Here is a 57671-nt window from a genome sequence, read left to right as displayed (position 1 = left end):
AATTATATAAATTTTAATCTACTATTAAATTGTATGAGGAGTATGACTTATGAAACATTTCCTAATAAAAAGAGTTCTAAAAATCATAATGATAATTTTAGTTATATTTTTTACATGCCCTTTTGAAAATATACAGGGAGAAGAAATTGATGAAAAAAATGAAATTGTAAATTCCACAAAAAAAATATTTGAGGATAGAAATGAAGCCATATTAAATGGAGATTTAAAGCTTATAGAATCCAGTTATGATAAAAATACAAGATATGGTACATGGGCCTATGAACACGAAGAGAAAAAAATGAAATATCTAAAAAATTGGGAGGAAAAACAAGGAGTAAAATTTACTAAAATTATCCCCAATATAGTAATTAAGAGAGTGAGAAAAAAGGATGATAAATTTTCTGTAAATTTAATATGTTCCACAGAATATAAATATATATATGAAGATGCGCCAAAGTCTGTAAACAGCTGCCGAATTGGAACCTCTCATGTAATAAATATTGCAAAAAAAGATGGTAGATGGATTATTACAAAAGAGTGGTATAAGGATCCATTTGCGGATTCTCTGAATTTGGATAATTTAAAGGGTGACTCTGTAAAACAGTATATATTATCTCAAAGTAAAAAAGATTTTTCCAATATAACGGATAGAAGAAAATCTTCCATGGAATATGCAGGTAAATATTGTGGCATAGCCTCGGAAGAGCAATATGGATATACTTATAATAAAAAATATAGAAACTATAACTCTCAAGGTGGAGATTGTGCCAACTTTGCATCTCAAGTATTACATGAAGGTGGAAAGTTTAAAAAAAATTCTATGTGGAATTATGACAGATCGGGAGCCACAAGTTCCTGGTTGAATGCCGATGGCTTTAAAGACTATATGATATACAGCGGAAGAGCATCGGTTATTGCCCATGGAAGTTATGAAAAAGTATATAAGGCATCCTATAAACTTCTTCCCGGGGATTTTATAGCTTATGAAAAAAAAGGAGACATTACTCATATTTCGGTGGTAACAGATGCAGATTCTAGAGGATATATGCTGGTGAGCTGTCATAATACAGATAGAAACAGGGTTCCATGGGATTTAGGATGGAGTGATAAAAATATAAAATTTTGGCTGGTGCATGTGAATTATTAAGGATATAAAATAAAATTATCATGATTTTTAATCATGATAATTTTATTTGCATTATACAGTTGAAGTGTCTTTAGAAAACTTATTCACCACATTTTCTATATCTTTTTGAGTATTTTCCATGGCTTTAGCAGCACCAACAGAAGATGGATCCGTACCTTCTACCAGTATATGTTCAAATTTATTTATACCTAGAAATTTAAATACATCCCTAAAATAATCAATAGCATGGTTGAATTTGGAATTAAATATTTTAGGGTAAACTGATCCGCAGGATTGAATATAAACCATGTTTCGTATTTTGTCATCTAAAAGACCAATTACGTCTTCTTGAGATATTTTGATAATTTTGTCATTTACCATAATGCAGTCCAAATATGACTTGAGCCTTGAGGGATAGCTTAAAGTCCACATTGGAGCTGCGATTACGTAGGTATCTGCGCTTAAAAATTGATCACAGAGTGTGTTAATTCTGTCTACTGATTTTTTATCTTCTTCCGATAAGTTATTATAATCAGCTCCGGAAGCCAATTGGCCCCTGCCTTTAAATATCCTATCGTTTATTTCAGGAATGTTTTCGTTGTATAAATTTAATTCTTCTACAGTATAATTTTTACTTTCGGATATAAAATTATTTATAAAACGTCTTCCTACAGTTTTACTGATGGATGTTTCTTCAGGTTTTGTGTTTGCAGTAATATATAATAGTTTTTTCAATTTTTATGCCTCCTCATAAGAATATTGAATGATATTCTATTAATTATTTTTAACTTATAATCTTAATTTATGCTATTGATTAAAAATAAAAATTTAACTTGAAATTTTTATAGAATCATTGGATAATATATATTAAGATTATTTTAAGGAGAAGATTATGGGGGATTTAGGTTTTACTTTAAAAAAGGAACTATTTAAAAGCGGGGCCTCTATGGTTAAATTTGCGGATTTAAGAGATGTAGAAGAAAGCAGATTAAACAAAATGACCTATGGAATATCCATAGCAGTGGCATTGAATCCATTTATAATTTGTAATATTGGAGATGGGCCTACAAAAGAATACCATGAAGAATACAACAGGGTAAATAATAAGTTGGATACTTTAGTAGAGCATGCAGGGCAAATATTACAAAGTGCAGGGTACAATACACTTCTAAAAACTACTTCAAAAGTTGAAGTGAATTGGGAATCCCTTTATACAACTCTTCCTCATAAGACAGTTGCTACAAGAGCAGGGATGGGGTGGATAGGTAAATGTGCCTTGCTGGTAACTAAAGAATTTGGTTCAGCTGTTAGATTTTCATCACTTTTAACTGATGCTAAATTAAAAACAGAAATACCCATAGATAAGTCCTATTGTGGAAACTGCCATATCTGTAAAGACTTTTGCCCGGCAGGAGCGCCGCTGGGAATAAACTGGAGAATCGGGTTTAAAAGAGAAAATTTTTTTGATGCTTTTAAGTGCAAAAATATGGCTGATAAAATATGCAAGGCAAAGGGAATAAAAGATACTATATGTGGGAAATGCATTGAAGTGTGTCCATGGACTAAAAAGTATTTAAGGAAGCGGGGGCTTTAATTTTAGCATGAATACTAAGGTGGTGATTGTATGAATGGATCTGAAAAATTAATTATTAAATCTTTTAATATAAATAAAGTGGATTTTGCCAATAAAACTTATATTTCACAAAATGCCCTTTTTATAAGAAAAAATATAGAAAGGGATATTTTAAAGGATGAAGTCAGGGTAAGAGATATAAAGATCAAAATAATTAGACCTCAGGATCATAATATATATGTAAACTCCATAATGGATTTTTTCCCTATAGCTGTTAAAGTAGATGGGAAGCTGGGAGAAGGTACAACTTATCTTATAACTGGTGTTGTAGTCATGCTTACAGGATCTGATGAGTGTAAACAGACAGTTGGAAAGTTCGGATGGGCTCCGGGGGTTTTAAAAGATATTGTGTATTTTAATAGAAGTGGTACTCCATCTGATGAGGATATTATAATTAATATAGACGTGCTCTTAAAATATAAGAATGGAATTCCAAGGACGGGACCTAGTGCTGTACACAGGGTAAGTGATAAGATAATTCAGGAGATGAGAGATGAACTGAAAAGCCTGAATCCAGATTTGTGCAGTCAAACCCATGAATTTGCAAACAGGCTAAAACCTAATGATAAGAAAAAGGTGATTATAATAAAGCAGGTTGCAGGACAGGGATCTATGTATGATAATCAGCTTTTTCCCCATGAGCCCTGTGGATTTATAGGTGGCAGATCAATTATAGACATGGGAAATATGCCTGTAGTTTTAACACCAAATCAGTATAGAGATGGTGCTTTAAGAGCTATGACTTAAATTTATAGCAAGATTAACGACTATAAGGAAGTATAATAATAAGACCTCAAACTATAATAATGTTTTATTTGATTGAAATTGTCCTAGATAGTAAAATGTAAATGTTTTAATGTATAAAATTATAGTTGAAATGAGGTATGGCAATGAAGAAGAATATTAGATATATAATTATTCCCTTTATTTTGTTGCTTTTTGTATTTGCAATGTCTGCATGTAATAATGGGCAGCAGAGTAAGGGTGGTGAAGGTTATAAGAGTATTTCTACTAAAGAAGTAAAGAATAATTTAGGTAAAAGTAACTGGATAGTAGTTGACACTAGAGAAAATGATGCTTATAATGGTTGGAAATTAGATGGCGTAAAAAGAGGAGGACATATAAAAGGAGCTGTAGATTTTTCAGCTGCTTGGTTAAAAGTTAATGATAAAGATAGGAACAAGAAATTGGAAGAGGCATTAAAAACCAAAAAGATATCTTCGGAAAAAAATGTAGTACTTTATGCAGCGAATGGAAAAGATAATGTTGAAGTTGCCAAGTACTTATCTAAAAAAGGATATAAAAATTTATATACTTATGATGTAAAAGACTGGGCTGAAGATGCTAGTCTTCCTATGGAATCCTATCCAAACTATCAGGAACTGGTTCCAGCTTCTTGGGTAAAAGATTTAGTAGATGGTAAAAAACCGGAAACATATAATGGGAATAAATACAAAATTTTTGAAGTATCTTGGGGGGATGAATCAAAATCTCCGGATTATTTGAAAAAAGGATATATAAAAGGAGCTGTACATATAAATACAGATGAGGTAGAAGAAGGACCTTTATGGAATCGTTTGTCTGATGATAGACTTCAAAAATTTGCAGAGAATAATGGAATAACTACAGATACTACAGTTGTATTGTATGGGACTGATTCCATGCCATCTTTTAGAGTTGCTGTAATACTGAAATATATGGGTGTTAAAGATGTTAGAGTGTTAAATGGAGGATTTACTAAATGGCAAAATGCAGGATATGCGCTGCAAAAAACTTCAAATCCAAAGGTACCAGTAAGTTCTTTTGGAGCAACAGTGCCTGTAAATAAAGATTATATTATTGATTTACCACAAGCCAAGGAAATATTAGCGGATAAACAGGGTAGTAAATTAGTAGATATAAGAAGCTGGGATGAGTATATAGGAAAAGTTTCTGGATATGATTATATAAAGCCAAAGGGACGTCCAGCAGGGGCAGTTTGGGGACATGCTGGTACAGATTCTTCAAATTTACAGGATTATAGAAATTTGGACAACACAATGAGAAATAAAGATGAAATACTTGCTATGTGGAAAGAATGGGGAATTACACCAGATGAAAGATTAGCCTTTTTCTGTGGAACAGGATGGAGAGCAGCAGAGGTATTAACTTACGCAGATGTAATGGGATTAAAAAATATTTCTCTCTATGATGGTGGATGGAATGAATGGAGTGGAAATACAGGAAATGCTCCTAATCCAATAGAGACAGGAGAACCAAAGAAATAAGAGGCATGGATAATGAAAATCAGAGTTATTTTTAAAAAATTTCTTTCCCTTATTCAAGGGTGCCTTATTTTATTTTCAGCGGGCATATGGTATTTATCCAATGAAAAAATGGGTGTAATGCGATGGCTTGTGTATGAAAATGAAATATATGATAAATTTTTTATGAGAGGTAAAATTATCGGGACTTTAGTACTGATCCTAATTTTGTTTATAATAGTTACTATGAAAATTTATAAAAATCATAGCAGAAACTGTATATTCTTTATAACGATAAATTTACTTATGATTTTATTTGCAATTGAGTTTAATTCAGATAAAATAATATGTTATTTTATAATCAATATAATATATATTATTATATTGATTATGCAGTTGATAAAATTTATTTTTTTATAGAAAAAATAACAGATAGATAGTTACAACTATTTATCTGTTATTTTTTATGAAGATTTTCTAAATATTTTTTCACTTATAAAATAACTGCAATATACAGTTATTTTAAATGTATAAATTAATAAAAGAAGGATATGCTACAGTAAGAATATATTTTATTATATAAAAAAGAAAGATATGATGGAATTAGGAGGAAATACATATTGTTTAAATTGAGTAAGACCCAAAAGCTAACAGGAAATATATATGTAGTTAGAACGTTAATTTCTAATTTTTTTATGTATTCTGACTGTGAAACTACTATATGCTTTAATACAGGATTTATTCCCTCTATCATAAATAGAGAGATGAAAAAAATAAATATTCATCCTCAATCTGTTTCCGGGATATTTTTAACTTACCCTAATTTTTATCATACGGGGGGTATTAAATTATTTAAAAATGCAAATATCTATTTTTCAGCAGATATATCTATAAAGAAATTCCCCAACAGGTCCTTTTATATTGAAGATACCACAAATATAAAGTGTGAAAAACTTCATGACGGAGATGAAATTAATATAGGAAAGATAAAAATAAAATCGATTGTGTTTCCAGGACATAAAAAAGGAGTTATTTCTTATATAGTAAACGATAGTATCTTATTTGTATAAATCATATTAAAAACTGACATTGATTGATTTTAGTAAAAAATGAACTGTTAATTAAATCCCTATATTTTAAATATAAGAGGATTAAAATCAATTTGTGGACAAACAGTATAAGTCAAATTATATGTATTGACAATAATATATTACTAGTGTATTATTATATTAGAACACTAAATCCAATGACTTTTACATGGAGGTGATAAAATGGATGCTGAATTTGATCCTAATATACCAATATACATTCAAATAATGAATATTATAAAGAGAAGAATAGTAAGTGAAGAGTTGAAGCCTGGAGACAAACTATCTTCTGTAAGGGAAATGTCTGCAAAACTTAAAGTGAATCCAAATACTGTTCAGAGGACTTATAAAGAATTGGAAAGGCAGGGTATTACCTATAAACAAAGAGGTATGGGTACCTTTGTAAAGGAGGATATATCCATGATAGAGAAATTAAAGAAAGAAATGGCACAATATATCATATGTAATTTTATAAAAGGCATGAAAGACTTGGGATTTTCCTCGGGTGAGATAGTTAAAATCGTAAAAGAAAAGATACAGGAGGATATATAAAAATGGAAACAATACTAAAGTGCACTGATTTGAAAAAATCTTATTTTAGAAAAACTGCTTTAAATGGAGTTAATTTAGAAATTAAAAAAGGTAAGATAACAGGACTTTTAGGACCAAATGGAAGTGGTAAAACTACATTTTTAAAAATTGCAGCAGGAATATTGAGACCAAGTTCTGGAGAAATATTTATAAATGGAAATAAACCGGGAATAAAGACAAAAGCTCAAGTCTCATATTTGCCTGATAGGGATTATCTTTATAAATGGATGAGAATAGAGGATGCTATAGCTTTTTTTAAAGATATGTATGAAGATTTTGACGGAAAAAAGGCGCAGGAACTTCTGAAGTTTATGGAATTGAGTGAAGATAGTAAGGTTAAGGAATTGTCAAAAGGCATGAGTGAAAAATTGTACCTTACATTGGTGCTGTCAAGAAAGTCACAACTTTATGTATTGGATGAACCTTTAGGAGGAGTAGATCCTACAACTAGGGAAAAGATATTGGATGCTATACTTGAAAATTATACAGAAGACAGTTCCATACTTATAACTACACATTTGGTAAGTGATATTGAAAGATTGTTTGATGATGTGGCCTTTATATCTGAAGGTAAAATAATATTATTTGGCAACGCTGAAGAACTTAGGGCGGAGAAGAAAATGTCTATAGATGAAATATATCGTGAGGTGTTTAAATAATGTTTAAATTTATAAAATATGATCTACAAGGTTGTTTTAAAGATTTCATAATAATGATTTGTACTATAATAATTTTAAATATATTGTTGCTTACCAGAATAAATGTATGGGATTCTAATATTATAATTTTTTTGAATCTGGCTATAAGTTTTGCAGCAGGAATAGTAGTTGTAATATGGAATATAAGGCTATTTAGCAGAGATATCTATGAGAATACAGCATATCTGGTTTTTACTACACCTAAAAGCGGAAAAAATATACTGATGAATAAGCTCATAACAGCTCTTTTACAATATTTAATAGTATCTGTTGTGGTAGTGGCCTTTACAGCTATTTTAATTGAGATATTAAAACTTACTCAAGGATTTGTATTTGATATGAAAATAACATTTACACAGATTTTTAGTTCTATAACTCCACAATTTATAATATATGCTATATTGGGGGCATTAATAGTATATGTCACATTTTTGCTTACTGTATATTTATCCCTGACTCTTGGAAGGGTTGCCATAAAAAATAGAAAATTGGGTAAAATAGGTACATTCGCCATATTTATAGTACTGTGTTTAGCACAAAGTAAAATAGAGGATGTGTTTTCCAATATATTCCCTCAAAGTTTTACATTAAGGATATTTGACAATGGTAATAAAGGATCATGGATAAATATGGGAAATACTCTTACTAACTCCAATAATGTTTTTTCCTCAGGAGTTAATCTTAATATATCTTTGATGATTATATCTGTAATTTTAATGGTAGCAATGTTTTATGCCACATCCTATCTTATAGAAAATAAATTGGATTTGTAAGTTCAATTTATTTTCTAAAAAAGTATATTTAATTAAAAATAATTTAAATTTTATAAATATTAGAGGATTTAATTAAAATTGGGAGAATATAAATAGAGAGAGGGGTTGTGATGTATTATGGGAAAAATACATGTTTCAAAATCAGAAATAATAAAAGACAAAACAAATAAAATTCAAAAAGTATTTGCTGATTTAAAAGAAGGTTCCAGTTTGGAAGAATTTATAGAAGCATTTAAGCAAAATTATCCTGAAGATTGGGATAGAATAGTCAAACGTTATAACGAACATAAGAAATTGAGGAAAAAGGGAAAAAGTTATCCAATGCCTGAACCCGATAGATATCTTGAAAATATCTACAACAACTATCTCAGTAAAAAAAATTAATGGCTTAAAATATTAGAAGGGGTTATCTTAAAAAAGGATAGCCCCTTCTAAATGATTTTTCTATGAGTGCTGTACAAATTATCTCATTTCCTATATTATATTAATGTAAATTAATAATTAATCTGTAAAATACAGATTATAGAAAGTATATAGTAAATCAATATATCGATGTGAATATGTGAAGTTTCTATTAAAATAATATATTTAGGAGATATGCGTAATGAATAAAACTATTTTGATGGTAGATGATGAACAGAGAATGAGAATTCTCATAGAGGCATATTTGAAAAAAGAAGGATTAAATGTTATTTTAGCAGGAGATGGAAGAGAGGCGCTTAGACAATTTAAAGAAAACCATGTGGATTTAGTGGTACTGGATATAATGATGCCTATAATGGATGGATGGACAGTGTGTAAAAAACTTAGAAAGATTTCAAATGTTCCAATAATTATGCTTACTGCCAGAGCTGAAGATGAAGATCAACTTTTAGGATTTCAACTGGGAACGGATAGTTATGTAACCAAGCCTATAAGTCCTAAAATTTTAGTAGCTAAAATAAAGGCGCTTTTAAAAAGAACCTATGATGATGAAAATGATTCTATAAAAGAAAATATTTATGATGGTATTTTTATAAATGAAGAAGGCCATGAGGTGAAAATAGACGGGGAAATTGTATATCTTTCGCCAAAAGAATTTGAGCTATTATGTTATTTGATAAAAAACAAAAATATAGTTTTAAGTAGAGAAAAAATTTTAGATTCTATATGGGGAATGGACTATTATGGAGATCTTAGAACAGTGGATACTCATGTTAAAAGACTGAGAGAAAAATTAGGAATTAAATCCTATTTAATAGCTACGGTTAGAGGAATTGGTTATAAATTTGAGGTAAAAAACAATGAAGATAAAAAGCATTTTTTGGAGAAATAGATTCATTTTAAAAGTAAGAAAGAATATAACATGGAAATTATTTGTAATAACTTCATTAGTATTTATAATTTTTATAAGCAGCACTTTGATTTTTCAGTCATTATTTTTTGGTAAATTCTATATAAACAGAAAAGAAAGAAATCTACAGGATGAAACTCAAAAATTTAATATGGCTTATAATAAAGCAAAAGACGAAAATGAAGTAATAGACCTTATCAGGAGATTTGAGGAAGATAATAATGCCAAATTGGTTATAATGGATAAGAGTGGTAAAATAAAATTTATAACAAAATTGAACAGTGAAAACTATGATGCGGTTAGAATAAAAATTATAAATGATATTATAATAAGATGGACTGAGGATTCTGATTTATTTAATGAAATGAAAAAATATAATAGATCTATAACTGTGATTACGGATAGGCAAATCAATGGAACAAAAAATATTCTTACAGCTATTCCCAATAATAAAAAGGAAGAAATAATATTTGCAGTAACTTCCCTTCAACCGGTGGATGAAGCATCTTCTGTAATAAAAGAATTTTACTTTTATTTTTATATAGGTGCAGTAGTATTGATTTTAATACTTTCTCTGATATATACAAATATGGTGTCAAAACCTCTAGTCAAGTTAAATGATACTGCAAAAAAGATGGCATCACTTGATTTCTCTGAAAAATGCAATATCAAAAATGAGGATGAAATAGGGAATTTGGCAAATACTCTGAATTTTTTATCTCGTAATTTAGATAAAGCTTTAACCTCCCTTAAAACAGCTAATATAAAATTGGAGAAGGATATAGAGAGGGAAAGAAAAATAGAAAAAGTTAGAAAAGAATTTGTAGCCTCCATTTCCCATGAACTTAAAACTCCTATAAATCTAATAGAAGGCTATGCAGAGGGCTTGAAGGATAATATATTTAAAGCTAATGAAAAAGATTATTATATTGATATTATAATAGATGAGAGCAACAAGATGGCAAATTTAGTAGCAGATATGTTAAATTTATCCCACCTTGAATCTGGAGTTCTTAAATTGGATAGGGAAGAATTTTTTATAGATGAGCTTATAAGTTCTGTATGCAAAAAATTTTTAAAAGTTGTAAAGGATAAAAATATAACGGTTGATTTTAATATGATGAAACAGGTTAAGGTAAATGCCGATTGGAACAGGATAGAACAAGTTATAGATAATTTTACTACTAATGCTATAAAAAATACAGAAAAAGGTGGCAATATAAGTTTTTCCATAATAGATATTGGAAACAGGGCTATTGTATCTGTAGAGAATACTGGGAATAATATACCAGATGAAGATATAAATAAAATCTGGGATAATTTTTATAAGGTAGATAAATCAAGAAATAGGGAATTAGGCGGTACCGGTATCGGTCTTGCTATAGTCAAGAATATATTGGAGCTGCATGGATATGAGTATGGTGTTAAAAATACAGATAATGGGGTTAAATTTTATTTTATAATTGTTAAAGCATAAAATTTTCTACAAATAAAATATAAAGCTGGTAGGTTTATTAATAATAGGTTATGGATTTATTAACAAATTATTAATAAACTTGTCATGTAAGTGTCACTTAAATACTGTAAAATTCACTTTGAAAGTTTAAAAATACCTACTTAGAAAAGAGGAAAAAAAATGAGATTTCCAGATGTTAAAGACAATAAAATATTTGGCAGAGTACTTAATTTATTGTTTAATAACATAGATATAATTTTATTTTGCAGTATAGTTTTTGTAAAACTTATGTCTTATGAAAAAGATATATCTTCAGGCTATTTAAATAAATCTGTAATCTTTCCAATAGCCGCATCGATATTAATATTAACAAGTTTTTCATTTGCTTTTAAGGAAAAAACCAGGATTAGTTTTTTATATATAGCTGATATTGTATTAAGTGCAATACTTATAGCAGATTTGATGTATTATAGGTATTTTAAAGATATTACTACAGTGGCTGCTATAAGAAATGCAAAGTTGTTACAGGGGGTGTCGTCCAGTGTCAGCAGCGTAGCTAGTGTTAAGGATCTTTATTATCTATTGGATTTGTTCATTTTGCTTCCTGTGGCAAGAATTTATAAAAAAAAGAAAAAAAATATAAAGCCTTTACCCAAAAGATTATTGAGTTTTTTGATAATATTTGTATTGGGATTTGGGATTAATGCAAGTGTTTTTTATAGGGTTTCTAAACAGCAGCCTACATTGCTTACGTCTATGAGTAACAGGATATACTTAACTAATATGATAGGAGACGTTGATTTCCATCTAGTGGATTCTTATAATTACATAAGTAATAGTATTAAGAATTCAAAGAAATTGCCTGATCAAAAAGAAAAAGATATTAAGACATTTTTGCAGAATAACAATAAAGATACAGATGAAAGCAATTTCAAGGGTATAGGAGAAGGAAAAAATCTGATAGTAATTCAGGTAGAAGCTCTTCAGGGTTTTGTAATAAATCAAAAGGTAAATGGTCAGGAAATAACGCCAAACTTAAATAAATGGGTAAATAAATGTATGTATTTTGACAATTATTTTTATCAGGTTGCAGGGGGAAATACATCAGATGCAGAGTTTATGTCCAACAATTCACTTTATCCGGCACAATCGGGAGCTGCCTATTATACTTATAGTGGTGACAAATATGATTCTCTGGCAAGTTCTCTGAAAGATAAAAATTATTATACTGCAGCTCTTCATGGAAATAGTGAGGGGTTCTGGAATAGAAATGTTATGTATAAAGCCCAGAGTTTTGATGATTTTTTTGGAGAGCACAGCTTTAATGTTGATGAAAAAATTGGACTAGGGCTAAGTGATAAATCCTTTTTAAATCAATCTTTGGAAAAAATGAAAAGTTTTAAACAACCTTATTATTCTTTTCTAGTTACCTTAACAAGCCACTTTCCCTATGAAGCTGTGGACAAGTATGGAGATTTTAATGTAGGTGAGTATGAAGGAACATTCATTGGCAATTATTTAAAAGCCATACATTATACAGATGCACAACTAGGTGAATTTTTAGATAATCTTGAGAAGGATGGAATAATGCAAAATTCTATTATAGCATTATATGGAGATCATTTTGCTATTCCAAAAGACAATGCCCAGCAGCTTTTTAAATTTGAAAATGAAAGCAATAGCGATGATTATACATGGTTTAAATATCAGAAGGTACCTTTACTACTGCATTTTCCAGGTGATGAATATGCAGGGGTAAATCATAAGTATACTGGCCAGATGGATTTATATCCAACCTTAGCTAATATGTATAATTTGCCTAAAAACTATATGTTCGGAAATGACATGTTAAATGGTACTAGTCAAAAAGTTATTTTTAGAAATGGATCTTTTATAGATGGACAAAATTTATACGTATCTTGGTCTAACACCTATTACAATTTAAAATCTGGAACTAAAGTAAATGAAACTGAGGAACTGAAAAATGAAAAAAATGAGTACACAAAGGAATTAGAGTATTCAGATGATTTGTTGAATCATAATTTGATAAATACATTTGATCAGGAAAAGGGAAATTAAATGAATAGTATATTTAGAGTATGATATCATTATATCTAGAATAACAAGCCACATCGTAGATGATTTTTCTATGATGTGGTATTTTATTTACTCATACTGATATATATTTTATGAAATTAATAATTGTTTGCAATATCTTTTAGTATCTGGGAACTAGCTGAAAGTTCCTGGAGAAGGGCATTTATATCTTCAAATTTTGAAACTTCATTATTGAAGGTATCATTTATATTATTCATATTTTTTGATATATCAGATATGGAATATTGAATCTTTTTTAAAATTTGGTCGATTTCTTTTAAAGAATCTGAACTGGAAGAGGATAATTTCCTTATTTCATGAGCTACTACATTGAATCCTTTTCCATATTCACCTGCCCGGGCAGCTTCTATAGAAGCATTTAAACCGAGTAAATTGGTTTGATTAGCTATATTTTTTACAAAAGCTAGTATCTCATCAGTTTCACTGGATTGATTTTTTGTATCTTCAATACTATTTTTTATTTCATCATTAGTTTTAGCTATAGCTTGTACATCCATTGATAAGCTGTTAGTAGATTCGCTAATTTTGTTCAATGCATCTGAAAGGGACTGTGATAAGTTAGATATCTTAAAACTTTTGCTTAAATCTTTTACTATTGCAGCAGATCCTGCAACAATGCCATTGTCGTCTATAACTGGAATGGATGTAGATTCCACTTCCTTTCCAAATATTTCTTTCGAAATTCTTTCAGTGGCAATTCTTTTAGTTTTCATTGCAGTATAGTCCGAACCTGAATTTGTTATTTTATCACCAGGTTTTACATCTAAATTAAATTTTTCATTGCCGAATATATATGTATATTTTTCGGTATCCGATACAGATATTAGAATGTCTTCTTTAAAGAAATTTTGTAAACAAGGTGCTATAGAAGTAAATGCGGTTAATTGTTTAATATTAAAAAAGCTTTCCATTTATTTATGTTCCTCCTAATAATAAGGTAAAATTATTTTATTGTTATGATTATACCATATTGTACAGATAAAGATAACATTTACTAGTATATGTAAAAAATTTAAAGCATATTATTTATATATAGTAAAATATAATCTTTGATTTTAACAAAGATATTTATTCATAGATTTACCTATCTGACTGTAATGAGGAGGAGTTTCATTTTTGGAACTGAAAAATTAAATATGTTAATAAAAAATATATTACAAGTTATTTTTGTCATATTTATATTTATTGTACCTTTTAGTTTAGTAGTCCTGCTATGGTTTGATGTGAAAGAATTCATTAGGGAAATACGAGATATTCATAAAAAATAGCAATTTATAGGAGAATGATATGACAGATGGAGATTTTTTTACTTTTAGTGAATATATGAAAAAAGAGTATGATGTTTTAACAGCATCTATGGAAGATTATTTGGAAATGACATATAGATTAGCCCACAAAGAAGGGTTCACTAGAATTCATGAACTGGCAAAAGCTTTGAATGTACAACCTCCTTCAGCTACAAAGATGATCCAAAAACTTGCTGAGTTAAATTTTATAAATTATGAAAAATATGGGATAATAATTCTTACAGATGAGGGTAAAAATATGGGACAATATTTGTTAGATAGGCATAATATTGTTGAAAGTTTTTTAAAAGTTATTGGCATATCAGAAGATGTATTAGAACAAACAGAAAAACTGGAGCATACTATAAATAGCCAAACTGTAAGGCATTTAAAAGATTTCATAGATTTTGTAAATATAAGACCAGATGTGATTGAGGATTTTATAATTTTTAGAAATAAGAAAATGATGATAAAGAAGAATTCAAAATAAAAGGTATTGATACTTTATTAAAGACTATTTTATGATATAATTAATTTATAATAATAAATTGTAAAAAGGATGAATAATATGGATTTTATATTTAAAAACGGTTCTGTAGTTTGTAAAGTGTTGTTCACATTGATTATTATTTTTATCCTTATAAGGATAATACCTTTATTAGTGACAGTTGGAATTGCCGCATTTGTGCTTTTTAAAGTAGGAGGGTATTTTAAAAGTAAAAAAAGAAATAAATCAAGAAAAAAAATGTGGATAATATAGAGAAAAATCAAGAGGATCCATTTGACATTTGCCATGAAAAAATTATAGACGTAGATTATGATGAAATTAAAAAATAGTAACTCAGCTGAAAAAGTGGAGTGAATTTTAAACAATTAAATCAGAAAGGAGTTGAAAACCTTTTAGGTTATGTTATGATAAAAACTGCTGTAATTACAATAAGTGATAAGGGGTCACAGGGAAAGAGAATTGATAAAACTGGACCTGAAATAGAAAATGTTTTAGATAAATCTAAATATAATATTGCATATTATAAGATAATACCGGATGAAATGGAAGATATAGAAAAAGAACTGTGTTATGCCTGTGATGAGTTGAAAGTGAACTTAGTACTTACAAATGGAGGGACAGGTTTTTCTTCCAGGGATGTTACTCCAGAGGCAACTTTAAAAGTTATAGAAAAAAATGTACCTGGTGTAGCAGAGGCCATGAGGACGAAATCCTTGGAGATAACTCCAAAGGCAATGCTTTCAAGAGCGGTGTGCGGTATAAGAAAAAAAACACTGATTATAAATTTACCAGGAAGCCCTAAAGGGGCAGTGGAAAACCTTCAATTTATATTGCCTGCACTGCCACATGGTATTGATATATTGATGGGATGGGATTCTGAATGTGCAAAATAGGCATACAGAAAGGAGAATAGTTTATGGAACTAACTCACATAAATGAACAGGGCAGAGCGAGAATGGTAGACGTAAGTGAAAAGAAAAATACAGAAAGATGTGCAATAGCTGTAGGTTCTATATTCATGAAAAAAGAAACTTTATCTATCATATCAGAGGGAAAAGCAAAAAAAGGAGATGTACTTTCTGTAGCTCAGGTGGCAGGGATAATGGCTGCAAAAAATACTGCTAATATAATTCCCATGTGTCATTCTATAAATATAACAGGTTGTGATATAAAATTTACATTGGATTTTGAAAAGTCTAAAATTGATATTGAAGCCTCTGCAAAAATTTCAGGAAAGACGGGAGTTGAAATGGAGGCATTAGTAGCAGCTAGTACAGCAGCTCTTACTATATATGATATGTGTAAGGCTGTGGATAGAGCAATGATAATATCCAATATAATGCTTGTTGAAAAAAGTGGAGGTAAGTCTGGAGTGTTTAAGAGAAAGCTTTAAATATATTTTTGTAATGGGGGAAAAAATTATGGCCACAGTTGTTTCAGTAAATATAAGTGAAAGAAAAGGAGAAATAAAAAAACCTATAGGAAAGGGATTATTCAAGCAAAATAATGGCTTGGAAAATGATGCTCATGCGGGAAATTGGCACAGGCAAGTGAGCTTGCTTGGGAAAGAGAGTATTGACAAGATGAAAGCCCTTGGAGTAGACAATTTGTCTAGTGGAAAATTTGCAGAAAATATTACTACTGAAGGTATTGTTTTATATGAGCTTCCAGTGGGAACTGTGCTTAAAGTAGGAGAAGTAATTATGGAAATCACACAAATTGGGAAGGAATGTCACAGCGGATGTGCCATACGGAAACAAGTTGGAGATTGTATTATGCCCAGAGAGGGAGTATTTGCCAAAGTAACCAAGGATGGATGGATATATGAAGGAGATCTTATAACTTTAGTTAAACCATAGATTTAATTATAATACATAAATGTGCAGGAGAAGCTGCCTCAGAATAGAAAATAATTTCTATTCTGAGGCAGCTTGGTTTATATGGAATCAAGTTAATCTTGAATTTTTACATCTAGAAGATCCAATATAAACATAAACAATGGGATACCTATGAGAAGCCCCCATATGCCCATAAGGTGTTCAGAAACTATTAATACTATGAAAGTAAAAAATATAGGAAGTTCTACTTTGGAAGACATTAATTTTGGATTTAAAATATAACTTTCAATACCATGAATTATTGCGATCATGATTAGTACATATATTACCTTGGTAAAACCACCTATACTGAAGGCAATAATACAAAGAGGAATAAGAGATATTATCACTCCAGCTATTGGGATTAAACTCAATATGAATATCATAAAGCCAATAGTAACTATCTGAGGGAAATGAAGTATAGAAAGCATTATCACCGATATAAAAGTGTTAAAAAAAGCTATTAAAATTTGAGCCTGAATTACTTTTCCAAATGAATTTAAAAAATTTTTCCCGAAAAAACACAGATATTCGTATAATCCAGATATTTTACTGAATTTAAATTTTTCTAAAAAAGAAATAACCTTATGTTTTTCCAGCATGAAAAATAAGCTGAGCATTATAGAAATAAATATATTAATACTCCATTTCCCTATATTTGTAGCAAGCTGAAGGGATATATTAAATCCAGATTTTAAATAACTTTTTATATCTATTTGACTTAATATATCAATTAAATATTTTTGAGCCGTATCTGAATTAGAATTTGGCTTTAGTTTAAATTCCGATATATTATTTATTATATATTTGGTTTGATTTATAAGCTGTGGAACAAATTCTACAACAATCAGTATTATGGATAAGAACAGCAGCGCATATAGGACTATCGTAGTAACCTTTTCTTTTGCTGCAGTTACTTTAGTAACTCTTTTCAATACTAAATTTTGAATGCTGTTTATTATATAAGAAAATAAAAATGTGAGCAAAAATATATCAAATACAGATTTAGACCAGTAGAAAAAAAGCAGCAGACCAATAAAAAAAAGTACTCTCTTTACAGATTCTTTTGAAAAAAATTCTTTTATGGAATTCATATAATCTCTCCTCAGTATATCTTATGTAGTATACATTAAATAAATCCTGTGTTTATAACGTCATATTACCTATATTATATTATATTATAAAAGTTATTCTATACAAATTTCAAGTGATATTTAATAAAATTAGAATTGATTATAAAAAATATTAATAAATTTAAAATTAATTATTGCATATTTATAATTTATAATGTATAATTATAAAAAAATAACTGGGGGAAAGAAATATGAAAAAGATAAGTATAATAGTGTTAAGTGTAATTATGGTATTTGCACTTTTTACAGGCTGCGGAAGTAGCAGCACATCTAATAGTAGTGGAGAGGATAATTCACTCCAGAGAGTTAAAGATTCTGGTAAATTATCCATAGGATTGGATGATTCATATCCACCTATGGAGTTTAGAAATGATAAAAATCAATTAGAGGGATTCGATATAGATTTGGGAAAGGAACTTGCTAAAAAGCTGGGAGTAAAATATAATCCTGTAGTTACAGATTTTAATGGGATAGTCTTGGCACTGCAATCGGGAAAATTTGATGTTATATTGGCTACGTTGAGTATAACTGATGAGAGAAAAAAAAGTATAGATTTTATAGGACCTTATATTAATGGAGGACAGATAATTATAGTCAAAGCAGGAAATACATCCATAAGAACAAGGAATGATTTAAAGAATAAAATAGTGGGAGTTCAGCTTGGAACTACTGGAGAGCAGGCTGCAAACAAAATAAGCGGTATTAAGGAAATTAAAAAATATGATAAGATAACAGAGGCCTTTCATGAAGTTAGCATAGGAAGAGTTGATGCGTTAATATGTGATTCTGAGGTAGGCGAATATTATGTGGCAAAGGACAAAACAGGCTATTCTGTGTTAAAAGACAAGCTTACTAAAGAACCTGTTGGAATGGGTATAAAAAAGAAGGATAAAAAATTACAGGGAGCTTTGAATAAAGCACTGGAGGATCTTAAAAAAGATGGTACATTGTCTAAACTCTCTATAAAGTGGTTTGGACACGATATTTATAAAGAAGAAAATTAATTAAGTAAGGATAAAAGTTGCAGTTTCACTTTTATCCTTATTTAATATGTTATAAAATAATAATATGACAACTTTGTGTTGGTAATAATATTAAATTTAAAAGGAGGGAACCTTTCTGTGATAGAACAAATAAAAAATGATTTGCAGGATATAGCGGAAACTATCAAAGCAGTAATAGATATTGATATCACTATTATGGATAGAAAACTTTTGAGAGTGGCAGGCACTGGAAAGCTTAAAAGAAAAGTTGGAATGAGTGCGCCTAAAAATTCCGTGTTTGAAAAATGTTTAAAAAGTGGAAAATCATATTTTATTGAAAATCCGAGAAATTGTACTGAATGTATAGTTTGTGAAACAAAAGTACAATGTGATGAAAAGGCAGAAGTATGTTTCCCCATAATCATAGATGACAAAGTTGAAGGTGTCATAGCGATGATAATATTCGACGATGCTAAAAAGGAAATGTTTCTTAAGAAAAAGGATATTTATGAGAGTTTTGACAGGAGAATGGGAGAGCTTATCTCGTCCAGAATAAAAGAAAAAAATATGCACCATAAATTGGAGTATAAATCTACTGAACTTTTAACTATAATAGATTCTGTAAATGAAGGAATTATAACTATAGACGGCCATAATAAAATATTGAATTTAAACAGATATATAAAAGAAAAATTTAAGTTAAAGGAAACTTACCTTATAAACCAGGATATAAGCAGGATTATTCCAGATAAAATAGTCAATAAGTTCAAACCAAATAATTATTATATAGAGGAAGAAACTGTAACCGTGGATTTTAATAAATCAAGATTTAACTTCCTATTATCTGTTAGACCTATAAATTTTGATAAAGAAATATATGGAGCAGTAATAACTTTTAAAGATTTTAATAAATTACAGCAATCTGTATTTAAAATAGATGGGAAAAATTCCATGTTTAAATTTAAAGATATAATAGGAAGCAGTAGTGTTTTTTCTCAAGTTAAAGATCAAGTAAAACAAGTGGCAAAGAAAAACATGCCCGTTTTGCTGCTAGGTGAAACGGGCACTGGAAAAGAGCTTTTTGCAAGAGCCATACATTGTGAAAGTTATAGAAAAAATGAAATATTTATGCCTATAAACTGTGGTGCTATACCTGAAACACTAATGGAAAGTGAACTATTTGGATATGAAAGAGGAGCTTTTACTGGAGCCAGTAACAGCGGAAAAATGGGTAAATTTGAAATAGCTAAGGATGGTACCATATTTTTGGATGAAATAGGAGACATGCCACTTCATATGCAGGTAAAACTTTTGAGAGTTTTGGAGGAAAAAGAAATTATGAGGGTAGGAGGCGTAAATACAATAAAAGTAAATCCTAGAATAATAGCTGCCACAAATAAAAATTTGTATAATATGGTAGAAAAAGGACAATTTAGAGAAGATTTATTTTATAGATTGAATGTAATACCTATAAGAATACCTGCTCTTCGCGAAAGAGGAAATGATATACTGGAACTTTCACAGTATTTTTTAGATAGATATAACAATATATATGATAAAAGTATAAAAGGTTTTTCTGAAAAAGTAGAAGAAATATTTTTGAGTTATTCCTGGCCCGGAAATGTTAGAGAACTTCAAAATCTCATAGAATATGCAATGAATTTTGAAAAGGAAGATTCCATAAGTCCTGAGACTATAAGGGGAAGAACGGCTGAGACCAGTGAAGATCCTATAGAATATAGAAGTCTTAAGGATATGGTGTTGCAATATGAAAGAGAGGTTATAAGTAACCTTATGGAAAAGTATGGATCGGATATTGTTTCAAAAAAACTTATAGCTAAGAAGTTAAAAATAAGTACAGCTACACTGTATAGAAAAATAGAAAAAAGCTGAGATTTCATATATCAAAAATGAGAATAGATTATCATTTTTGATATATAGAATTGGATATAGGCAGTTTTAAACATAAAGAGTATATATTTAAGGTATATGCTCTTTATGTTTATCATTATTGAGAATTAGGGGGAATAATATGGACTGAAACCATTGGCATGATAATTGCTGTCAATATTCACAGGGAAGAGGAGGTTTATCTATGAAAGATTATAAATTATTAGTAGATATATTAAAAGATCAGGTAGTGCCGGCTTTAGGATGTACAGAACCAACAGCAGTGGCTTATGCTGTTGCTAAAGCCAAAGAAACTTTAGGCGGAGATATAAATGGTCTCGATATATATGTTGATAAAAATATATTTAAAAACGGAAAAGAAGTAGGTATACCTGGGACGGATAGGAAAGGTATTTTGACAGCAGCAGCTTTATCCATGGTTGTAGGTAAATCGGAGTACAAATTACAGGTATTAAAGGATGTTTCAGATAAAAGCTTAAAGAGTGCACTTAATATAATAGATAAGAATATAATTAAATTAAACCTAAAAAAAGATGTAAGGGGTTTATATATAGAAGTAATTGCAAGGCAAAAGGGTAGTTACTCTAGGGTAATAATAAAGAACAGTCACTTAAATATAATTTTGATTGAAAAAAATGGACAATGTATTTTTTCACAAAATGAAAAAGACAGTATAGTTAACAAATCATCTTTGAGGGATAAAATAAAAGTATTTACCATAGAAGATTTTAAAGATTTTGTAGATAATATTTCTTATGACAGCATAAGATTTATTGAAGATGGAATAGCTATGAATGAAGACATAGGTAAAACAGGGTTGAAATTGGATTTGGGAATAGGTATTGGAAATCTATTCAACGATAGTTCCAGTGTGGGACAATATGCTAAAGCTATTACATCTGCTGCATCAGAAGCAAGAATGTCAGGATATCCAATGCCGGTAATGAGTAGTGCAGGGAGTGGAAATCACGGATTAGTGGCTATACTTCCTATAGCTATAGTAGGAGAAAAAATGAAGTTGGGAAAAGAAAAGATAGTGAGAAGCGTTTCTCTCAGTCACCTTGTAACTATTTATATAAAAAGTTATATAGGGGCCTTGTCACCAGTATGCGGATGTGGAGTAGCAGCTGGCGTGGGAGCTAGTGCAGGACTTTCCTATCTAATGGGTGGAAATTTAATTCAAATAAAAGGGGCCATTAAAAATATGATTGCAGGAATAAGCGGCATGATATGTGACGGTGCAAAAATTGGATGTTCATATAAATTAGCCATATCTGTAAATGCAGCTTTAGATGCAGCTAAAATGGCAAATAGAAATATCTTTATACCATCTAAAGATGGTATATTGGATGAATCAGCAGAAAAAACCATACAAAATTTAGGAAGGATATCTGTTGAGGGAATGGCAAATACAGATGGGGTTATCTTAGACGTAATGATGGAAGGATGTAAATAATACTTTAAATTATGTGCTAGTTGAAATATACCGGTACATAATCTCTTTATATTAATTTTTAAAAATTCTAGAAATCGTATAAAATTATTCTCTAATGGGATGTTTTATGATAATATTAAATTAAGAAATAGAAAGGAGTTTTATAAAAAGGAGATGTAAACGTTATGAATACAAACAATAATTATCTGAAAGAAACCACATACGGATGGGACAATTTTTCTAAAATTATAGTTTTTATTGGATGCATTTTCTGTTTACTTGCTGCTTATGAAGCTTTTTTAGGACTGCTGATGATTTTATATGCTTTTTGGAGAAGCCGATCCAGAAATATTATGAGAAGAATTAGAGAAGAGAGGGCCTTGCTAAAATTTCTGAATAGCATATATTGTATTGTATACAATATAAAATATCATAGGATGTCTTTAGAAATTTTAGGATTAAAAAACAAGAAAAAATATAAAAAATGCCCTAGATGCGGCAAACCAATTTTATTAAAAAATTCAGTTAAAAATGATGTAATATTATGTCCTAAATGTTCTTTGAGATTTAAAGCAAAGTAATTATTATTCAAATAAAATTTGATATTTCAATAGTAATATATTAATAACAGTCATATGATCCACAGACTGTTATTTTTTATGCTTAAACTTCACCTGAACCTTAAAGAAACTTAATAATAAAAAACTTATTATCACTATTGATATATATCACTATTGATAATGGATTATAAAGTGATATAATTATTATATCGCAAAAGTTTAAGTAGAATTTTATAAAGGTGGAGGTAATAAACTTTGGAGAAAATTGCGTTGATAACAGACAGCACCAGTGATATGCCTAAAGACATGGTGGATAAATACAATATAAAAATACTTCATTATAGAATAATATATAAAGATAGGGAATTTATAGACAGAATAAATATAACACCAAAATATGTTTATGATAATTTAGATAATGAGATACCTACATCTTCATTGCCTTCTATAGATGAAATGGAAAAATTGTTTAAAAGCCTTCAGGATCAAGGATACACTCATGCCATAGTTGTAACTCTTTCTGGAGGATTAACCGGTATTTTAAATGGAGTAAAATTAGTTAGTGAAAATTACCCTAAAATTAAAACTTATATATATGATTCCAAATCCATTTCTATGGGAGAGGGTATGATAGTTGAAGAATGCGGAAAGCTTATAGAAAAGGGAGCCAGTTTTAATGAAATAGTAAATAAGCTGCCATCCTTAAGAAAAAGATTACATTTATATTTTGTAGTTGGAACTTTAGAATATTTGAAAAAGGGTGGAAGAATAGGCAAGGTAGCTGGTACTATTGCGGAACTTTTAAATATAAAACCTATTGTGGCAATTGATATAAGCGATGGTAAATATTTTACTTATGATAAAGTAAGGGGAAGAAAAAAATCTTTAAGTAGAATAGTTGAAATTGCAAACAATATTCTCAAGACTAAAAAATGTAGAATGTGTATTTTAGATGGCTGTGCATTGGAAGATGCTAAAAAGGTATTTAATGATGTAAAAGAAAACCAAAATGTGACTTCTGCAAGTTTTGGAGGAGATATAAGTCCTGTAGCAGGTTTACACAGCGGACCGGGCCTAGTGGGATTAGTGTTATTTGAGGAAGAATAAACTTTATGAGTAAATTCAGTTTAGAAAAAGATACAAAGGAAGAAGAAAAGCGGCTATATAAAGAATATAAGAAAAAGCTTGCTGAACTTAGAAAGGTAAAAAAAGAGAAAGAGGCTGTAGGGCAGGTATTCACAAAAGGTCTTCTTCCAATATATGTGCTTTATATTTTAAGTTTAGATGCTACTAATGGAAATGATATATCCCACAAAATAGGTGAAAGAACTGGAGGAAGATGGATACCCAGCACAGGAGGAATTTATCCATTGCTAAAAAAACTGGAAAAAGGTAAATTGATTGAGGGAAAATGGATTGATTCTAAGAATAAAATGCAAAAAATATACACTTTGACCGATTTGGGTGTTGGTGAACTGAAAAGCAGAAAAAGACTTTTGAAAAGCAAAATAGAAGAGTCATTGGAAGTGTTTAATATAGTGTATGAGGATCTGTATGGTGTTTCAGAGGATTAGAATCCCTCTGAAACTTATTTATTTTAATTTATTTTAGAATGTTGTTGTTTAAATTCTTTAAAAGACAGTGATACAGGTCTGCTTGTTCTGTAGACTCCATATAGTAATACAATTAAAGCAAAACCAAAGGAAATTATATTTATAATCATAGGTGAAGTGTAGTTATGTAAAAGTTTGTCCCCTAAGAGCATTTTAAATGATGTATGGGCGAGTATAGCACCTCCCAGATATATTATCATAGGATGCCTGTTCATAAGTTTTGCTACATATTGGCTTCCAAAAAATATGATAGGAATATTTAATAATAATCCAAATACTATAAGTAATATGTGTCCCTGTGCAGCACCTGCAATTGCCAGAACATTATCCAAGCTCATGGTAATATCAGCTATAACTATGTTGGAAATTGCCGTGAGGTATTTGCCCGTTGGATTTATTTGTTTCTTTTCTATTTTTTTTGACTCAGGTTTTATAAAATTCCAGGTAATCTTTATGAGTAATAGTCCGCTGACTAATTTTATAGGAAGCCATTCTATTAGCAATATATAGGTAATAAGGCAGGCAAACAGTATCCTTAAAAAAACTGCAGTAAATACTCCAATCATTGATGCCAATTTTGCATGCTTTTTTGGCAGTTCCCTAGTTGCCAGGGCAATTACTCCTATATTATCTCCACTTAAAACTATGTCAAGTAAAGTTATCTGCAAGGCTCCTGATAAAAAGGTAGCTAAATTATCCATTCCGTATACTCCTTTTAATAGTAGATTTTAGCAGTAAACACTAATTTTATTTCTACAAAATAATATATTCTTTTAATATGCCAAATATTACCTTATACATGTCCACTGGTTTTATTCTAACATATGCATTGCATAATGTAAAGTATATTATATAATGTGGTTTTTATATCTATATAATTTAAACTATAATATATCAATATAAGTAGGAGCTTTGCAATGAAAGGGTGAATTAAAATATTAAGGATAAGAACAGGTAAAAATACTTCAATTATTTTAATGATTTTTATCTTATTGCTCTCAAGTGTATTTTCCGTAAAAGCTGCATCTGGCGGAGATAATAAACCAATCCATGGCAAGGTTATTAAAATAGAAGCCAATGGTGATAAAAATTCTCAAAGATTTTCTAATGTAGATGTAAAAATTATTTCCGGGAATCTTAAGGGCAAAACAATTACTGTACAGAATTTCGTAGGAGGAAAGATAAAAGATGAGGATAGCAGTACTCAAAGTTTTGTAAAAGTTGGGGACGAAGTGCTAATTAATGTTGATAAATATGATAAAAAGGGAAATGTTGAAAAGGCATATATCTATGAAATAGTGAGATATAAATATCTTTATAAACTGGGAATGTTTTTTATTCTACTCTTAATAATTATAGGAGGGAAAAAGGGATTTAAATCAGTTATAACTTTGGCTATAACTGGATTTATGGTGCTGAAGGTTTTAATACCTCTTGTAATACAGGGGTTTAATCCAATAACTGTTTCTTCTCTTATATGCATGTTTGTAATTGCGGTAAATCTTATCATAATAGGCGGGAAAAATGAAAAAACCTTAGCAGCTATTATAGGAACTTCGGGAGGAGTACTTATCGCAGGAGCTATAGCAATATTTTCAAATTCTATAATAAGAGTAAATGGACTTACTGACGATCAAATGCAATCCATTATATATACTGCGCAAAATTCTAATTTTAATTTTCAGGGGCTTTTGTTTGCAGGGATAATCATGGGAGCCTTGGGTGCAGTTATGGATGTGAGCATATCCATAGCTTCTTCTGTAAAGGAGATTGAAGAAGTTAAACCGGATATAACCGTGAGAGAATTGATAAAGTCCGGTATGAATGTAGGTAAGGATATTATGGGGACTATGGCCAATACTTTAATACTTGCCTATGTAGGAGGAGCTATGTATATAATGATCATGATTTCCTCCTATTCTTATGGTACTTCCATTGCCACAGCTGTTGATCAGGACATTATTGCTTCAGAAATATTAAAGGCTTTGGCCGGCAGTATTGGATTGATTTTTGCAATTCCAATTACAACAGCTGTATCTGCGTTACTTGTTAAAAGGCATAGGGAAAAAATACAAAAAATACCTGAAGAAGAAAAATGAAAGTAACATTTTTTTATCTAAACAAATATAATACAGTGAAGTAAATTGAAATGGGAGGATATGAAATACAATGGAGGTCACTGTAAATTTTTATACTGTTTTAGATGAAAATTCTGAGGACTTAAAAAAATTTCATAGTCAAGTAAAGTCCAATGATCCTATATATTTAACTCTTCAGGTAGGAGATATTATAATATCCCAAAAGGATAATTTACAATATGTTATAGTTAAAACGGTGAAAAATCTTTATAAAGAAGAGTTGGATATATATATAGCTGGGGTAAAAAGCAAGGAAGAAATAATGGATGAAATAGAAAATCTGGCTAATAAGACTATAAAATCTGTATTGGAGTCCATTAAAGATACATTGGATTTTGATGAGAAAAAGGATTTTAGCAAAAATTAAACCTAAAAAACACTATTGAATTCATTTATTCTTATGATTTCAATAGTGTTTTTGATAATAGGAAGATTAAAATTTAGAGGTATGTGAGATGAACAAGAGTATATTAAAGAATTTAGCATGTGAAAGTAGAGATGAACTAATTGAAAGGGTACAGATTAGAGCCCTACAGTATGGTATACAGAAAGATAATATTGGAGATTCAAGTGATTACATAATTGTAAATGGAACTGTCCTCAGTAAAGAGGAAAAACTGCAAAGAAAAAAACTTATTGAGAGAATTAAAAATTTAAATGATAATGGGGAAAAGGGATATGACAAAGTTATTGAGAAAATTGCATATACCTGGTTTAATAGATTTGTAGCACTGAGGTTCATGGAAGTAAATGATTATTTACCTACAGGGGTTAGAGCACTATCTTCTTCTTTACCAGGAAATATTGAACCGGATCTAATAAGAGATGCTTTTGAAGTAGAGCTTCCGGTAGATACTAAAAAAATATACCACATGAAATCAAATAATGATATGGAAGGCCTATTTAAATATATGATAATAGCCCAGTGCAATAGCTTAAATAAAACCCTTCCATTTATGTTTGAAAAGCTGGGAAATAGTACTGAATTACTATTTCCAGGGGGAATTTTAAATGAAGGAGCTTTTATAAGAAGGTTGACAGATACAGACCTAATACCTGAAAGCGATTGGAAAGATGTAACTATTATAGGCTGGCTTTATGAATATTATATATCTGAAGAAAAAAATAAGGTCATGAAAGCGAAAAAGAAATATACTAAAGAAGAAATACCCTATGTTACACAACTTTTTACTCCAGATTGGATAGTTAGATATATGGTTGAAAATTCACTGGGAAGATATTGGGTGGAATCCCATCCAGAGCACAGTGATCTAAAGAAAAATTGGAAATTTTATATTGAAAATCCTCATACTGTGCTTGAAGAAAAATTGCTACCTTATATAGATAGGAAATTGAGAGTTGAAGACGTTAAATGTTTTGATCCGGCTTGTGGTTCTGGGCATATACTTATATATATGTTTGATGTATTATATCAGATATATGAGAAGTGTGGCTACATGCAGAGGGAAATACCAGAATTGATTATAAAGAACAATCTTTATGGAATGGACATAGATGACAGGGCATATCAATTGGCATGTTTTGCCGTTGTCATGCAGGGAATGAAATATAACAAAAAGCTTCTCAGAAGTGCAGAAAGAAAATCCAGGAGCAACGAGGCAAAAAGCATAAGTTTAAATATAGTGTCTATACAGGAGAGCAATAGTCTTAATGAGGATGATATAATTTATATAGCAGGGGAAAGATTGGGGAAAAATTATACTAAGACAAAAGCATTTATAGAGAAATTTAGAAATGCTAAAATATACGGCTCATTAATACAATTAAGGGAGTTTGATGAAAGCTTTTTTAAAAGTAGATTAAAATACATAATAAGCAATCCGGTGGAAAATTTAACTCAAAATGAAAGCAGAAAAAAGGTTATTAGACTATTGCCTAAGTATATAAAACAGGCTAAGATAATGTCAGAAACCTATGATATTCTAGTTACAAATCCACCCTATATGGGAAACAAGTATTTCAATCCATTGCTTGGGAAATATATTGCTGAAAATTATTCAGAGGTAAAAGCAGATATATTTTCTGCATTTATAGTATATAGTTTTTCCAAAGTTAAATATAATGGCTGTTTGGCATTTATGGTTCCCTTTGTATGGATGTTCATACAATCTTATGAAAAACTAAGGGAAATTATAATTCACCATAAGAATATAAGTAGTTTAATTCAGCTTGAGTATTCTGGATTTGAAGAAGCTACAGTGCCAATTTGCACATTTACTTTGAGAAATTACAATGTGGATATTGCGGGAGATTATATAAAATTGTCAAGTTTTAAAGGAGCTAGAAATCAACCGGTAAAAACTAGAGAGGCAATAGCTAATCCCTGCGTAAATTACAGATTTGCCGTAAATCAGAAAAAGATGAAAAGCATTCCGGGAAAGAGATTTGGATATTGGCTTACTGACCGGGAAATTGAAATACTAAACAGAGCAAAAGTCATAGCTGATGTTTCATTTCCATGTACGGGTATGCAGACGGGAAACAATGATGCATATATAAGGCAGTGGTTTGAAGTAGAATACGACCTTATAAGTTTCCCAGGAGAAGATAACGGTGAAAAATACTGGATACCATATCAGATGGGTGGGGAAGCCAGAAAATGGTATGGAAATGTGTCTGAAATAATTTATTGGAAGGATAATGGCCAAAAGGTAAAAAGGGAAAAAGGTTCTGTTATAAGAAATGAAAAATTTTTTTTCCACAGAGGTATAAGCTGGAAAAGAATAACTTCAGGTAGGAATACTATAAGGGTGCTAAATGAAGGCTTTATTTTTGATCAATCTGCAGACTCAATATTTGTAAAAAATGAAGCCGATTATAATTATATATTGTGCTTTTTCAATACTAAGATAATGATGAATATTTTTGAATTCATTTCACCTACATTGAATCTTACTGCAGGTACTGTTAAACAAATTCCTGTATATATGGAACATAACATATTACTGAGAAAAAAAATTGATTTTTTGTGTGAAGAATGTATACGTATATCTAAAAACCACTGGGATTCTTTTGAAACTTCATGGAATTTTAAGAAGCATCCTCTGCTGGTTTATAAAAAAGGATCAAATAGTATAGAGGAAGCTTATGATAATTGGCGTGATTTTTCAGAAAAACAATTCTGTAGATTAAAAGAAGCTGAAGAAGAATTAAATAGAATATTTATACAAATATATGGATTTGAAAATGAAATGACTGCAGAAATTGAAGAAAAAGACATTACAATAAGTAGGGCCAATAGGGAGAGGGATATTAAATCCTTCATATCTTATGCGGTGGGATGTATGTTTGGAAGGTATTCTCTGGATACAGAGGGAATTGTATATGCCGGAGGAAAATGGAGTGATAAGTGGCAAGCCACAAGTGAAAGCTGGGAGGTTAGAAAGACAAAAATGGATGCAAAGGGTAATGTTATTTCTGATAATTGGGTGAATTCTACTTTTGTCCCTGCTCAGGATAATATCATCCCAATATTTGATGAAGGTTATTTTCAGAATGATATAGTATCTAGATTTATAAAATTTATAGGTATAACTTTTGGAGAGAAGAATTTATCACAAAATATTAATTTCATAGCACAAACTCTCAAAAAAAATAAGGATGAAAGTGATAAGGATACTATAAAAAGATATTTTCTCAAAGATTTTTTTAAAGATCATGTTCAAATATATAAAAAAAGACCTATATATTGGCTGTTTACTTCGGGAAATCAAAAAGCTTTTAACTGTTTAATTTATATGCATAGATATAATGAAGGTATTTTGTCCAAAATAAGAATGGATTATTTGCATGATCTTCAAGATAAATTAGACAGAAAAGAAAAATTCTTAACTCATATTATAGAGGAAAGTTATGATACCTATGAAAAGAGTTATGCAAAGAAAAAGCTATCAACCCTTTACAAAGCAGTGGATGAATTGAAACAATATGATGAAAAGTTGCATCATATTGCTGATATGAAGGTGGAAATTCATTTGGATGACGGAGTTAAAGCTAATTATGAAAAACTTGAAGCGCTTTTAAAATAGGATAATATACATATACAAGTACAAGGGGGTAAGAATGTGAAGTTTAGATTGGAAAAGGATTTGCTTGGAGAAAGGAAAATTGAGGCTTCAGCTTATTTTGGAATTAATACTAAAAGAGCTCTGGAAAATTTCAATCTATGTGGTAAAATAGTAAACCTGAATTTAATTAAAGAGATTGCACTTATAAAAAAAGCGGCTGCAATGGTGAATGCGGATTTGAAAGAAATAGGAAATGTTAAAGCCAATGCTATAATTAAGGCCAGCGAAGAGGTTATAGATGGTAAATTTGATGATCAATTTGAGTTAAGTGCATTTCAAGGCGGTGCAGGCACATCTACCAATATGAATGTAAATGAAGTCATAGCTAATAGAGCTATAGAAATACTTGGAGGCGAAAAAGGAGATTATGTACTGGTACATCCCTTAAATGATGTAAATATGTCGCAATCTACAAATGATGTATATCCTACGGCCCTTAGAATTACAGCTATACGACAGATAAGAAAGCTGAGCGGTTGTTTGGCAGATTTACAGGAAGAATTGCAGATAAAGGAAAATAAGTTCTCAGATATGATAAAACTTGGGAGAACTCAATTGATGGATGCACTTCCCATGATGGCAGGTCAAGGATTTGGAGCTTATGCCAAGGCAATAGCAAGGGACAGATGGAGAATTTACAAGGTAGAAGAAAGATTAAGGGAAATTAACATAGGAGGTACTGCTATAGGTACAGGACTTAATGCCACCAACAAATTCATATATGAGATGACAGATGTACTTCAAAATCTAACAGGTCTTGGTCTTGCCAGATCTGATTATCCCATGGATGTAACCCAGAATTGTGATGTATTTGTAGAAGTTTCAGGGCTTTTAAAATCCCTGGCTGTCAATCTTTTGAAAATTTCCAATGACTTAAGACTCTTGAATTCAGGTCCCAGAGGAGGAATTGGAGAGATAATTCTTCCTAAGGTCCAAGCAGGTTCCACAATTATGCCAGGTAAAGTTAATCCTGTTATAGCGGAAATGGTGGGTCAGGTGAGTATGAGGGTAATATCAAATGACACTGCTATTACCATGGCCAGTGCTTCAGGACAGTTGGAATTAAATGCTTTTACTCCACTTATTGCGGAATGTCTGCTTGAATCATTGGAGCTTTTGGAAAAGACAGTTATAATATTTAAGGAAAAATGTATTGAGGATATTCAAGTTAATGAAAAAAGGTGTGAGAAAAACCTTGAATCATCTACGGCTATAGTAACAGCTCTGGTACATTATATAGGATATGACAGGGCCAGTCAATTGGCGGAAAAGGCATTAAAGGGGAATAAAACAATAAAAAAAGTTTTATGTGAAGAAAAAATATTGTCCAAAGAAAAAATAGATGAGATTATGAATCCTTATCAACTTACAAAGCCAGGGATACCTGGAAAATAATATTGGAGGTGTAATTATGAGTTTAAATGAATCTCCCCGTTCTGTAAGAATACATATAGCTCTTTTTGGAAAAAGAAATGCAGGAAAATCAAGTATTATAAATGCTATAACTGAACAGGATATAGCTATAGTATCAGATGTAAGGGGAACTACTACAGATCCGGTGTATAAGTCTATAGAAATTTTGCCTATAGGCCCCTGTGTAATAATAGATACCGCAGGACTTGACGATGAGGGACAATTAGGTCATCTCAGGAAGAAAAAAACCATGGAAGTTTTAAATAAAACAGATGTATCATTGGTGGTAATAGATTTCACCGTTGGAGTTACGGATTATGACAGATATATGATAGATGAAATTAAAAGTAAAAAAATACCGTTAATAGTGGTGCTGAATAAAACTGATCTATTGAATATAGATAATGATTATGTTGAAAATATAAAAGCAGAATTGAATTTGCCGGTTATAGCAGTATCTGCTGCTTCGGGGAAGGGGATTAAAAAATTAAAAAATGAAATAGCAAATGTACTACCTGAAAACGAAGATAAATTTAAAATAATTGGGGATTTAATAAGTCCGGGGGATTTTGTGGTGCTTGTTACCCCTATTGATAAGGCAGCACCTAAAGGAAGACTTATACTGCCACAGCAGCAGACAATAAGAGATATTCTAGAAAGTGATGCCATGGCAGTAGTAACAAAAGAGTATGAACTTAAAGAAACATTGGAAAATTTAGCTAAAAAACCTAAAGTTGTAGTTACGGATTCCCAGGCATTTTTAAAAGTGGCAGCGGATACACCTAAAGATATTTTAATGACTTCCTTTTCCATATTATTTGCCAGATACAAAGGGGATTTAGTGGAGCTTATAAGGGGAGTAAAAACTATAAAAAAGTTGAAAGATGGAGATAAGGTGTTAATTGCGGAAGGATGTACCCACCATAGACAGTCTGATGATATAGGAAAGGTGAAGATTCCAAGGTGGATAAGGCAGATTACGGGGAAAAAAATAGATTTCCAATTTTCATCTGGTGTTTCTTTTACGGATGACATAAAAAGATATTCACTTATAGTTCATTGTGGTGGATGTATGTTAAATAGATCCGCCATGCTCTATAGGATCAATACTGCAAAAGAATTTAATGTACCTATAGTTAATTATGGTATACTTATTGCTTATGTTCAGGGAATATTGGATAGGGCTTTAAAACCATTTCCAATGGCTAAGATGATATGGGACAGTATGGAAAATTGATTTTTTTAAATCAACTGCGAAAATTATTAAAAAATTCTATATAAATATTCGGATATATTTTTGAATATAAAAGGCATAATTAATATCATTTAAGTGAATTAATCATGCTTTTTTTGAATGTAAAAAAATAGATAAGATATTAAAATATATTCATAAGTTATTTAAAAATAATTGTAATTTTGAATAAACATTGTAATTTAGATTCATTAAATGTATACATATATTGATAAATTATAAATAATAAAACGTTATTATGATAAAATGACAATAAAATAATATAAAAAATAATAAAATAGCATTGAATTGTATAAAAAATGGTGGTATTATTATAAAAACATTCATAATTGATTGCAACTCAATATGATTTTGGGAGGATGACTAGTATGACAATGAATAAGGGAATTAAAAGTAAAATACTAATTTCGTTTGTATGTATATTTGCACTTGTTTTATCTGCCTGTGGAAGTTCAGGGGGAAGTTCCGGCAGCTTGGGAAATGAAAAGAAAATTATCAATGTGGGCATGATGAATGCTCCAAGTGGCTTTAATCCATTGGAATGGACGGATGTAGCACAAGAAGTGAGTTGTGGATTGTTATTTCAGGATCTAGTGGAATTGGATGATGACATGACGTATAAGCCTATGCTGGCTGACTCCATTACAACTAAAGATAATAAGACATTTACAATTAAACTCAATTCAAAAGCTAAATGGAGTGATGGAAAACCTGTAACTGTAGATGATGAAACATATACCATTGGTCTTATATCCAATCCTAAAGTACCATCTACTGTGGCATCAAATTTTAATATCATTGAAGGACTAGATGATTCAGGTAAAAATACCTCTGGAAGTACGGATATATCCGGTGTAAAGAAGATTGATGATCATACCATGACTATCACAACCAAAGCACCTATGGAATTAACACTATTTGAAGATACAATAGGAACTAAACTTAAAGCTCTTCCTAAACATATACTTCAGAGCACTGCACCAGATAAAATTTATCAGAGTGCATTTATTCAGAATCCAACCGTAAGTGATGGACCTTTTAAACTGGAGAAATACGTAAAAGACCAGTATGTACAATTTGCTGCAAACAAAGACTATTTTAAAGGAACACCTAAATTAGACGAATTGATTTTCAAGATTATGCCAGGAGCTAATATAACTGCTCAATTGCAAAGTGGAGAAATTGATATGAACGATCCAAATTTAGGACAAATACCATTTGAAGATTATGGGAAAGTAAAGGCTATGAGTAATCTTAAAACAGATTCATCAGGTGTTCAAAGTACTATCCAAACTTTGATGATAAATGTACAGACTGTGCCTGATCCAAAAGTTAGAAAAGCTATTTCCTATGCCATAAACAGGAATATGATAATAAGCAGTCTGTTAAAAGGTGAAGGTCAGATAATCGAATTGCCCTATTTAAAAGAAAGTAAATTTGTAAATAAAGATTTAAAACCTACTGCGTATGATCCTGCAAAAGCCAAAGCACTTTTAAAAGAAGCAGGATGGGATCCAAACAAGGCCATAAACTTTGATATACCTACAGGGAATAAAGTTCGTGAGCAAGTTGCAGATATCATAACTCAAAATTTGCAGAGTGTAGGCATAAAAGTAAATCCTCAGAAATACGATTTTGTTACAAGTCTTGCTACAGCTAAAAAACACAATTTTGATATATATCTGGTAGGCATACCTGTTTATCCTATGAATCCGGATGTATCAGCTATATTAAAGACTGGACAGGGACTTAATTTATCACAGTACAGCAATGCGGAAATGGATAGCTTACTTTCAAAGGGTTTAAATCTTACCGATTCAGCTCAGGTAAAAGCAAATTATGACAGAGTACAGGAAATATTCGCACAGGATTTACCTTGTCCATCAGTATATGTTCAGAATCAGTTAAAAGCTGTAAATAAAAGAGTAACTTATGGAAAACCTAAGAATTATGGTATGTTCATTGATGTATATAAATGGGATGTACAAAGTAAATAATTGAAATCTGCAAAAGATTATATGTTAATTCAAACTTATAATCTTTTGCAGTATAAAAAGATTGTTTTACTATAAATATTATAGAAAGGATGATAAATATGAGTTGTTTGCTTTCCGTAGAACATCTTCAGACGGCATTTAAATCAAATAAAAAAGAAGTGGTATCTGTAGAAGATGTGAGTTTTGATATAAATCGTGGAGAAACAGTGGGCATAGTTGGTGAATCCGGCTGTGGAAAAAGTGTAACTTCTCTGTCTATAATGAGACTTTTAGGTAAAAAGGGATATATAAAAAAGGGACAGATAAAGTTTGACAATGTGGATCTTGCAAATTTGGGAGATAAAGAGATGAGAGACATCAGAGGCAACAAGATATCAATGATTTTTCAGGAACCAATGACTTCGCTGAATCCTATTTTTACAATAGGAGATCAGATAACAGAAGCTATAAAATTACATCAGGATATGGATCATAAAAAAGCGGAAGAATATGCAGTAAATATGTTGAATTTAGTAGGTATACCCAGAGCTGATAAGATAATTAATGATTATCCGCATACTCTTTCAGGTGGAATGAGACAAAGAGTAATGATTGCCATGGCACTTTGCTGTAAACCTGAACTTTTAATTGCAGATGAACCTACTACTGCACTGGATGTTACTATTCAGGCACAGATTCTGGATTTGATTAAAAAACTCAGAAAAGATATGAAAATGTCGGTTATGCTTATTACCCATGATTTGGGTGTTGTAGCGGAAATGGCGGATAAAGTTATTGTAATGTATGCTGGACAGGTAGTTGAGGAGACGGATGTGTTTACCTTATTTGACAATCCAAAACATCCTTATACCCAGGCACTTATAAAGTCAATCCCCCAGATTGATTCAAATGGAAACCAACGTTTGGAATCCATAAAGGGAATGGTTCCATCCACTTATCAGGGTATAGTGGGATGCCGTTTTCATAATCGCTGTCCCTATGCATCTGAACGATGCAAAATGGAAGCACCGGATTTAAATTCTACTGGTGAAGGTCATAAAGTGCGCTGCTTTTTAGCTGAAACTATGGAGGAAGCAGATAAGGAGGCAATATAGCTTATGATTAAAGAGGCAGAGAAACAGATGAAACCATTACTTTCCATTGAGAAATTAAAAACTTATTATCCTATAAAAAGGGGTATCTTATCAAAAACTGTTGGACATATAAAAGCAGTGGATGGTGTCGATTTAAAGATTTATCCAGGAGAAACATTGGGATTGGTAGGAGAATCAGGGTGTGGAAAATCTTCAATGGGCCGTACAATTGTAAGACTTGAAGATCCCACGGAAGGCAGCATATTTTTTAATAATGAAGATATTGCAGCATACTCAAATAAACGTATGGCTAGTATTCGTACTGAGCTGCAGATAATATTCCAAGATCCCTATTCTTCCTTAAATCCTAAGAAACGTGTATATGATATACTGGCGGAACCTCTTAAAGTTCATAAAATTGTACCAGATGACAAAATACCTGAAGAAGTTGATAGACTTATAGATTATGTGGAACTGCCTAAAAGTTTTAAAAATAGATACCCAAATGAATTTTCAGGTGGACAGAGGCAGCGTATTGGCATTGCAAGGGCACTTGCACTAAAACCAAAGCTTATTGTCTGTGATGAACCCGTGTCAGCACTGGATGTGTCCACTCAGGCACAGGTATTAAACCTCCTTAAAGATTTACAAGAGAAGTTCAATCTGACTTATCTTTTTATAGCTCATGGATTGGGAGCAGTAAAGTATATAAGCGATAGAATTGCAGTAATGTATTTAGGTAAGATAGTGGAGGTTGCAAGTACGGAGGAAATTTTTGAAAATCCAAAGCATCCATATACTAAGGCTCTTTTGAGTGCATATCCAATACCAAATCCACACATGAGGAACAAAGAGAGGGTTATTTTGGAGGGTGATGTGCCAAGTCCTGCAAATCCACCAAAAGGATGTAGATTTCATACCCGTTGTAAATTTGCTAAAAAAAATATATGCAGTGAAAAAACTCCAGAATTAAAACAGGTAAAAGGGGTAGGGAGTGAGGAACATCTGTCAGCTTGTTTTTTTCAGGATAGTTTTTAATTAATAAGGAGGACTTTTAAATGGGTAACTATATTGTTCGAAGAATATTAATAAGTATTCCAGTTTTAATTGGTGTAACTATAATAAGTTTTATAATCATTAATATGGCACCAGGCAGCCCGCTGGATAAAATGATTGATCCGCATCTGACTGCAGCTGATATTGCAGCCAGGAAGGCTGCACTGGGGCTAAATGGGCCACTGTATGTCAGGTATTTAAGCTGGCTTGGAAATGTACTTCACGGTAACTTGGGATATTCATTGACTTCATTTCAGCCTGTATCCCAAATAATAGGGCAGAGGATATTTCCTACTTTTTTGCTTATGGCTGCTGCTCTTATAATTGGATTTGTAATAGCTATTCCACTGGGAATTTTAAGTGCTACTAGACAGTATTCAAAATTGGATTATATAGCTACAACCGGATCACTTATTGGAATATCAGTTCCAACTTTTTTTCTTAGTCTTGTATTTATATATGTTTTTGCCCTGAAATTAAAATTATTACCTTCTGGAGGTATGATAACTTTAGGACAAAATAATGGATTTTTAGATGTACTTAAGCATTTGATATTGCCTGCCGTTGTTCTTGGGGTAAATGAAGCAGGAACACTTGTAAGATATGTGCGCTCCAGCATGCTGGAAGTACTGGATCAGGATTATTTGCGTACAGCAAGATCTAAGGGGCTAAAAGAATCCATAGTTATAAATAGGCATGCTTTTAAAAATGCAATGCTTCCTATTATAACTATAACAGGTCTGGAGATTGTCACTTTACTGGGTGGTTCTGTAGTTACAGAACAGGTCTTTCAGTGGCCAGGAATAGGACAACTTACTATATCTTCTGTAATGAGTCGTGATTATACCACTTTAATGGGTCTCATCTTATTTGGAACCATAGTTGTTATAGTGGCCAATCTTCTGATTGATATTATATATTCTATTGTGGATCCACGTATTAGGTATAACTAGGAGGTTAATATTATGAGCAAAATGGAAGCAGGATTGCAAAGTAGTTCAGGTGAATTAGCTGTTGAAACATCTGTAGCTAGTGAAAGTTATACACATTTAATTATAAAGCGATTTAAAAAGCATAAAATGGCTGTAACGGGAGTTATATTCATATTTGTACTAGCTATAATCGCAGTATTTGCTCCGCTTATAGCTCCTAAAAGTCCATATGCTGTAGAAAATTTATTTGGTGCTGCGCCATCTTCCAGTCACTTACTTGGAACTGATCAGGTTGGCAGGGATGTGTTAAGTCGTCTTATATATGCCGCACGAGTTTCTCTGCTTGTTGGTATTGGAACTATGATTTTAAGTGTGAGCATAGGTACGGTACTTGGACTTATATCAGGATATTTTGGTGGAAAAATTGATATGATTATTATGCGTATAACAGATATTTTTATGTCATTTCCTCAGATGATGCTTATATTAGTGGTGGTAAGTATTATTGGGCCTGGTCTTAGGAATATTATATGGGTTCTAGGTTTTTTGGGGTGGCCGGGTGTAACACGTTTGGTTAGAGGAAATGTACTTTCTATTAAAGAAATGGATTATGTAAAATCTGCTGTAGCACTTGGATTTAGTACCCCAAGATTATTGTTTTCCCATGTACTTCCAAATACTATGGCGCCTATTTTGGTAAATGCAACTTTTGGAATTGCCAGAGCTATTATATATGAGGCTTCACTTAGTTTTCTGGGAATGGGGGTACAGCCACCTACTGCAAGCTGGGGGAATATGCTTACGGACGCCCAGGCTCTTACTGTTTTGACAAGCGAACCATGGCTGTGGTTTCCACCAGGAATTATGATTGTTCTCACTGTATTGGCATTCAACTTCATTGGTGATGGTTTAAGAGATGCTTTTGATCCAACAAATGCAAGGTAATCAAAATTTTTATTAAAAAGTGAGGCAGAATTTTATGGCGGATAAAAATGAGATCATATCTATCATAGAGGAAAAAAGGAATTTATTTATTGAAGTTAGTGATAAAATATGGGAATTTGCTGAAAATAGTTTTAAAGAATTTAAGTCATCCAATCTTTTATGTAATGTACTTGAAGATGAAGGTTTTACTGTTTATAAAGGTGTAGCAGGTATTGATACTGCATTTAAAGCAGTTTATGGCAGCGGCAAACCGGTGATTGGAATTCTAGGTGAATATGATGCATTGTATAATTTAAGTCAAAAAGAAAAAATTGCACAAAAACAGCCTTTAATTGAGAATGGAAATGGACATGGATGCGGACACAATGCATTAGGTGCAGGCTCTCTTGCAGCTGCAGTGGCAGTTAAGGATTATTTAAAAAAACATAATAGGAGTGGAACTGTATGTTATTTTGGATGCCCTGCAGAAGAAGGGGGTTCAGGTAAAACTTATATGGTTAGGGAGAAAGTATTTGAGGGTGTGGATGCAGTCTTTGGATGGCATCCACAAAGTATAAATGCAGTATTGGGCAGCAGCATGACTGCAAATATAGAGACTTATTTTAGATTTCATGGTGTAAGTGCCCATGCAGCAGATTGCCCTCATCTGGGAAGAAGTGCACTGGATGCAGTGGAACTTATGGACATTGGAACTAATTATTTAAGAGAGCACATAATATCTGATGCAAGAATACATTATGCCATTACCAACAGCGGCGGTCTCTCGCCTAATGTTGTACAATCCTATGCAGAAGTGCTTTATTTGATAAGGGCTCCTAAAATGAAACAGGTAAAGGAAATTTATGAGAGAGTTATAAATATTGCAAAAGGAGCTGCACTTATGACGAGTACTACTTATGAAATTATTTTTGACAATGCACTTTCAAATCTTGTCATAAATAGTACTTTAAATAAAATAATGTATGAAAAAATGTTGGAATTGGGACCTGTGATTCCAGATGAAAAAGATATAGAATATGCTGAAAAGATAAGGGAGACTTTAACTGAAGAGCAGAAAAATTATTTTCCAATTGTTATAAATCAGGAGTTTAAAGATGGATTAAAAGAAAAAGCTATTGCAGATTTTATTATGCCCTATAAAGAGAGCTCCCATATAATTCATGCATCTTCGGATGTAAGTGATGTAAGCTGGGTGGTTCCAACAGCACAGTGCTTTACATCTTGTTATGCATTGGGTACACCAGGCCATTCCTGGCAGGTTGTAGCCCAGATGAAGGGAGAATTTTCTCATAAAAGTATGCTCATGGCAGGAAAAATTATAGCACTTTCTGCACTGGAATTGTTTGAAAAGCATGAGCTCATAAATAAAGCCAAAAAAGAATTAAAGGAAAGGCTTCATGGAGAAAAATATGTATGTCCTATTCCTCCGGATATCAAGCCTTCTTTAAATAGAAAAAATTTTAATCAATAATTTATTGGAGTGATTTTAAACGTGGATACTTTAAAAAGGGCTGATGAGATAAAACCATGGATGGTTGAACTCAGAAGAGATTTTCACATGCATCCGGAGCCATCTTATGAAGAGGTTAGAACATCAAAAATTATAGCTGAAGAACTTAAAGAAATGGATATAGAGGTTATTACCACAGGGAAAACAGGTGTTATTGGATTGCTAAAGGGAGAAAAACCGGGAAAAGTCATTGCACTTCGTGCAGATATTGATGGGTTGTCTGTTACAGAGGATACTGGACTTCCCTATAGCTCAAAAAATCTCGGATACATGCATGCTTGTGGACATGATACTCACATTACGGAACTACTGGGAGCTGCAAAAATATTGTCTGATTTAAAAGATGAATTATGTGGCAGCGTAAAATTTATTTTTCAGCCAGCAGAAGAGGCCGCAACTGGTTCGGATTATATGATAGAACATGGAGCCCTTCAGAATCCTAAAGTAGATATGATCATAGGAATGCATACTTTCGGTATGCTGGAAACTGGTAAAATGGTAGTTCAAAAGGGACCTTTTATGGCTTCGGGAGATAAATGGCATCTTATAGTAGAGGGAAAATCCTGTCATGGCTCTTCGCCGTGGCAGGGAGTAGATGTTATGCCCTGTGCTGTTGCAATAATGGAAGGATTTCAAACCATCGTAACCAGATTTAATGATGCAAGAAATCCCATAGTTATTAATGTGGGAACTGTAAATGCTGGTGAAAGGTTTAACGTGGTTCCGGGAAAAGTTGAAATGATGGGAATGAATAGGACATTTTCAAAGCATTCCCGGGAAATGATGCCTAAATGGATGAAAAAAATAATAGATGGCATATGCGGTGCATATGGCTGTACATATGATTTTAAGTATAAAGAGGGATACAGTCCCACTGTCAATGAAGATACTTCAACTGAGTTTGCAGAAAAATCAATAGCTAAAATAATAGGTGAAGAGAATATAATTCAAATAGGAAAAATTATGGGTTCTGAAGATTTTTCTTCTTACCTTGAAAAAGTACCGGGGACTTTTATGATACTGGGTGGTGGAAATAAGGAAAAAGGATACATGTATTCACAACATTCCAATCACTTTACCATTGATGAAAATTGTCTTCCCATAGGAGCTGCAGCTTATGCTCAAGTAGCTTTGGATTTCTTAAAAGCTTAATTAAAATTGGAGGTAATAAAAAATGAGTACTCTAGAGAAAGCTAAGGCAATAAAACCATGGATGGTTGAGCTCAGAAGAGATTTTCACATGCACCCGGAACCATCTTATGAAGAGGTTAGAACATCAAAGATGATAGTTGATAAGCTTAATGAAATGGGTATAGAAACCACTCTTACGGGAAAAACCGGAGTGATTGGATTATTGCATGGAAAAAAAACTGGAAAAGTCATTGCACTTCGTGCTGATATTGATGCATTGTCAGTTAATGAAGAAACAGGGCTTCCCTATAGTTCCCAAAATCCAGGTTATATGCATGCTTGTGGACATGATACTCATATTACGGAACTTCTGGGAGCTGCAAAAATATTGTCTGATTTAAAAGATGAATTATGTGGCAGTGTAAAATTTATTTTTCAACCTGCAGAGGAGGTTGGAACTGGCGCAGCGTATATGATAAAACATGGGGCTCTTGAAAATCCTAAAGTGGATATGATCATAGGTATGCATACTTTTGGACTAATCGAAACCGGAAAGGTAGTAGTTCAGGAGGGATTTCTCATGGCTTCTGTAGATACCTGGCATCTTACTATAGAAGGAAAATCTTGTCATGGTTCTTCGCCGTGGCAGGGAGTTGATGTTATGCCTTGTGCTGTTGCAATAATGGAAGGATTTCAAACCATTGTAAGCAGATTTAACGATGCAAGAAATCCTATAGTTATAAATGTAGGCACTGTAAATGCAGGAGAGAGATTTAATGTGGTTCCTGGAAAGGTTGAAATGACTGGAGCAAACAGGGCATTTTCAGATTATTCCAGAGAAATGGTGCCTAAATGGATGAAGAGAATGATAGATAATATATGTGATGCATATGGTTGTAAAGCTCAATTTGGATATGAAATGGGATGCAGTCCTACTGTTAATGAAGCTGAGTCAACTAAATTTGTGAAGAAATCTGCAGCTGGAGCCATAGGCGAAGAAAATATAATTCAGATACCACCGGTTATGGGTTCTGAGGACTTTTCAACCTATCTTAAGAAAGTACCGGGGACTTTTATGATACTGGGCGGTGGAAATAGGGAAAAAGGATGCATGTATTCACAACATTCCAATCATTTTACCATTGATGAAAATTGTCTTCCTATAGGGGCTGCAGTTTATGCCCGGATAGCTGTGGATTTTTTGCAAAATTAATATCTTGAATTCTATTTTCAAAGCTACAGCATGTTTATATTGTATTTTAGCATAGGGGTGATTTAAAAATGGGTAAGATAGTATTAGCTGAAGACGAACCTATTACTAGAATGGATATTTATGAGATGCTTACATCTTCAGGATATGATGTGGTGGGAAAAGCTTCTGATGGACTTCAAGCGGTAGATTTATGCAGAAGGTGTAGACCGGATCTGGCCATCATGGATATAAAAATGTCTAAATTGGATGGTATACAGGCTGCACAATTAATAATAAAAGAAGAGCTGGCGGAAGCTGTGATAATGCTTACAGCCTATAGTGGAAAAGAATTTATCAATAAGGCCAAGGAAATTGGTGTTTTCGGGTATATTGTAAAACCTATAGATGAAAGAAAGCTGATTCCCCAAATTGAAATTGCAATATCCAAAGGCAGGGAGATAAAATCAATTAGAAATAAAGTCATAGAGATAAAACAGCAGGCTGAAAAAACTAAAATAATCTACAGAGCTAAAGAACTGCTCATGGAAAAATATAGTATAACTGAAAATGAAGCCTATAGCAAAATACGAAAACTTAGTATGAACAATCAGTGTTCAATTCTGGAAACTTCAAAAAAACTGATAGATTTCAACAATAGGCATGTTAAATAGAAAATGGGGGAATACACATATGCTGCGAGAATTATGTAAAAAAAATACATATTTAAGTGAAGAGGATATATGTATTTTAGAGAGAATAGAAAAATGTATTCCTTATATTTCTAATTTAGTTAGAGCTGATATTTTTATAGATTGCTTAATTAGAAACTCTGACACAGCAATAGCAATTGCACAGGCAAAGCCTGCTAATCAAGTATCACTTTACAGAACTTCCACGGTTGGAGAGCTGGTCTTTAGGCAAAATGAACCGGCAGTTTTGAGAACCCTTGAAATAGGTGTTGGAACTGCTGATTTAAAGGCAATTACGCAGGAAAATATAGTTGTGAAACAAAACACTGTACCCATTAAAAATAACCTGGATGAAATAATTGGAGTACTTATAATGGAAAAAGACATAACTGAGGACGTAAGTAAAAACAGGAATATGGAGATTTTATCTGAAACCACGGAACAATTGACAGAAGCACTTATGAATTTAAAAAATCATGATTTGCCAAGTACCATAGATTTTAATTTGATAAATGATGCCATTGTCATATTTAATCAGTATGGAAATTCTGTTTATGCCAACCATAATGCTGAAAACCTATATAGGAAACTTGGGTATAAGGATAAAATAATAGGTATGAAATTTGAGAATTTAGTTTTGAATAAAGTCAGTTTTTATGAAATACTAAAGCATAGTAAGTCAACTTTATATGAAACTGAGGTAAGTCATTTTTCCCTTCAGGTAAAATATGCAGTGACAAAAAGTTCTTCTAATATTTATGGAGTGGTTATGCTGGTTAAGGATATAACTGACATAAAGGAAAAGGAAAAGCAGCTTATTTTAAAAGCTGTAGCTATCAGGGAAATACACCACAGAGTTAAGAACAATCTTCAGACTATAGCCAGTATTTTAAGATTACAATCTAGAAGGATAAATAATAAAGAAGCAAAAAAGGCTTTTGATGAAAGTATAGGAAGAATACTCAGTATAGCGGCAACACATGAGGTATTATCACAAAATGGAATAGACGATGTGGACATAAAAGCCATTTTATCTAAAATCAGGGACAATGCCTTAAAAAATTTATTTCAGTGTAGTAAAAAAATTAATATAAAGCTCCTGGGAGACAGTTTTCGTGTAAATTCAGATAAGGCTACATCCATAGCAATTGTCATAAATGAGCTTCTTGAAAATCCTATTAAACATGCTTTTATCGATAATGATGAAGGTGTCATAGAAATAACCATAAAAAAGGGAATTATGTATTCCAATATATCGGTAATTGACAATGGCAACGGTTTTGACACAAGTCAAATAAAGGATAATAGTCTTGGCTTAAATATTGTCAAGAGTATAATAAAAGATAAATTAAAGGGTGACATAAATATTGAATCCAGTAAAAGCGGAACAAAAGCAGTATTTTCTTTTAAGAATTAACAGGTAATATTATAATTCTCTAAAATATTTTTCAGCGAAAGATTTGAAAAGATAATCAGATTTTGTAAGGTATTTTTCCTCTTTCCAGGTAAGATATATTGTTCGCTCGCATTTAGGCATATCTATATGTATAAGGGAAATTGAAGGACCAATAAGTTTTGTCCAGGATATGGAAGGAACAAATGCAACTCCAAGTCCTGCCTTTATAAGCCCCCTTACCATTGATGGCTCATCACTTTCAAAAACTATATTGGGAATAAATCCTGAATATTCACAAAATATGTCCGTTATCCTTCTCAAGGCTTTATTTGGTTTAAGACTTATAAAAGCCTCATCTTTTGCTTCAATGAGATTTATACTTTTTTTACAGGAAAGAGGATGGTTGTTCGGTACGCCAAGGTATATTTCTTCTGTTCTAAGGGGAATACTAAATTTGTTTAAAATATCCGAGTAAGAGGATAAAATTGAAAAATCGCAGTCATCACTGCCGTATTCATTTTCATTTTGAAAAAGGCTGAAACCCACTTTAGGATATATTTCTCTGAAGGAACTTAAAAGATCCGGAATAAGTCCGGATGCAGATAGTACCATAAGTTTTATATTTTGAGGCTCTTTTTCCTTCATGTCGGTTATTTGCCTTTTACCATCCTCTATGGATCTTAGTGCGGAATGTATTTTTTCAAAAAATACTTTGCCATATTTGTTTAATCGTATATTTCTGCCGCTTCTGTCAAATAATTTAACGCCCAGTTCATTCTCAAGCTGCCTAAGTGTCCTGCTGAGAGCAGGTTGAGATACAAGAAGAAGTTTTGATGCCTTAGTCATATTTTCATATTTAGCTATAGTTTGAAAATACTTAAGTTGTTGAAGTTCCATAATAAAATCCTCCTTATAACAAATATGTTATATACATATATAATAACATGTATTGGAAGTTATAAAAACAAAAGACTAAAATCTTAATTGTAGGGGTGATGTAAATGAAACAAATCAACTTAAACGAGAGAAAATGGAACACAAGACATCTTGAAAAGGAAAAAAAACTTAATGATATTTTAAAAATATTTAAAGGAAAGATAATACCACCTGATAAAATTGTAGATGTAATGGAAAGGGCAATATATCCCGGAAATATAGTAACCCTTGAAGGTGATAATCAGAAGCAGGCATCTTTTTTGTCAAAATCACTTCTAGAGGTTGATAGTAAAAAGGTGAATAATCTCCATATGGTCATATCAAATCTTTCAAGAACTGAACACCTCCAGATATTTAAAAAGGGAATAGCAAGCGTGCTGGATTTTTCATATGCAGGGTCTCAAAGTGTAAAGGTATCCAATATGATAGAGGATGGAACAATAAAGATAGGAGATATTCATACTTATCTTGAACTTTATTCAAGGTTGTTTGTAGATCTTATTCCAGATGTAACACTTGTTGCTGCGGAAAAGGCAGATAAAAATGGCAATCTTTATACAGGACCAAATACTGAAGAAACTCCCGTATTAGTGGAGGCAGCAGCTTTTCATGATGGTATAGTCATAGCTCAGGTAAATGAAATTGATGATTATCTGCCAAGAGTAGACATACCTGGTTCATGGGTGGATTTTATAGTGAAATCCAATGAACCATATGATATAGATCCATTGTTTACAAGAGATCCTGCAAAAATAAATGAAGTTCAAATTCTCATAGCCATGATGGTTATAAAGGGAATATATGCAAAACATCATGTTATTTCCTTAAATCACGGTATAGGATATAATACGGCGGCCATTGAACTTTTACTTCCCACCTACGGTGAATCCCTTGGACTAAAAGGTAAGATATGTACCAACTGGGTTCTTAACCCTCACCCTACGCTTATACCTGCAATAGAAACAGGATGGGTTAAAAGCGTATACAGCTTTGGCGGAGAGCTTGGGATGGAAAAATATGTGGCTTCAAGATCCGATATATTTTTTGATGGAAATGACGGCAACTTGAGGTCAAACAGAATTTATGCACAGATGGCAGGCCAGTATGCATTAGATGCTTTTGTAGGTTCCACACTTCAGATAGACAGCCATGGGAATTCTTCAACTGTAACGGCAGGAAGGCTTTCAGGATTTGGAGGAGCTCCTAATATGGGATCTGATTCAAGAGGAAGAAGACATTCCACTGCTGCCTGGCTTGATATGATAACTGAAAAAGGTGAAACAGAAAAAGGAAGAAAACTTGTAATTCAAACTGTTGAAACTTTTAAAAGAGGGGACAATCCTGTATTTGTAGATAAACTTGATGCAGTGAAAGTTGGAAAAGATTCAGGACTTTCTGTAACACCTGTAATGATATATGGTGATGATGTTACTCATGTCGTAACTGAAGAGGGAGTAGCTTATTTATATAAGGCACAAAACATAAATGAAAGAAAAAAGGCCCTTGCAGCAGTTGCAGGTGTAACTGATCTTGGACTTGAAATAACAGGTGATGAAATCAATGATCTCAGAAGAAAAGGAATTGTTGCCTATCCTGAGGACATGGGAATAAAAAGAACTGATGCAAAGAGAAATCTTCTTGCTGCAAAAGATATAGATGATCTTGTTCAATGGTCCCAGGGACTCTATGAGCCACCTGTGAAATTCAGAAATTGGTAGATGGGAGATGTAAGTTATGGAGGTATATGAATTTGAATATGAAAATTGTAATGAAAAGGTATATAAAAAAAGTCATACAGGAGTTGTAGGACCAAAAAATCTTGAAGTTATTATTGAACCCAATAATAAGGACAATGTATCGAAAGTAACTATAAGGACAGGAATTGTAGGGGAAAAAAATATATACAAGAATATTATGAATAGATTTTTTAAAAAGCATCCTGTATCCGTTGATATGAAAATAAATGATTCTGGAAATACACCTGGTATAATAGAATTCAGGATACTTGAAGCATTGGAGGAGAGTAAAGATGTTATTGAAGGATAGTTTCATTGAATTAAAAGGCAGGGAAAGAGCAAAAATAATTTTTGACAATGGGACTTTCAGAGAACTTTTAGGACCATATGATTATATGGAATCTACACATCTTGAAATTCAGGATGTTGTTCCTGAAAGTGATGACGGAGTTATAGTGGCAAGAGGAAAGATAAATGGACAGGAAAGCCTTGTTATATCAATAGAAGGTACATTTTTAAAGGGTGGAATAGGAGAAGTTTCAGGAGCAAAGTTTTCAGGAGCACTGAACATTGCCTTAAAGGAAAACAAAAGGGGAAATAAGATAATTCCAATAATTATGTTTGACAATGGAGAAGTAAGGCTTCAAGAAGCCAACTATGGGCTTATGGCCGTTTCTGAAATACAATCCGCAGTTGTCGCACTTAGAAAATATGTGCCTGTTATTGGGGTTATACCTGGAAGCAGGGGGAATTCCGGATCAATGGCAGTAACTGCAGCCTTGTGTTCCATTTTAATAATGACAAAACACGGAAAGTATTTTATGAATGAACCTGCTGAAATAGAAGAAAGAGTGGGGGTTAATGAATTTAATTCCAGAAATAAATCTCTTATATGGAGTACCATTGGAGGAAAAGCTAGATATGATCAAGGATTTTGTGATTATTTAGCTCATGATGATATAGAAAGTATAAGAAACAATATAATCAAGGCCATGGTTTCTGATGGAAATAAAGATTTAAGAAGCAGAAAACAGAAATATTACCTGGATAAAATAGATAATATTGATTCTGCTCAAAAAGTAGATGTGAAACAAATAAAGAATCCTGTAAGCAGAGGAAGAATATGGTTTGAAAAATTATCTGGAAATAATGGAACTGATGTTGTCGATGACTCGGTTCTGAGCACAATAGCCAGTTTTGATGGAGACAAGGTCTATGTTATATCTGTAGTTCCAAATTCAAATAATAGATTTAAAGGTGCAAAAGATGGAGAAATAGGATTGTATGAAGGATGGACCATTGCAGAAAGAATAAGGTGGATAGTGGAAAAGGATAAACACAAGCCCAGAAATAAAAAAACCCCTATAATAGCTGTTGTGGATGTACCAGGACAGGCTTATGGGTACGATGAGGAACTTTTTGGAATATTTCAGTCTTGTGCTTCTGCAGTGGATGCCTATGCAACTGCCAGAGAAGAAGGACATCCTGTAATTTCTCTTATTGCAGGTAAAGCAGTATCTGCAGCATTTCTTTCACATGGATACCAGGCTAATAGAATTATAGCTTTTGATGATCCAAAGGTATTTGTTCATGTAATGGAAAAGGATTGTTATGCTAAATCCTTGAAAAAGGACATTGAATACGTAGATAAAATGAGTAAAAAGGTTCTGGGAATATCCTATGATATAAAGTCTTATGGAAAGCTTGGTTCACTTTCAAATATTATAAAGGGCATAAATGTAGATGATCCGGCGGATGAAGAGGTGGAAAAAGTCAAAGAAATCATTAAAGTCAATATAGATGATATAAGAAATTCATCTTCTACAGAGCTGGGTGCTGGAGTTAGGTCTAAAAGTGTGCAGAATGGAAGATATGCATCAATTGAAGCTGTAAAAATGTTACAAAAAGAATGGAAATCGATTCAATAATAAAAATACGAATATTTTATTGAATTATTATAAAAATGCACTTTACATTAACAAATTATTATGATAAACTTACTATAAATTAAAAAGTAAGTGCAATGGAGCAGTTACTTTACATCAAAAGTTTTTAATATTTCTGAAAAATTAATAGAATTTTAATAGGCAAAGGAGCTTAAACACAGGAGTGTTTAGGCTCTATTTTTTAAATTGAAATTTTCTAATAAAAGAGGTGATTGCAGAAAATAATGGAAGATAAAATTTTAAGTGTGGGAATTGATATTGGGACAAGCACTACACAGATTATATTTAGTCAAATCACAGTGCAAAATACAGCTAACTCTTTTCTTGTCCCTAATATCAAAATTACAGATATAAAGATAATTTACAGAAGTGGAATATATTTTACACCCTTAATATCCAGAGAAAAAATAAATTTAAAAAAATTAAAAGAGATAATACTAAAGGAATATGAAATGGCAGGTATTTGTAAAAAGAATATTTCAACTGGAGCCATAATTATAACCGGTGAGACTGCAGGAAAAGAAAATGCTAAGGAGGTTTTAAATGTTCTTTCGGACTTAGCAGGTGACTTTGTAGTTGCAACAGCAGGACCGGATTTGGAAGCTATATTGGCAGGTTATGGTGCTGGAGCGTGTGATATATCAAAGAATAAAGCAATTAAAATTATAAATTTTGACATAGGTGGAGGGACAACCAATTGCGCTGTATTTTCAGAAGGGAAAGTGGTGGATTCTTTTGCATTTGATATAGGAGGGAGGCTTATACAATTTGATGAAGAAGATAAAATAATCTATATATCGGATAAGATAAAAAAACTCATATATAATTTAAAATTAAATCTTTCCATTGGAGAAAAGCCTGAATTCGACGATTTGAAAATTCTTACAGACGTGTTTGCAAAAGTGATTTTTGAAACTTTCAATAACCAAGATTTATCCAGGGAAGAGGAGAAACTTTTTATTCAGCATAAAAGTAAAAATATGAAGTCACAATTTCTTATGTTCTCAGGTGGAGTATCTGAATTTGTATACAGCAGTTTAAAAATAGACACACTTTCAGATACTTTAAGATTCAAGGATATAGGACCTGTCCTAGGGTATTCCATAAGGCAAATATTTAAAACACAAAAAGATAAATTGCTGCAGCCTAAAGAAAAAATAAGGGCTACTGTAATAGGGGCAGGAAGCCATTCTATAAAGATAAGTGGGAGCACTATAATGTTTGAAGATGATATATTGCCTGTAAAAAGTATTCCAATTGTGAAAATCCCCATGGGTGAAGATGAGGAAACTGAGTCCATTTATAAAAATATATGCAGCAAGTCCAGAATGTATAAAGATACAAATTGGGCAATTGCTTTTAGAGGACCTAAATCTCCTAAATATTCACAGATAAAGAAAATAGCAAGTGCCATAGTTAAAGCCTTTAGCTGCAGTGATAATCCTATAATTGTAATTATAGAAAGTGATTTTGCAAAAGCATTAGGACAAACTATTAAAAATATTGATTCAAATCATAAAATAGTATGCATTGACAACATAGAGGTGACAAATGGAGATTATATTGATATAGGAAAATCTATATCAGGGGTAGTACCTGTAGTTATAAAAACTTTGATTTTCAAAGGCTGATTGAGAAAATGATTATTTAAAATAGTAGGTGATTTACATGATATTAAAGACCAGACTTTTTAAAAAGACATATTGTTTTAAGAATATAAAAGATGTACTTGCTAAAGCCAACGAAGAAAAATCGGGAGATGCTTTAGCTGGCATTATAGCAGAAAGTGATGCTGAGAGGGTGGCAGCAAAAGTTGTTTTATCTGAATTAACTCTTGAAGATTTAAGAAATAACCCGGTGGTACCATACGAAAAAGATGAGGTTACCAGGGTTATACAGGATCAGGTGGATGAAGCCTGTTACAATAAAATCAAATCTTTAACTGTAGGTGAATTTAGAGAGTTTCTATTGGGAGCTGATGAAAAGAGCATAAAGGAAATAAGAGAAGGCTTGACTTCCGAGATGATAGCAGCGGTTACCAAGCTCATGAGCAATATGGACTTGATCTATGCAGCTAAAAAGATAAAAAATCTTGCCACATGCAATACTACAATTGGGAAAAAAGGTACGTTTTCATCGAGAATTCAACCTAACAATGCCAAAGATGATGTAGATGGAATTATGGCATCTGTAATGGAAGGTATAAGTTACGGTATAGGTGATGCAGTCATAGGATTAAATCCTGTAGGCGACAGTACGAATGAAGTTGTGTTGATTTTAAATAAATTTGAAGAATTCATAAAAAAATGGAACATACCTACTCAAAATTCTGTTTTAGCCCATATAACCACTCAGATGGAAGCACTCAAAAGAGGAGCCCCTATGGACTTGATGTTCCAAAGTATAGCAGGCTCACAAATATCAAATACAGCTTTTGGTATAGATGTAAAACTTTTGGATGAAGCATATGAACTCATGAAAGAGAAGAAGAATTGTACAGGTGATAATTTTATGTATTTTGAAACAGGGCAGGGTTCTGAACTCTCCTCAGAAGGGCATAATGGAGCAGATCAGGTTACCATGGAAGCAAGATGTTATGGTCTTGCCAAAAGATACAAACCATTTTTGGTAAATACAGTAGTTGGATTTATAGGACCTGAGTATTTATATGATGGCAAGCAGACTATAAGGGCGGGACTTGAAGACCATTTTATGGGCAAGCTTTCCGGGCTTCCTATGGGAGTTGATGCATGCCATACAAATCATATGAAATCGGATCAAAATGATTCTGAAAATTTAGTTGTACTTCTTGGGGCAGCTGATTGCAATTATATTATGGGAATACCGGTAGCAGATGACGTAATGCTCATGAATCAGACCACCAGTTATCATGATGTTGCTGCAGTCAGGGAAATAATGAATAAAAGGCCTATAAAAGAGTTTGAAGACAGCATGGAGAATCTTGGCATAATGAAAGCGGGAAAGCTTACGGAAAAAGCTGGAGATCCTTCTATATTTATAGTTTAGAGGTGAACAATTATGAACGAACAATTTATAAGAGATATATCTGGTATTGATTATACTTCAAGAGTTACAGTGCAAAATCCATTGAGTGTGGAAAGTTGTAAAAAATTAAAAAAAAGTACAAATGCCAGAATATGTGTGGGAAGAGCTGGCTGCAGATATAGGACTGAAACTTTGCTTAGATTCCTGGCAGATCATGCAGCGGCTATGGATTCCGTGTGGTCCCATGTAGATGAAAATATTATAGATAATTTAGGATTTTTTAAGATACAAACTCTTGTCAAGGATAAAGAAGAGTATATAAAAAGGCCGGATTTAGGAAAAAAGTTTTCTGTAGAAACTATGGAAAAAATAAAACACAACTGCATTAACAATCCCGATGTTCAAATAATAGTGGCAGATGGCCTTAGTGCCTATGCCATAGATGCAAATCTGGAAGATATGTATTCCATAATTTTAGATGGAGTTAGGGCAAAAAAATATAAAATAGGCACCCCTGTATTTGTTAAATATGGAAGGGTAGCTGCAATGGATAGGATAAGTGAAGCATTGGGTGCTAAAGTGACGGTATTATTGGTGGGAGAAAGGCCGGGACTTGTGACCAATGAAAGTATGAGTTCCTATATGGCATATGAATCAAGTACTTTAAAACCTGAATCCCAGAGAACGGTGATTTCCAATATATATAAAGACGGTACCCCACCGGTGGAGGCAGGTGCTCAGATAGCTCATTTAATTGAAATAATGATGAAAGAGAAAAAGAGTGGAATTAATTTAAAAATATAAAATTTTAGAGGCGGTGCAAATTATGAAAAAAACAGAAGGTCATTTAGAAAACAGCATTGAATCCAGTAGTTACAAACAGGAACTTAAGAGAAATTTGAAATTATTCAGTTCTTTTGCCGTAGCCTTTTCTTTTATTTCCATAACAACCGGTATATTTGCAAATTATAAGTTTGTGATTTCTACTGCCGGACCTGCAGGAATCTGGTCCTGGGTCATAGCTTTTATTGGACAGCTACTTGTTGCACTTATTTTTGCGGAACTTTCAGGGGTAATACCCGTTTCAGGATATTCCTATCAGTGGATTAAAAGATTGTCTACAAATATGATGGGATGGATAATAGGTTGGGTATGTATTTGCTTTTTGGTTTTGGTTGTTCCGGCAATTGATTCCGGGCTTGCACCAATAGTTGCCTCTCTAATGGGGCTTTCAGGTACTCCTTCTCAAATATCCATGATAGTAATTGCTACACTGATTATTCAGGCTGTTATAAATATTATAGGAGTAAAACTTGCTGCTTTTATAAATAATGCAGCAGTGTTTACAGAAAGTATCGGAATAATTTCACTTACAGTTATATTGCTTATAATCTCCTTGAAAAACGGCAACAATGCTTCTATATTGTTCAACACGGCAAATAGGGGAGAGGGTATGTCTTATATAAAACCTTTCATGATGAGTATGCTTATGGGATCATTTACTTTAGTAGGATTTGAGTCTGCCGCTAACTTGAGTGAAGAAACTATTAATGCCAATAAAACTGTACCAAAAGCGGTTGTGGGTTCAGTTTTTATTGCAGGAATATTTGGTACCTTTTTCTTGATTGCGGTAACTCTTGGTATTAAAAATCTTCCGGCAACTATTGCTTCAAACAGTCCGCTGCCTTATATATTACAATCAAATCTGGGAAATGCAATGGGTACATTATTTTTGATAATAGTCACCATTTCAATATTTGCATGTGGAACTGTAGCCATGACGTCAGGTTCAAGACTTGTATATGTTATGTCCAGGGATAATGCATTCTTCTTGAGCGGTCTGTTCAAGAAAGTTTCACCCAAAACATCATCACCCATATATGCCACTGTTTTGATTTTGATATTTGGAATAATAGCTACATTGTTTTCAAGCTCTTTAACTACATTGATAGGTGTTACTGCAATTCTCCCTGCAATTATATACTTTACAACTATAATATGTTATGGATTTGCTAGAAAAAAGGTTAAAATCAAGGAAGGATCTTTTAATCTTGGAAAAGTTGCAAAACCCGTATTTATTTCAGCTATAGTATGGCTGGTATTTGAACTGGCGATACTTACAGTACCTTCTGATTTTCATAAGACTGCCCTGGTATCCGTAGTACTTATATTAGTAGGGTTCATTCTTTATTTTGCAGTATTTAAGAAGAGAACAGAGGTTACAGATGATTTGGAAGTAGAAGAGAAAGAAGCAGTAAACTAAGGGATGGGTATCAAGTGATTCTAAGGTTCAGGTGAAGTTTGTCCATAAGGAGTGTTTTTTTTCGTACCTTAACCTTAGAAGAACTTACCTAGGGGTGAAGTATTACTTATTCCGGAGGCCTTAGCCAAGGACAGCCATGGGATAAAAGTGTCCGCATAAGAACTTTTTTGGATCATATGCATAGATTAATATATAAAGTAATAATATGGAGGATGTCTGTGCTTATTTATGTAGTTAAGCCAGGAGATTCACTTTGGAAGATATCCAATTCTTATAAAGTTTCAACTGCTGAAATAATCAGTGCCAATGGACTTCAATACCCCAACAATCTACTTATTGGTCAATCATTGATAATTCCCGTAGAAGACACTGTTCATATTGTAAAATCAGGAGAATACCTTTGGCGGATTGCTCAAAATTATGGGATTTCTCTGCAGGCAATTCTACAGGCAAATAGGATAACCAATCTGCAAAATATCTATCCAGGGCTTCAATTATATATTCCTGCAGTTAGATATCAGATAAAAACGGGAGAAACCTTAGAGCAGATTGCTGAAAGATACGATGTTTCACTGGAAAGATTAATAAATGTAAATAATATTCGAAATACATCTCTTGTATATCCTGGAACTGTAATTGTTATTCCCAGGAAAAGACCTTCTATCTATGTAAATGGCTACATTTATGATTTTACTGAAAATTCCCCCAACATTGTAAGAGAAGTGGGAGAACATTTAACCTATTTAAGCCCTTTTGCCTATAGAATCAGAGAAGATGGCACTTTGGAAACCATAGATGATTCCGCCATAATAAATGCTGCTTATGCTGAAAATATAGTTCCAATGATGGCAATAACAAATTTTACGGCTACGGAATTAGGCCATAATCTGGCACATGTTGTTTTATCCAATGCCGATATCAGAGCAAATCTCATTACTAACATAATTAATACAATGAAGATTAAGGGATATTTGGGTGTGAATATTGATTTTGAAAATGTACTGCCATCTGATAGGGAAAATTATAATGAATTTCTTGAACTTGCAGTTCAGAGGATGCATGCGGAAAATTTCTTTGTATCTACTGCCTTAGCACCAAAAACAGGAGAAAGCCAGCAGGGATTATTATATGAAGCACATGATTATGAGGCCCATGGAAGAATTGTGGACTTTGTTGTGCTTATGACCTATGAATGGGGATATAGGTTAGGGCCTCCCCAGGCAATTTCACCTTTAAATAGGATAAAGCAGGTGCTGGATTATGCGGTTACTGTTATACCAAGGGAAAAGATTTTATTTGGTTTTCAACTTTATGCCAGAGACTGGGTTCTTCCTCATGTTCAGGGCATGGAGGCAGAGACTTTCAGCATGCAGGAAGCTGTAGCAAGGGCAGTAAGGTATGGGGTGATTATACATTTTGATTCAGTCAGTCAAACACCTTTTTATAATTATATCGACAGCCAGGGAAGGCGGCATCAAGTATGGTTTGAAGATGCAAGAAGTGCTCAAGCCAAATTTGATACAGTTAAAGATTATGGATTAAAAGGTGTTAGTTACTGGGCCTTGGGTTTTGCATTTCCGCAAAATTGGACTTTGCTTCAAGATAATTTTAATATTATAAAGCTGATATAAATCTGGATGAAAAATAGTTCTTGACATTTCAAGTAAAATGATATAAAATCCGTAATAAAAAAAGTAATATGTAATTATATAACTCCTTATCAAGAGCGGCTGAGTGGACCTATGATGCCCGGCAACCTGAATGGTTATTTTCATTCAATGGTGCTAATTTCAGCAGGTGTATTGGAACTTGAAAGATGATGAGCAGGGAGAAAATCTTCTTGTATTTCATCCGCAGGAAGATTTTTTTATTCTATAAAATTTTTCTGAAATATAAAAATCTACTGGCTAACTGGAGGCTGAGATTGTTCTTTGTAAAAAAGAAAATCCCGGCCTAAAAGATTATTGGTATTGATATTTACAGCAGCTGTAATAGTCTCTACTTTGGCACCTGTTTTGAAAACACAGGTGGTGAAAGCTGATGAAGTACAGGCAATCAGAATAGGCAGAGCTGTTGAAAATGGAATATTGATTAAAAATGGCAGTAAACTTGAGCAGGCTTGTAAAATAGATACGGTGGTATTTGATAAAACAGGTACTTTGACTACGGGGAAATCAGAGATTACATATGATTACAGGAGATAACAGCATAGCAGCATTTTCTACAGCGGAAAAATCGGAATAAAAGATGTCATATCGAAAGTGGAAACTGAAAATAAGACCAATGAAATAAGCAGATTGAAAGGAAAAGGTAGTACAGTTGACATGGTAGGTGATGAAATAAATAATGCACCTGCTCTCCTGTAGCGGTATGTATGTCCTTTAGCTCTGTATCTGTACTGCTAAATTCTCTAAGTCTTAAAAAGCTCAAGCTGACAAATTAATGGATTTAAAAAATTTTTACAGGAGTGTTGACAAGGTAGTTATAACAGTGTATATTAAATGTCAATAAATAAAAAAACATAATTACAATGAATTTTAAAAAGTAGTTAAAATAAAAAACTTCTTATCTAGAGAGACAGAGGGACTGGCCCTATGATGTCCGGCA

The 57671-nt window shown here is 32.2% G+C and carries 52 protein-coding genes and 1 riboswitch; of the genes, 47 read left to right on the top strand and 5 right to left on the bottom strand.

What is annotated here, in order from left to right; all coding sequences use genetic code 11:
• The first annotated feature begins 49 nt into the window (after positions 1 to 49).
• Positions 50 to 1147: an amidase domain-containing protein gene (locus AB8U03_RS10530; RefSeq protein WP_369704515.1), complete on the top strand. Its 1098-nt coding sequence runs from the start codon at positions 50 to 52 to the stop codon at positions 1145 to 1147.
• A gap of 51 nt (positions 1148 to 1198) precedes the next feature.
• On the opposite strand, the gene AB8U03_RS10525 is transcribed toward AB8U03_RS10530, so the two are convergent.
• A complete protein-coding gene (locus AB8U03_RS10525; protein WP_369704514.1) occupies positions 1199 to 1861 on the bottom strand; it encodes an FMN-dependent NADH-azoreductase in 663 nt (220 codons plus the stop codon).
• 157 nt (positions 1862 to 2018) lie between these two features.
• Between AB8U03_RS10525 and AB8U03_RS10520 the strand changes: the two genes are divergently transcribed.
• From AB8U03_RS10520 to AB8U03_RS10470, 11 genes are all read left to right on the top strand, one after another.
• The gene (locus AB8U03_RS10520; RefSeq protein WP_369704513.1) at positions 2019 to 2720 is read left to right on the top strand and encodes a hypothetical protein; all 702 of its coding nucleotides are present in this window, start codon (positions 2019 to 2021) and stop codon (positions 2718 to 2720) included.
• Between the two features lie 30 nt (positions 2721 to 2750).
• A complete protein-coding gene (gene prdD, locus AB8U03_RS10515) occupies positions 2751 to 3506 on the top strand; it encodes a proline reductase cluster protein PrdD (protein ID WP_369704512.1) in 756 nt (251 codons plus the stop codon).
• 203 nt (positions 3507 to 3709) lie between these two features.
• Complete coding sequence (locus AB8U03_RS10510) at positions 3710 to 5026, top strand: rhodanese-like domain-containing protein (RefSeq protein ID WP_369704606.1); 1317 nt, start codon at positions 3710 to 3712, stop codon at positions 5024 to 5026.
• A gap of 596 nt (positions 5027 to 5622) precedes the next feature.
• Entirely contained in the window at positions 5623 to 6072 is a 450-nt protein-coding gene (locus tag AB8U03_RS10505) for an MBL fold metallo-hydrolase (RefSeq protein ID WP_369704511.1), read from the top strand.
• Between the two features lie 201 nt (positions 6073 to 6273).
• Positions 6274 to 6642, top strand: coding sequence for a GntR family transcriptional regulator (locus tag AB8U03_RS10500; RefSeq protein WP_369704510.1), 369 nt, complete (start codon positions 6274 to 6276; stop codon positions 6640 to 6642).
• 2 nt (positions 6643 to 6644) lie between these two features.
• Positions 6645 to 7340, top strand: coding sequence for an ABC transporter ATP-binding protein (locus AB8U03_RS10495; RefSeq protein ID WP_369704509.1), 696 nt, complete (start codon positions 6645 to 6647; stop codon positions 7338 to 7340).
• Entirely contained in the window at positions 7340 to 8152 is an 813-nt protein-coding gene (locus AB8U03_RS10490; RefSeq protein ID WP_369704508.1) for a hypothetical protein, read from the top strand. Before AB8U03_RS10495 ends, AB8U03_RS10490 begins: the two co-directional genes overlap by 1 nt.
• A gap of 117 nt (positions 8153 to 8269) precedes the next feature.
• Positions 8270 to 8536, top strand: coding sequence for a hypothetical protein (locus tag AB8U03_RS10485; RefSeq protein ID WP_369704507.1), 267 nt, complete (start codon positions 8270 to 8272; stop codon positions 8534 to 8536).
• Positions 8537 to 8756: 220 nt separating this feature from the next.
• Complete coding sequence (locus tag AB8U03_RS10480; protein ID WP_369704506.1) at positions 8757 to 9467, top strand: response regulator transcription factor; 711 nt, start codon at positions 8757 to 8759, stop codon at positions 9465 to 9467.
• Positions 9436 to 10962 carry a HAMP domain-containing sensor histidine kinase gene (locus tag AB8U03_RS10475; RefSeq protein WP_369704505.1) on the top strand — a complete coding sequence of 509 codons (1527 nt, stop codon included), beginning with the start codon at positions 9436 to 9438 and terminating at the stop codon, positions 10960 to 10962. Before AB8U03_RS10480 ends, AB8U03_RS10475 begins: the two co-directional genes overlap by 32 nt.
• Positions 10963 to 11121: 159 nt before the next feature.
• Positions 11122 to 13020, top strand: coding sequence for an LTA synthase family protein (locus AB8U03_RS10470; RefSeq protein WP_369704504.1), 1899 nt, complete (start codon positions 11122 to 11124; stop codon positions 13018 to 13020).
• Positions 13021 to 13136: 116 nt separating this feature from the next.
• On the opposite strand, the gene AB8U03_RS10465 is transcribed toward AB8U03_RS10470, so the two are convergent.
• A complete protein-coding gene (locus AB8U03_RS10465; RefSeq protein ID WP_369704503.1) occupies positions 13137 to 13970 on the bottom strand; it encodes a methyl-accepting chemotaxis protein in 834 nt (277 codons plus the stop codon).
• A 376-nt stretch (positions 13971 to 14346) separates the two neighbouring features.
• Between AB8U03_RS10465 and AB8U03_RS10460 the strand changes: the two genes are divergently transcribed.
• From AB8U03_RS10460 to AB8U03_RS10440, 5 genes are all read left to right on the top strand, one after another.
• On the top strand, positions 14347 to 14835 hold the full coding sequence (locus AB8U03_RS10460) for a metal-dependent transcriptional regulator (protein ID WP_369704502.1): 489 nt from the start codon (positions 14347 to 14349) through the stop codon (positions 14833 to 14835).
• A gap of 78 nt (positions 14836 to 14913) precedes the next feature.
• Positions 14914 to 15105, top strand: coding sequence for a hypothetical protein (locus AB8U03_RS10455; RefSeq protein WP_369704501.1), 192 nt, complete (start codon positions 14914 to 14916; stop codon positions 15103 to 15105).
• 152 nt (positions 15106 to 15257) lie between these two features.
• The gene (locus AB8U03_RS10450) at positions 15258 to 15746 is read left to right on the top strand and encodes a MogA/MoaB family molybdenum cofactor biosynthesis protein (protein WP_369704500.1); all 489 of its coding nucleotides are present in this window, start codon (positions 15258 to 15260) and stop codon (positions 15744 to 15746) included.
• A 23-nt stretch (positions 15747 to 15769) separates the two neighbouring features.
• Positions 15770 to 16246, top strand: a complete 477-nt coding sequence (moaC, locus tag AB8U03_RS10445; protein ID WP_369704499.1) for a cyclic pyranopterin monophosphate synthase MoaC — start codon at positions 15770 to 15772, stop codon at positions 16244 to 16246.
• 28 nt (positions 16247 to 16274) lie between these two features.
• A complete protein-coding gene (locus AB8U03_RS10440) occupies positions 16275 to 16712 on the top strand; it encodes an MOSC domain-containing protein (protein ID WP_369704498.1) in 438 nt (145 codons plus the stop codon).
• A gap of 92 nt (positions 16713 to 16804) precedes the next feature.
• Here AB8U03_RS10440 and AB8U03_RS10435 read toward each other — a convergent pair whose 3' ends face one another.
• Complete coding sequence (locus AB8U03_RS10435) at positions 16805 to 17824, bottom strand: AI-2E family transporter (protein WP_369704497.1); 1020 nt, start codon at positions 17822 to 17824, stop codon at positions 16805 to 16807.
• Positions 17825 to 18054: 230 nt separating this feature from the next.
• On the opposite strand from AB8U03_RS10435, the gene AB8U03_RS10430 reads away from it, so the two are divergent.
• The 6 genes from AB8U03_RS10430 to AB8U03_RS10405 all read left to right on the top strand — a co-directional run bounded on the left by AB8U03_RS10430 (position 18055) and on the right by AB8U03_RS10405 (position 24326).
• The gene (locus AB8U03_RS10430; RefSeq protein ID WP_369704496.1) at positions 18055 to 18867 is read left to right on the top strand and encodes an ABC transporter substrate-binding protein; all 813 of its coding nucleotides are present in this window, start codon (positions 18055 to 18057) and stop codon (positions 18865 to 18867) included.
• 117 nt (positions 18868 to 18984) lie between these two features.
• On the top strand, positions 18985 to 20739 hold the full coding sequence (locus AB8U03_RS10425) for a sigma-54-dependent Fis family transcriptional regulator (protein WP_369704495.1): 1755 nt from the start codon (positions 18985 to 18987) through the stop codon (positions 20737 to 20739).
• Positions 20740 to 20941: 202 nt separating this feature from the next.
• Entirely contained in the window at positions 20942 to 22213 is a 1272-nt protein-coding gene (locus tag AB8U03_RS10420; RefSeq protein WP_369704494.1) for an L-cysteine desulfidase family protein, read from the top strand.
• Positions 22214 to 22377: 164 nt separating this feature from the next.
• Complete coding sequence (locus AB8U03_RS10415; RefSeq protein WP_369704493.1) at positions 22378 to 22773, top strand: hypothetical protein; 396 nt, start codon at positions 22378 to 22380, stop codon at positions 22771 to 22773.
• A 234-nt stretch (positions 22774 to 23007) separates the two neighbouring features.
• A complete protein-coding gene (locus AB8U03_RS10410) occupies positions 23008 to 23859 on the top strand; it encodes a DegV family protein (protein ID WP_369704492.1) in 852 nt (283 codons plus the stop codon).
• A gap of 5 nt (positions 23860 to 23864) precedes the next feature.
• Entirely contained in the window at positions 23865 to 24326 is a 462-nt protein-coding gene (locus AB8U03_RS10405) for a PadR family transcriptional regulator (protein WP_369704491.1), read from the top strand.
• A gap of 23 nt (positions 24327 to 24349) precedes the next feature.
• On the opposite strand, the gene AB8U03_RS10400 is transcribed toward AB8U03_RS10405, so the two are convergent.
• On the bottom strand, positions 24350 to 25066 hold the full coding sequence (locus tag AB8U03_RS10400; RefSeq protein ID WP_369704490.1) for a TerC family protein: 717 nt from the start codon (positions 25064 to 25066) through the stop codon (positions 24350 to 24352).
• 276 nt (positions 25067 to 25342) lie between these two features.
• Here AB8U03_RS10400 and AB8U03_RS10395 point away from each other — a divergent pair, with 276 nt between their 5' ends.
• The 15 genes from AB8U03_RS10395 (at position 25343) to AB8U03_RS10325 (ending at position 45198) form a co-directional block, all read left to right on the top strand.
• Positions 25343 to 26464 (top strand): YibE/F family protein, encoded by a 1122-nt coding sequence (locus AB8U03_RS10395; protein ID WP_369704489.1) that lies wholly within the window; start codon positions 25343 to 25345, stop codon positions 26462 to 26464.
• A 70-nt stretch (positions 26465 to 26534) separates the two neighbouring features.
• Complete coding sequence (locus AB8U03_RS10390) at positions 26535 to 26870, top strand: hypothetical protein (protein WP_369704488.1); 336 nt, start codon at positions 26535 to 26537, stop codon at positions 26868 to 26870.
• 88 nt (positions 26871 to 26958) lie between these two features.
• Positions 26959 to 30552, top strand: a complete 3594-nt coding sequence (pglX, locus tag AB8U03_RS10385) for a BREX-1 system adenine-specific DNA-methyltransferase PglX (protein ID WP_369704487.1) — start codon at positions 26959 to 26961, stop codon at positions 30550 to 30552.
• A 36-nt stretch (positions 30553 to 30588) separates the two neighbouring features.
• Entirely contained in the window at positions 30589 to 31986 is a 1398-nt protein-coding gene (locus AB8U03_RS10380; protein WP_369704486.1) for an aspartate ammonia-lyase, read from the top strand.
• A gap of 16 nt (positions 31987 to 32002) precedes the next feature.
• Positions 32003 to 33241, top strand: coding sequence for a [FeFe] hydrogenase H-cluster maturation GTPase HydF (hydF, locus tag AB8U03_RS10375; RefSeq protein WP_369704485.1), 1239 nt, complete (start codon positions 32003 to 32005; stop codon positions 33239 to 33241).
• Positions 33242 to 33624: 383 nt separating this feature from the next.
• On the top strand, positions 33625 to 35253 hold the full coding sequence (locus AB8U03_RS10370) for a peptide ABC transporter substrate-binding protein (protein WP_369704484.1): 1629 nt from the start codon (positions 33625 to 33627) through the stop codon (positions 35251 to 35253).
• Between the two features lie 98 nt (positions 35254 to 35351).
• Entirely contained in the window at positions 35352 to 36347 is a 996-nt protein-coding gene (locus AB8U03_RS10365; RefSeq protein ID WP_369704483.1) for an ABC transporter ATP-binding protein, read from the top strand.
• Positions 36348 to 36350: 3 nt separating this feature from the next.
• Complete coding sequence (locus tag AB8U03_RS10360) at positions 36351 to 37364, top strand: ABC transporter ATP-binding protein (protein WP_369704482.1); 1014 nt, start codon at positions 36351 to 36353, stop codon at positions 37362 to 37364.
• A 20-nt stretch (positions 37365 to 37384) separates the two neighbouring features.
• Complete coding sequence (locus tag AB8U03_RS10355) at positions 37385 to 38335, top strand: ABC transporter permease (protein ID WP_369704481.1); 951 nt, start codon at positions 37385 to 37387, stop codon at positions 38333 to 38335.
• Between the two features lie 12 nt (positions 38336 to 38347).
• On the top strand, positions 38348 to 39259 hold the full coding sequence (gene opp4C, locus AB8U03_RS10350; protein ID WP_369704480.1) for an oligopeptide ABC transporter permease: 912 nt from the start codon (positions 38348 to 38350) through the stop codon (positions 39257 to 39259).
• A 34-nt stretch (positions 39260 to 39293) separates the two neighbouring features.
• A complete protein-coding gene (locus AB8U03_RS10345; RefSeq protein WP_369704479.1) occupies positions 39294 to 40730 on the top strand; it encodes a M20 family metallopeptidase in 1437 nt (478 codons plus the stop codon).
• 21 nt (positions 40731 to 40751) lie between these two features.
• On the top strand, positions 40752 to 41921 hold the full coding sequence (locus AB8U03_RS10340) for a M20 metallopeptidase family protein (RefSeq protein ID WP_369704478.1): 1170 nt from the start codon (positions 40752 to 40754) through the stop codon (positions 41919 to 41921).
• Positions 41922 to 41943: 22 nt separating this feature from the next.
• On the top strand, positions 41944 to 43113 hold the full coding sequence (locus AB8U03_RS10335) for a M20 metallopeptidase family protein (protein WP_369704477.1): 1170 nt from the start codon (positions 41944 to 41946) through the stop codon (positions 43111 to 43113).
• 68 nt (positions 43114 to 43181) lie between these two features.
• Entirely contained in the window at positions 43182 to 43763 is a 582-nt protein-coding gene (locus tag AB8U03_RS10330; protein WP_369704476.1) for an ANTAR domain-containing response regulator, read from the top strand.
• A gap of 19 nt (positions 43764 to 43782) precedes the next feature.
• Positions 43783 to 45198, top strand: a complete 1416-nt coding sequence (locus AB8U03_RS10325; RefSeq protein ID WP_369704475.1) for a sensor histidine kinase — start codon at positions 43783 to 43785, stop codon at positions 45196 to 45198.
• A 9-nt stretch (positions 45199 to 45207) separates the two neighbouring features.
• On the opposite strand, the gene AB8U03_RS10320 is transcribed toward AB8U03_RS10325, so the two are convergent.
• Positions 45208 to 46074, bottom strand: a complete 867-nt coding sequence (locus AB8U03_RS10320) for a LysR family transcriptional regulator (RefSeq protein ID WP_369704474.1) — start codon at positions 46072 to 46074, stop codon at positions 45208 to 45210.
• Between the two features lie 104 nt (positions 46075 to 46178).
• Between AB8U03_RS10320 and mdcA the strand changes: the two genes are divergently transcribed.
• The 9 genes from mdcA to AB8U03_RS10275 all read left to right on the top strand — a co-directional run bounded on the left by mdcA (position 46179) and on the right by AB8U03_RS10275 (position 57268).
• Complete coding sequence (gene mdcA, locus AB8U03_RS10315) at positions 46179 to 47831, top strand: malonate decarboxylase subunit alpha (RefSeq protein WP_369704473.1); 1653 nt, start codon at positions 46179 to 46181, stop codon at positions 47829 to 47831.
• A gap of 16 nt (positions 47832 to 47847) precedes the next feature.
• Positions 47848 to 48159 (top strand): hypothetical protein, encoded by a 312-nt coding sequence (locus tag AB8U03_RS10310; protein ID WP_369704472.1) that lies wholly within the window; start codon positions 47848 to 47850, stop codon positions 48157 to 48159.
• Complete coding sequence (locus tag AB8U03_RS10305; RefSeq protein WP_369704471.1) at positions 48143 to 49777, top strand: biotin-independent malonate decarboxylase subunit beta; 1635 nt, start codon at positions 48143 to 48145, stop codon at positions 49775 to 49777. The genes AB8U03_RS10310 and AB8U03_RS10305 overlap by 17 nt, the downstream gene beginning before the upstream one ends.
• Before the next feature lie 242 nt (positions 49778 to 50019).
• Positions 50020 to 51426, top strand: a complete 1407-nt coding sequence (locus AB8U03_RS10300) for an ethanolamine ammonia-lyase reactivating factor EutA (protein WP_369704470.1) — start codon at positions 50020 to 50022, stop codon at positions 51424 to 51426.
• 37 nt (positions 51427 to 51463) lie between these two features.
• Positions 51464 to 52822: an ethanolamine ammonia-lyase subunit EutB gene (locus tag AB8U03_RS10295; RefSeq protein ID WP_369704469.1), complete on the top strand. Its 1359-nt coding sequence runs from the start codon at positions 51464 to 51466 to the stop codon at positions 52820 to 52822.
• A gap of 12 nt (positions 52823 to 52834) precedes the next feature.
• A complete protein-coding gene (eutC, locus tag AB8U03_RS10290) occupies positions 52835 to 53605 on the top strand; it encodes an ethanolamine ammonia-lyase subunit EutC (RefSeq protein WP_369704468.1) in 771 nt (256 codons plus the stop codon).
• A gap of 22 nt (positions 53606 to 53627) precedes the next feature.
• A complete protein-coding gene (locus tag AB8U03_RS10285) occupies positions 53628 to 55064 on the top strand; it encodes an APC family permease (RefSeq protein WP_369704467.1) in 1437 nt (478 codons plus the stop codon).
• A 218-nt stretch (positions 55065 to 55282) separates the two neighbouring features.
• Positions 55283 to 56695 (top strand): LysM peptidoglycan-binding domain-containing protein, encoded by a 1413-nt coding sequence (locus tag AB8U03_RS10280; protein WP_369704466.1) that lies wholly within the window; start codon positions 55283 to 55285, stop codon positions 56693 to 56695.
• A gap of 83 nt (positions 56696 to 56778) precedes the next feature.
• Positions 56779 to 56887: riboswitch (SAM riboswitch) on the top strand.
• A 192-nt stretch (positions 56888 to 57079) separates the two neighbouring features.
• Positions 57080 to 57268 carry a hypothetical protein gene (locus AB8U03_RS10275; protein WP_369704612.1) on the top strand — a complete coding sequence of 63 codons (189 nt, stop codon included), beginning with the start codon at positions 57080 to 57082 and terminating at the stop codon, positions 57266 to 57268.
• Positions 57269 to 57671 lie beyond the last annotated feature (403 nt).

Source organism: Clostridium moutaii, from assembly GCF_041205085.1.
Taxonomy (GTDB): Bacteria; Bacillota; Clostridia; order Clostridiales; family Clostridiaceae; genus Clostridium_B; species Clostridium_B moutaii.
Note: the sequence above shows the minus strand (reverse complement) of the source record. Positions and strands in the feature narration are given on the sequence as shown.

Bases quoted from the DNA above. Each gene is read 5' to 3' on its own strand.
- AB8U03_RS10355 (WP_369704481.1), top strand. From the start codon at position 37,385: ATGGGTAACTATATTGTTCGAAGAATATTAATAAGTATTCCAGTTTTA.
- AB8U03_RS10440 (WP_369704498.1), top strand. From the start codon at position 16,275: ATGGCCACAGTTGTTTCAGTAAATATAAGTGAAAGAAAAGGAGAAATA.
- moaC (WP_369704499.1), top strand. From the start codon at position 15,770: ATGGAACTAACTCACATAAATGAACAGGGCAGAGCGAGAATGGTAGAC.
- AB8U03_RS10465 (WP_369704503.1), bottom strand. From the start codon at position 13,970: ATGGAAAGCTTTTTTAATATTAAACAATTAACCGCATTTACTTCTATA.
- AB8U03_RS10370 (WP_369704484.1), top strand. From the start codon at position 33,625: ATGACAATGAATAAGGGAATTAAAAGTAAAATACTAATTTCGTTTGTA.
- AB8U03_RS10470 (WP_369704504.1), top strand. From the start codon at position 11,122: ATGAGATTTCCAGATGTTAAAGACAATAAAATATTTGGCAGAGTACTT.
- AB8U03_RS10530 (WP_369704515.1), top strand. From the start codon at position 50: ATGAAACATTTCCTAATAAAAAGAGTTCTAAAAATCATAATGATAATT.
- AB8U03_RS10480 (WP_369704506.1), top strand. From the start codon at position 8,757: ATGAATAAAACTATTTTGATGGTAGATGATGAACAGAGAATGAGAATT.
- AB8U03_RS10365 (WP_369704483.1), top strand. From the start codon at position 35,352: ATGAGTTGTTTGCTTTCCGTAGAACATCTTCAGACGGCATTTAAATCA.
- AB8U03_RS10345 (WP_369704479.1), top strand. From the start codon at position 39,294: ATGGCGGATAAAAATGAGATCATATCTATCATAGAGGAAAAAAGGAAT.
- AB8U03_RS10520 (WP_369704513.1), top strand. From the start codon at position 2,019: ATGGGGGATTTAGGTTTTACTTTAAAAAAGGAACTATTTAAAAGCGGG.
- pglX (WP_369704487.1), top strand. From the start codon at position 26,959: ATGAACAAGAGTATATTAAAGAATTTAGCATGTGAAAGTAGAGATGAA.
- AB8U03_RS10310 (WP_369704472.1), top strand. From the start codon at position 47,848: ATGGAGGTATATGAATTTGAATATGAAAATTGTAATGAAAAGGTATAT.
- AB8U03_RS10300 (WP_369704470.1), top strand. From the start codon at position 50,020: ATGGAAGATAAAATTTTAAGTGTGGGAATTGATATTGGGACAAGCACT.
- AB8U03_RS10485 (WP_369704507.1), top strand. From the start codon at position 8,270: ATGGGAAAAATACATGTTTCAAAATCAGAAATAATAAAAGACAAAACA.
- AB8U03_RS10495 (WP_369704509.1), top strand. From the start codon at position 6,645: ATGGAAACAATACTAAAGTGCACTGATTTGAAAAAATCTTATTTTAGA.
- hydF (WP_369704485.1), top strand. From the start codon at position 32,003: ATGAGTTTAAATGAATCTCCCCGTTCTGTAAGAATACATATAGCTCTT.
- AB8U03_RS10430 (WP_369704496.1), top strand. From the start codon at position 18,055: ATGAAAAAGATAAGTATAATAGTGTTAAGTGTAATTATGGTATTTGCA.
- AB8U03_RS10360 (WP_369704482.1), top strand. From the start codon at position 36,351: ATGATTAAAGAGGCAGAGAAACAGATGAAACCATTACTTTCCATTGAG.
- AB8U03_RS10390 (WP_369704488.1), top strand. From the start codon at position 26,535: ATGGAGGTCACTGTAAATTTTTATACTGTTTTAGATGAAAATTCTGAG.
- mdcA (WP_369704473.1), top strand. From the start codon at position 46,179: ATGAAACAAATCAACTTAAACGAGAGAAAATGGAACACAAGACATCTT.
- AB8U03_RS10335 (WP_369704477.1), top strand. From the start codon at position 41,944: ATGAGTACTCTAGAGAAAGCTAAGGCAATAAAACCATGGATGGTTGAG.
- AB8U03_RS10500 (WP_369704510.1), top strand. From the start codon at position 6,274: ATGGATGCTGAATTTGATCCTAATATACCAATATACATTCAAATAATG.
- AB8U03_RS10330 (WP_369704476.1), top strand. From the start codon at position 43,182: ATGGGTAAGATAGTATTAGCTGAAGACGAACCTATTACTAGAATGGAT.
- AB8U03_RS10455 (WP_369704501.1), top strand. From the start codon at position 14,914: ATGGATTTTATATTTAAAAACGGTTCTGTAGTTTGTAAAGTGTTGTTC.
- AB8U03_RS10305 (WP_369704471.1), top strand. From the start codon at position 48,143: ATGTTATTGAAGGATAGTTTCATTGAATTAAAAGGCAGGGAAAGAGCA.
- AB8U03_RS10400 (WP_369704490.1), bottom strand. From the start codon at position 25,066: ATGGATAATTTAGCTACCTTTTTATCAGGAGCCTTGCAGATAACTTTA.
- AB8U03_RS10325 (WP_369704475.1), top strand. From the start codon at position 43,783: ATGCTGCGAGAATTATGTAAAAAAAATACATATTTAAGTGAAGAGGAT.
- prdD (WP_369704512.1), top strand. From the start codon at position 2,751: ATGAATGGATCTGAAAAATTAATTATTAAATCTTTTAATATAAATAAA.
- AB8U03_RS10450 (WP_369704500.1), top strand. From the start codon at position 15,258: ATGATAAAAACTGCTGTAATTACAATAAGTGATAAGGGGTCACAGGGA.
- AB8U03_RS10295 (WP_369704469.1), top strand. From the start codon at position 51,464: ATGATATTAAAGACCAGACTTTTTAAAAAGACATATTGTTTTAAGAAT.
- AB8U03_RS10320 (WP_369704474.1), bottom strand. From the start codon at position 46,074: ATGGAACTTCAACAACTTAAGTATTTTCAAACTATAGCTAAATATGAA.
- AB8U03_RS10475 (WP_369704505.1), top strand. From the start codon at position 9,436: ATGAAGATAAAAAGCATTTTTTGGAGAAATAGATTCATTTTAAAAGTA.
- eutC (WP_369704468.1), top strand. From the start codon at position 52,835: ATGAACGAACAATTTATAAGAGATATATCTGGTATTGATTATACTTCA.
- AB8U03_RS10285 (WP_369704467.1), top strand. From the start codon at position 53,628: ATGAAAAAAACAGAAGGTCATTTAGAAAACAGCATTGAATCCAGTAGT.
- AB8U03_RS10460 (WP_369704502.1), top strand. From the start codon at position 14,347: ATGACAGATGGAGATTTTTTTACTTTTAGTGAATATATGAAAAAAGAG.
- AB8U03_RS10405 (WP_369704491.1), top strand. From the start codon at position 23,865: ATGAGTAAATTCAGTTTAGAAAAAGATACAAAGGAAGAAGAAAAGCGG.
- AB8U03_RS10510 (WP_369704606.1), top strand. From the start codon at position 3,710: ATGTCTGCATGTAATAATGGGCAGCAGAGTAAGGGTGGTGAAGGTTAT.
- AB8U03_RS10395 (WP_369704489.1), top strand. From the start codon at position 25,343: ATGATTTTTATCTTATTGCTCTCAAGTGTATTTTCCGTAAAAGCTGCA.
- AB8U03_RS10420 (WP_369704494.1), top strand. From the start codon at position 20,942: ATGAAAGATTATAAATTATTAGTAGATATATTAAAAGATCAGGTAGTG.
- AB8U03_RS10435 (WP_369704497.1), bottom strand. From the start codon at position 17,824: ATGAATTCCATAAAAGAATTTTTTTCAAAAGAATCTGTAAAGAGAGTA.
- AB8U03_RS10415 (WP_369704493.1), top strand. From the start codon at position 22,378: ATGAATACAAACAATAATTATCTGAAAGAAACCACATACGGATGGGAC.
- AB8U03_RS10490 (WP_369704508.1), top strand. From the start codon at position 7,340: ATGTTTAAATTTATAAAATATGATCTACAAGGTTGTTTTAAAGATTTC.
- opp4C (WP_369704480.1), top strand. From the start codon at position 38,348: ATGAGCAAAATGGAAGCAGGATTGCAAAGTAGTTCAGGTGAATTAGCT.